The sequence below is a fragment of the uncultured Pseudomonas sp. genome, assembly GCF_943846705.1.
Classification (GTDB): Bacteria; Pseudomonadota; Gammaproteobacteria; order Pseudomonadales; family Pseudomonadaceae; genus Aquipseudomonas.
The window spans coordinates 1,064,539-1,121,010 of the sequence record NZ_OX044366.1 but is presented as its reverse complement, the minus strand read 5'-3'; the positions used below and the strand labels follow the sequence as shown (position 1 = coordinate 1,121,010).

Here is a 56,472-nt window from a genome sequence, read left to right as displayed (position 1 = left end):
GTCATAGGCACCCAGCGGCTTATGGCTGTGCCAGACCAGTTCCAGCACGCGTTTACGCAAGGCGGTCAGGCGCAGACCTTGGCGCGTGCAGATGCTTTCTGCTTCAGCCAGGGCGTGGCTGACGCAGTGGGAGTGGTCGTGTGGGCGTGAGGCCAGGGGCGCTTGAGTCATGGGCAACGACGAATTGGCTAAGAGACGTTATTATATTACCTGTTCCTTTGCCTATGAGTGTTCCCGTGTTGCGTCTTTTTTCTGCTGCGTGCCTGTTGTTCGCCACTCTTTCTTTCAGCGCTGTTGCCCAGAGCGAGGCCTCGGTGCGTGTGCTGACCAGCATCAAACCGCTGCAACTGATTGCGGCGGCAGTGCAGGACGGGGTGGGTCAGCCGGACGTGCTGCTGCCGCCGGGCGCCTCCCCGCACCATTACGCGCTGCGTCCCTCCGATGTGCGCCGGGTGCGCGATGCCGACCTGCTGTACTGGATTGGCCCTGATCTAGAGAGCTTTTTGCCGCGGGTATTGGCCGGTCGCGATAAAGCCAGTGTGGCGGTGCAGGATCTGCCAGGCATGAGCCTGCGCCATTTCGGCGATAGACCGGCGCAACACACCGAGCATGATGATCACGCAGATCACGCAGATCACGCAGATCACGCGAGCACCGCCGCCGATCAGCATGACCATGCGCACCGCCCCGGGAGTCTGGATGCCCACCTGTGGTTGTTGCCGGCCAATGCCCGGGTTATTGCCGGCAAGATGGCAGCCGATTTGGCGCTGGTCGATCCCGCCAATGCGGCGCGTTACCAGGCCAATGTCGAGGTGTTTGCTGGGCGGTTGGACGCGCTGGATCAGCGCTTGCAAACCCGTCTGGCCGGTTTGAAGGGCAAGCCGTACTTTGTATTCCACGAAACCTATGATTACTTCGAGGCTGCTTACGGGCTCAGCCACGCTGGCGTGTTGAGCGTACTCGGTGAAGTGCAGCCCGGCGCCCAGCATGTTGCCGCCATGCGTGAGCGCTTGCAGCAAGCGGGGCCGACCTGCGTGTTCAGCGAGCCACCGTTGCGCCCGCGCCTGGCGCAAACCCTGAGTGCGGGTTTGCCAGTCACCCTGGCCGAGTTGGATGCCATGGGCGGTGCCATGGCGGTCGATGCGCAGGGTTATACGGCGTTGCTGGAAAACCTCGCGGGTGAACTGGCGGGTTGTTTAGAGGCGTTGTAATAGCAGGCTGGCTTGCTAGAAGGCGAATGGCAGGCCCAAATCGACCTGTTGGCGCTGCGCCAGGCGGCGCTGGAACTCATTCGGATCATGGATCAACACCTCTTGCCCGGCGAAGGACTCGGCGGCAATCAGCCGTGACAGCCAGAAGCGCACGCAGGCGATACGCAGCATCGCCGGCCATAGTTCGGCTTCCGCTGCAGTAAAGGGTCGCAGCGCCGCATAAGCACCGAGCAGGACCTGAGCGCGCTTGTGATCGAGGCTGCCATCTGCATGCGAGCACCAGTCATTCAGGGCGATCGCCAGGTCGTAGAGCATCGGCCCGCAGCAGGCATTGTAGAAGTCGATCACCCCGGCCAGATGGTTGCCGTCGAACAGTACGTTGTCGCGGAACAAGTCGGCATGCAGGTTGGCTTGTGGCAAGGCCTGGATGTGCGCCGTGAGGCCGTGAATTTCCGCCAGTGCATCACGCAGCAGCGGCAGTTGCTCATCGGGCAGTTGTAAGGCCAGGCTGGGTCCTTCGGCCAGCATCCAGGCTAAGCCGCGATCACTTTTGCGCGGCAGCGGTTGGGCGTGGGTGGCCAGGTGGATGCGCGCCAGCAGTGTGCCGACTTCCTGGCAATGATGCGGGTTAGCGGCCTGCACATGCTTGCCGGCCAAGCGCGGCTGGAGCAGCGCCGGCTTCTCCGCGAGGCTGCGCAATGCCTCGCCGTCGCTGGTGCGCAGGGCATAAGGCACGGGCAAGCCGGCGTCATGCAGCACGTCGAGCAGCTCGATAAAGAACGGAAGGTCGGCGCTTGGGCCCCGCTCGATCAGGGTCAGAACAAACTCGCCCTGCTCCAGGCTGACGAAGAAATTACTGTTCTCGCTACCCGCGGCAATACCCTGGAAGTCGCGCAGGCGACCCAGGTTATAGGGGGCGAGAAACGTCTCGAGCTCGTGGCGCTCAAGCGGGGTAAACACCGACATGACTGAACTGCCTTATTACCAGCTGAAAATTTCCCAGGCCGGAATCAACATATCCGGGCTGTCCGAACGAACAAAGTTGCCATCACTGCCATCGGCGCGCACCAGAAAGTACGGCTTGCCGCCTTTGGGGATGACTTTGACGGCGTACAGAAAACCGTTAACCCGGTATTCCTGAATGGTGCGGTCGCCGTCCTGGCGAATGGTTACATCCGGGTCTGCCGAGACTGGGTCTTCGGCTTGGACGGCAAGCGTGGTGAATGCCAGCAGGCTGGCCAGCAACAGGCGATTGAGTGTGCGCATGGTAACCTTGTCCCTTTGCTTTCAATGGTGTGGCCATTCTACCGCCGCCCCCGCCGAAAAGGTTGATCCTGCTCATGAGTCAAAGCCCTTTAGTCTTGGTTGACGGTTCTTCCTATCTTTACCGCGCCTTCCATGCCCTGCCGCCGCTGACCACCTCCAAGGGCTTGCCCACAGGGGCGGTGAAGGGCGTGCTGAATATGCTCAAGAGCCTGCGCAAGCAGTACCCGAAAAGCCCGTTTGCCGTGGTGTTCGACGCCAAGGGCGGGACGTTTCGCGATGAAATGTTTGCCGACTACAAGGCCAATCGCCCCTCGATGCCGGACGACTTGCGCGTGCAAGTTGAGCCGCTGCACGCCAGCGTTAAGGCCATGGGCTATCCGCTGCTGTGCGTTGAGGGCGTCGAGGCCGATGACGTCATCGGCACGCTGGCCCGCCAGTGCGCCGCCGAAGGTCGCGATGTGGTGATCTCCACCGGCGACAAGGACATGGCTCAGCTGGTGTGCCCGCACGTGACGCTGGTCAACACCATGACCGGCAGCGTTTACGACATCGAGGGCGTGAAAACCAAGTTTGGTGTCGGTCCTGAGCTGATCATCGACTACCTGGCGCTGATGGGTGACAAGGTCGACAACATTCCCGGCGTGCCGGGTGTGGGTGAGAAGACCGCGCTGGGCTTGCTGGTCGGTATTGGCGGCGGCCTGGATGTGCTCTACGCCAACCTCGACAAGGTGCCGGGGCTGCCTATTCGTGGGGCCAAGACTCTGCCCGCCAAGCTCGCCGAGCATAAGGACATGGCGTACCTGTCCTACGCCCTGGCGACCATCAAGCTGGATGTACCGCTGAATATCGAGATCGAGTCGCTGCACCCGGCTGCGATGGATGTGCCTGCTTTGGTCGAGCTGTACGCCGAGCTGGAATTCAAAACCTGGCGTGATGAACTGCTGCGCAGTAATCCTGCGCCGGTGGCTAAGCCGCAAGCCAAAGCGGCCGCTGATGATCTGTTTGCCCTGGCGCCGAGCGCCCAGGCGGTGCTCGAAGAGGTTGCCGTTGCAGCGGCTGCCCCGGTCGCTGATGAAGCGCAGGTTGAAGCTCAGGCCCCTGAGGCGCTGGGCGATTACCAGTGCATTCTCGAGCAGGCACAGTTCGACGTTTGGCTGGAGAAGCTGCGTAACGCCGAACTGATCGCCTTCGACACCGAAACCACCGGTCTGGATGCGCAAAAGGCGCAGTTGGTTGGGTTGTCGTTTGCGGTTAAAGCTGGCGAAGCGGCCTATATCCCGGTGGCGCACAGCTACATGGGCGTGCCGACCCAGCTGGACCGCGATGCGGTACTCAATGCGCTAAAGCCGATCCTCGAAGACCCGAACAAGGCCAAAGTCGGCCAGCACGCCAAGTACGACATCAATATCCTCGCCAATGCCAGTACGCCGATTCAGGTGCAGGGGGTGAGGTTCGACACCATGCTCGAGTCCTATGTGCTGGACTCCACCGCCACCCGTCACGACATGGACAGCCTGGCGCTGAAGTACCTGGACCACAGCACCGTGCGCTTTGAAGACATCGCCGGCAAGGGTGCGAAACAGTTGACCTTCGACCAGATTGATCTGGCTCAGGCGGCACCCTATGCCGCCGAGGATGCCGACATCACCCTGCGTCTGCACCAGCACTTGTGGGCCAAGCTGGATGCCGAGCCAAGTCTGGCCAAGGTCTTGGGCGAAATTGAAATGCCGCTGGTGCCGGTGCTGGCGCGAATTGAGCGGCAAGGCGCGTTGGTCGATGCCAACTTGCTCGGTCTGCAAAGCAACGAGCTGGGCGAAAAACTGGTGGCGCTGGAGCGTCAGGCGTTCGAGATTGCCGGTGAGGAGTTCAACCTCGCCTCGCCCAAGCAGCTTGGGGTGATTCTCTACGAAAAACTCGGCCTGCCGATTATCAGCAAGACGGCTAAAGGTCAGCCATCGACAGCCGAGGCGGTGCTGGCCGAGCTGGCCGAGCAGGACTACGAGCTGCCCAAGCTGCTGATGCAGTACCGCTCCTTAAGCAAACTTAAGAGCACCTACACCGACCGCCTGCCGGAGCAGATCAACCCGCGTACCGGGCGTATTCACACCAGTTATCACCAGGCGGTGGCCGCGACCGGGCGCTTGTCGTCGACCGATCCGAACCTGCAGAACATCCCGATTCGCACCGCCGAAGGGCGGCGGATTCGCCAGGCGTTTGTTGCGCCCAAGGGCTACAAGCTGCTGGCGGCGGACTATTCGCAAATCGAGCTGCGCATCATGGCCCATCTGGCCAAGGATGAGAGCTTGCTGGATGCCTTCCGCCACGGCCGCGATGTGCACAAAGCTACTGCCGCCGAGGTGTTTGGTGTAGCGCTGGATGACGTTACGACTGATCAGCGACGCAGCGCCAAGGCGATCAACTTCGGTTTGATCTATGGCATGAGCGCCTTCGGTTTGGCCAAGCAAATTGGCTGTGATCGTAAACAGGCTCAGGCCTATATCGATGTGTACTTTGCCCGCTATCCCGGCGTGCTGGCGTATATGGAGCGCACCCGCGAGCAAGCCTCAGAGCAGGGCTATGTCGAGACGCTGTTCGGCCGCCGGCTGTATCTCCCGGAGATCCATGCGAAAAATCCTGCGCTGCGTAAAGGTGCCGAACGCACGGCGATCAACGCGCCGATGCAGGGTTCTGCAGCGGACATCATCAAGCGCGCCATGGTCACGGTGGACAACTGGCTGAGCGAATCCGGCCTGGATGCCAAAGTCATCTTGCAGGTGCACGACGAACTGGTGCTGGAAGTGCGCGAGGATTTGCTCGAGCAGGTGCGTGAGCAGATCAAGCCGTTAATGGGCAATGCCGCCGCGTTGGATGTGCCGCTGCTGGTTGAGGTGGGCGTGGGCAATAATTGGGATGAAGCGCACTGATGAGCGCCGCGCAACCTGGCGGCAGCGCTGGGGTGGCGGGGTAATATTTTGAGTATCGACGCGGGTGTTTTTATAACTAATTAATTATTCCGCGTGCCTGAACTTTGTTTTGTCTCAACCACTCAGAGTTTATGGATGGCCTAGACAACCATCCGATACTCCTTTGTTGTGTTAAGTGTTGGCAGATTCTGAACCCCGCCCTAGCGGTTCAGATGTTGAGCCCCGAACTTCCCTCCCCCCATAGAAGTTCGGGGTTTTTTTATGCTCGCCAGCCTTGGGCCTGAGCCGATTCAGGCGTGGTTTTCTTGATCGTCCGGCAGGGCAAACTCACCCAGTTGCATCCATTCGGCCAGCACGGCCTGAGCGTCTTCGATGCCAATGCGCTTGGGCGCGGAGAACAGTTGGATGCTAACGCGGTCGCCCCAGCGTGCCTGAATCTCCTTGCGCACCTCTAACAGAACGGTTTTCGCGGCGCCAAAGGCCAGCTTGTCGGCTTTGGTTAGGAGGATGTGCATGGGCATTTCGCTGGCAGCTGACCAATCGAGCATGAGGATATCGAACTCAGTCAGCGGTTTGCGGATATCCATCATCAGCATCAGTCCGCGCAGGCATTCGCGGCTGCCGAGGTAGGCTTCCAGGTGCTTCTGCCAGTGCAGTTTCAGCGGGATTGGCACTTTGGCGTAACCATAGCCAGGGAGGTCAACCAGGCGGCGCTCTTCATCTAATTTGAAGAAGTTGAGCAGCTGAGTGCGCCCCGGCGTCTTTGAGGTGCGCGCCAGGCTGGCGTGGGTCAGGGTATTCAGGGCGCTGGATTTACCCGCATTGGAGCGTCCGGCAAAGGCCACTTCATGGCCGAAATCTTCCGGGCACTGGTCGACTTTGGCGGCGCTGATAAGAAAAGTGGCTTGCTGGCACAGGCCGATAATTGGGTTCTTGGGTTGCATCTGGGTATCCGTAAAGGCGAGCGTAGGGTGGCGTTACAGGCGCGATGCCCTTGCGACATTTGCGCGCAGCCTGCCTGCTGTTGCTTAGTGCGGCAAGCTGCGTCGTTTCCGTTTCAATGACGCCAGTATATAATGGCGCAGATTTTGTGTGCGCTTTCTCCCTATTGTTGGATAAGTGAGCACGGGAACGATTTAGATCATCTGCCCATAGAAAGCAGTACGTTCCCCTCCCTGATGAGGTTGATCTGATGAAAAAATTGCTGATTGCAGCCAGTGCATTGATGCTGTCGTTGAGTGTTCAGGCTGCACAAGACCCTGAAGCCGTATACGCTCGCTCCTGTGGTGTATGCCACAACGGTCAGATCCCCACTGCGCCACAACGCGGTGATAAGGCCGCTTGGGAGCCGCGTTTGGCCAAGGGCACTGATGCCCTGGTGCAAAGCGTCACCAATGGTCTGAATGCCATGCCGCCTCGCGGTCTGTGCATGGACTGCTCGGCCGAGGATTACCAAGCGGTCATCAAATTGATGGCCGAGTAAGCCGGGCTTATAAACTCTTTTCTTAGTCGCAAATTGGATTAGCTGATGAACAAAGTACTCGTGAGTCTGCTGTTGACCCTGGGCATTACCGGCCTGGCACAGGCCGCAGGCAATGCCGAAGCTGGTCAGGGTAAGGTGGTTGTATGTGGTGCGTGCCATGGTGCCGACGGCAACAGTGCAGCCCCAAACTTCCCGAAACTGGCTGGGCAAGGCGAACGTTACTTGCTCAAGCAGTTGAATGACATCAAGTCCGGCGCGCGCCCTGTGGTGGAAATGACCGGGCTGCTCGATGGTCTTAGCGACCAGGATCTGCAAGATATCTCCGCCTACTTCGCCAGCCAGCAGATGAGCGTTGGCGCTGCCGACCCGAAACTGGTCGAGCGTGGTGGCGAGTTGTTCCGTGGCGGCAAGCTGACTGAAGGCATGCCGGCCTGCATCGGCTGCCATTCGCCTAACGGCGCGGGCCTGGATGCGGCGGGTTACCCACAGCTGGGCGGTCAGCACGCGACTTACGTGGCTAAGCAGTTGACCGACTTCCGTGAAGGCAACCGCACCAATGACGGCGACAGCATGATCATGCGCGCGATCGCCGCCAAGCTGAGCAACAAGGATATCGAAGCGGTATCCAGCTTTATCCAGGGTCTGCATTGATCCGCTAGCACCGCGACATGCAGTAATGAAATAGGGTGGCTCAGGCCACCCTTTTTCGTTGTGGGCATCGCTACAATGCACGGAACCCCAGTCTGTCATGCGGGTCGAACTTCAGTTCGACATCACGCACCGTTTATAGCCAAGGAGTAACGCATGCGTAACCTGATTTTCAGTGCCACTCTCGTCACCGCCAGCCTATTTGGCCTGAGCGCACATGCCGAGCCAATTGAAGCAGGCAAGCAATATGTTGAGCTGAGCAACCCGGTAGCGGTTTCCAAGCCTGGCAAGATCGAAGTGGTGGAGTTGTTCTGGTACGGCTGTGGGCATTGCTATCAGTTCGAGTCGACCATCAATCCGTGGGTCGAAAAACTGCCGGAAGATGTCAACTTCGTGCGCATCCCGGCCATGTTCGGCGGCATGTGGAACGTGCATGGCCAGCTATTTATCACCCTCGAAGCGATGAAGGCCGAGCACAAGGTACATGCCGCGGTATTCGATGCCATCCACAAACAGGGCAAGAAACTCGCCACCCCCGAAGAGATGGCCGACTTCCTGGCGGCTGAAGGTCTCGACAAGGATGCCTTCCTCAAGACTTACAACTCCTTTGGCGTGAAGAGCCAGCTGGAGAAAGCCAAGAAACTGGGTATGGCCTACCAAATTACGGGTGTGCCGGTGATGATCGTGGGCGGCAAATACCGCTTCGATATCGGTAGCTCGGGTGGCCCACAGCAAGCCCTGCAAGTGGCCGATCACCTGATCGCCAAAGAGCGCGCCGCACAGTAAGCGGTTTACGCGGGTAACGCGTTGATGCTCAGGCGCTGGCCAGCCAAGCGGGCGATTGGCCTGTGCGATGCACGGGTCAATCCATGTTGTCCGCCAGCGGATGACTGGCCGCAGAATGGCAGTCTGCGCCTGCTCAGTTTCAATATTCAGGTGGGCATCAGCACCCAGCGTTACCACCATTACCTGACGCGCAGCTGGCAGCATCTGCTGCCACATGCCGGGCGCAGCGGCAATCTGCAACGGATTGGCGAGCTGCTCGGGGATTTCGATCTGGTGGCGTTGCAGGAGGTCGACGGCGGCAGCCTGCGCTCGGGCTACGTCAATCAGGTCGAGCACCTGGCGCGTCTTGGTGCCTTCCCTTATTGGTACCAGCAACTCAACCGCAACCTCGGCCGCCTGGCGCAGCACAGCAATGGGCTGTTGAGTCGTTTGCAGCCCAGTTTGCTGGAAGACCATCCGCTGCCCGGCCCACCCGGTCGCGGCGCGATGCTGTTGCGTCTTGGCGAAGGCCAGGATGCGGTTGCCGTGGTGATGATGCACCTGTCCCTCGGTGCGCGAACGCGGACTCGCCAGTTAGCCTATATCCGCGAGTTGCTCAGCGACTATCGGCATATCGTCCTGATGGGCGACATGAACACCCATGCCAATGATCTGCTGCAGTATTCGCCGCTGCGTGACCTTGAGCTGTTCGCGCCGCAAATCGAGGCGACTTTCCCCAGTTGGCGACCGCAGCGCTGCCTCGACCATATCCTGCTCAGTCCCAGCTTGCCGCTGGAGCGCTGCGAGGTGTTGTCGCAGCCGATTTCCGATCACTTGCCGGTGGCGGTGCAAATCCGCCTGCCCACTTCACTCTTTGGCCCTGCAACGCCTATGCTGATTGAGCCCTGAACGTGGACTGCGACTATGACCGATGATGCCCAGCGCTGGAAAAGTAAGTACCTGGAAAGCCTGGAGCAGCAAGAACAGCTCGAGCGTCGCTGGGATGCACGCCTCGACCTGCTAAGGCGCGGGCTGGTACGCAGCTCGCTGGCGGCCGAGGGCAGTGACAAGTCGGTTGACCAGTGCATGCAGGAGCTGCGCGATATTTTGCGCCGCAACGATATCGATACCGGCCTGTCGGCGCTTATTCCGCGGCTGGAAAAGGCGGTGCTCGACTCTGAGAAAAGCCGTCAGAGTCGACTTGAATTGAATGTGTCTGGGGTTGCCAGCCTGACTGATCAGTTGCTCGCCCTGGACCCGCCGCGCGAGGTGCGCAAAGCCCTGAAGCAGTTTGCCAGGCGCATCGAAGAGCGTGCCAGCCAGCCGCGCGAGCTGCCCACATTGCTCGGTGAGTTAAGCCGTTTGCAGCAGCAAGCCCTGGCGACGATTGAGCGTGAGGCCGGCACGGCGCGCCCGGGTTTGCTACAACGCCTGTTTGGCGGCAAGGAGGCGGCACCTGATAGCTCGGCTGCCAGCGAGCCGGCAGCGGTGGATAGGGCGCAACCGCAAACGGTTGACCAGGCCGCAACGCCAGCGCAGAGCCGCCCAGCGGTAGCTGAGGTGCTGCTGAATCCGGCTGACGAAGAGCCTGCACTCACCTCGGTAGCTGCAGTCAGGCTAAACCCTATGTCTGAGCTGCCATTAGAGTTGCAGATAGCCGCGGCGACAGAGCAGGGTGCCGCACCTGAAACACCTGAAACACCTGAAACACCTGAAACACCTGAAACACCGGAGCCAATGGACGATGTGGGCGATCCGGCTTACGCCCTGCCGCCAATACCCGAGCCGGGTTACAGCGCCGTCGCCCCGCATATCAGCGGCAGCCTGCTGGGCCTGCTCGATGAACTGGAACTGCCTACGCGCCATCAGCCGCAGGGCGAAGCCTTGCGCCAGCGGGTGCAGGGCGGTCTGAACTGGTACGAATTGGTTTCGGTGCTGGATGATTTGGCGGTGCTGGTGCTGGCTGTCACCGACAGCGGTCAACGTGACTTTGCCAGCTATCTGAAGCAACTAAACGAACGTCTGGCAGCGTTTCTCAGCACCCTCAGCGAAGCGCATGAGGGTTATAGCGAGTCTGTAGAGAGTGCCCGCAGCTTTAACCAGGAACTGCGTGAGCAGGTCAGCGACTTGCAGAGCAGCGTGCAGACGGCGGTCGACCTGCCGACCCTCAAACACGCCCTGGAAGCACGTCTGGATGGCTTGCTCAGCACGGTCAGTGAGCACCAGCAGCACCGCGATGGGCGGGAAGAGCAAGTGGCCCTGCGCCTGCAAAGCCTGACCCAGAAGGTCGCTGATATGGAGCAGGAAGCGCAGGGCTTTCGCGATCATCTCGAAGAGCAGCGGCAGAAGGCGCTGATCGACCCGCTTACCGGTCTGGCCAATCGCGCTGGCTGGAGCGAGCGTTTGGAGCTGGAGATGGCGCGCTGGAAGCGCTATGGCGGCGAGTTGTTGCTGGCAGTGCTGGATATCGATTACTTCAAACGCATCAATGACAGTTACGGCCACCTGGCTGGCGACAAGGTGTTAAAGATCATTGCCGGTGAGTTGGCCAAGCGCCTGCGCAAGACCGATTTTATTGCGCGCTTTGGCGGTGAGGAGTTTGTCTTGCTGATTCCCTCGACGCCTATGGAGGGTGGTCATCAGCTGCTGCAAACCCTGCTCGATGGCATTGAACAGTGTCCGTTCCACTTTCGCGGTGAGCGGGTGACCATCACCCTGTCGGCCGGTCTGGCGGCCTTTACCAGTGATGAGAGCGGCGACCAGGTGTTTGAACGGGCCGATCAGGCGTTGTACCGTGCCAAAGACGCTGGGCGTAATCAGGTCGTACTGAGCTGAAGCCAGCTCAGGCCACGGCGTGTGGCTCGAGAGGCATCCGGCTTTGTGCAATGCTGTTTGGCTGCGGCATCGGGCCACGTGGCTGCTTTGCAGGATCAACGGCGTTTTCTGCTGTGACAGGCATTAAACTCTGTCGATCTGTAGAGGAGTAGTCATGGATATTTTCGGCATTGCCGCGTTGATCTTTCTGGTCACCGACCCCTTCGGCAACATCGCCATCTTTATCGCCGCACTGAAGAACGTCCCGGCGCAGCGCCGCTTATGGATAGCCGCCCGTGAGTTGTTGTGCGCCCTGGCCCTGTTGCTGCTGTTTCTTACCTTTGGCGACAACGTACTCAACGCCCTGGGCCTGTCGCGGGAGGCCACCGCGATTGCCGGCGGTATCATCCTGTTTGTGATTGCCATGCGCCTGATTTTCCCCGGTCCCCAGGGGGTATTGGGTGATGTGCCGGATGGCGAACCGATGCTGGTGCCGCTGGCGACCCCGGCGGTGGCCGGGCCTTCCGCCCTGGCCGTATTGATGACCCTGCGCAATACCCATGAAGGGCCGCTCTGGGAACTGTACGCTGCGGTGTTGCTGGCTTGGGCCGCGACCGCATTTATTCTGTTGCAGGCCTCGTTCCTGCAGCGTTTTCTTGGACCCCGCGGGTTGACCGCAGTGGAGCGACTGATGGGCATGCTGTTGATCATGCTGAGTGTCGACATGCTGCTGGATAACCTGCAAAGCGTGTTGCATATCAGCCCATGAAATTTCTTTGTTTAAGCGTCTTTGCCCTATTGCTGGTCGGTTGCAGCAGCGCCCTACGGATCGATGACCGCTACACCGCGATTGGCCAGAACAGCCGCGTGCAGTACATCGTGCTGCACTACACCTCCACCGATCTGCCGCGCTCGCTGCAATTGCTCACCGAAGAAGAGGTGAGCAGCCATTACCTGATTGGCGAGGCACCGGCGACCATCTACCGTCTGGTCGATGAGAACCGCCGTGCCTGGCATGCCGGTGACAGTCAGTGGCAAGGCCGTACCTGGCTCAATAGCACGACCATTGGCATCGAGTTGGTCAACCAGGGGTTTTCTGACACCCCCAACGGGCGTCACTGGCAGCCCTTTGCGCCGGCGCAGATCGATGCCCTGATCGTGTTGCTCAAGGACATCATGCAGCGTCATCAGCTGCCGCTCGGCAGCATTATCGCGCACAGCGATATTGCCCCGCAGCGTAAGGTTGACCCCGGCCCACTGTTTCCCTGGAAGCGCCTCGCCGATGCCGGTTTGTTGCCCTGGCCAGACGCCGAGGCGGTCGCGCGTCAGCAAGCCTTATTTAGTCACAGCCTGCCGAGTGTGCAGTGGTTTCAGGAGCAATTGGCCCGCCAGGGCTATGCGGTGCCCAGGCATGGTGAGCTGGATCAGGCCACGCGCAACGTAATTGCCGCGCTGCAGATGAAGTACCGCCCGGCACGCTATGACGGTGAGCCGGATGCGCAAACGGCAGCGCTATTGGTGGTGTTGGCCGCGATGGCAACGCAGCACTGAGTGCAGCACTAAAGCGCTATTTATTAACCAACGCCGAGGCCGTGAACGCCTCGGCGTTGTTTTGTGTGTGCACGTGTGTTTTTAGACTGTTCGCTTATGGAGCGTTCTACTGAGGTTGTTTTTTGCAGGAATGTATACAAAGTTGTAGCCAAGAGGTTTTCAATTTGTCTACATTGCACCTACAAGAACAACAGCGAGTTACTCAGCATGACGACTTCACCTGTTACGCCGTCCTCCACGCAGCGTCCGGAAGACGAAAACCTCGGTATTGGAGCCAACTTCGCCTATGGCCTGCAGCATGTGCTGACCATGTACGGCGGCATCGTTGCGGTGCCGCTGATCATTGGGCAGGCGGCGGGTCTGTCGCCGGCGGATATCGGTCTGCTGATCGCGGCTTCGCTGTTTGCCGGTGGCCTGGCAACCCTGCTGCAAACCCTCGGCCTACCCTTTTTCGGTTCGCAGTTGCCGCTGGTACAGGGTGTGTCCTTTGCGGGCGTGGCGACCATGGTCGCGATCCTCGGCAGCGGCGGTGAAGGTGGTCTTCAGGCGGTGTTCGGCGCGGTAATTGCCGCCTCGTTGATTGGGTTCCTGATCACCCCGGTGTTTTCGCGAATCACCAAGTTCTTCCCACCCTTGGTCAACGGCATTGTCATCACCATCATCGGTCTGACCTTGATGCCGGTAGCTGCGCGGTGGGCGATGGGGGGTAACAGCCAGGCCGCCGACTTCGGCAGCATGGCCAATATCGGCCTGGCCGCGCTGACGCTGGTTACGGTGTTGCTGCTGAGTAAGGTGGGCAGTGCGAGCATCTCGCGCTTGTCGATCCTGCTCGCCATGATCATCGGCACGTTGGTCGCTGTGGCGCTGGGTATGGCGGATTTCTCCAAGGTGACGCAAGGGCCGATATTTGCCTTACCGTCGCCGTTCCATTTCGGTATGCCGACCTTCCATATCGCCGCGATCATTTCCATGGTGATTGTGATCATCGTGACCCTGGTGGAAACCTCGGCGGACATCCTCGCGGTCGGTGACATCATCGAAACCAAGGTTGATTCCAAGCGCCTCGGCAATGGCCTGCGCGCTGACATGATCTCCAGCATGCTCGCGCCGATCTTCGGCTCCTTCACCCAGAGCGCGTTTGCCCAGAACGTCGGTTTGGTGGCCGTGACCGGGGTTAAGAGCCGTTATGTGGTGGCGTCGGCGGGGTTGATTCTGGTTACCCTGGGCCTGCTGCCGATCATGGGTCGCCTTGTAGCTGCTGTGCCAACCTCAGTGTTGGGTGGCGCGGGTGTGGTGTTGTTCGGCACCGTGGCGGCGAGTGGTATTCGTACCCTGTCCAAGGTTGATTACCGCAACAACATGAACCTGATTATCGTCGCCACCTCGATTGGCTTTGGCATGATCCCAATCGCTGCGCCGGCCTTCTATCACCAGTTCCCGGCCTGGTTCGAAACCATTTTCCATTCGGGCATCAGCTCGGCAGCGATCATGGCCATTGCGCTCAACCTGCTGTTCAACCACTTCAAGGCCGGTAACTCGGATCGCCAGTCGGTATTCGTTGCCGGTAGCGAGCGCACCCTGTGCTATCAGGACATTGCCGCACTGAACGACGGCGACTACTTCAAAGGTGGCAAGCTGTTCGATGCTGAAGGCAAAGAAGTGCCGCTGGTCAAGAGTGCGGCTGGCCATTAGGCCGGCAGCGCGCGACTTAAGCTGAACGGTTGATGAGCTACCGCGAGTCGCCGGACTGCTGAGAAACGCCGCCTGTGGGGCGGCGTTTCTTATTGCCTGGAGTCAGCCGCGACTGTGCTGCGCGGCTTGGCTTGCGCCCAAGCATGTCAGGCACCAGAGGTTGAGGCGCGGTCATTGTGGTTAAGCTGGCAGCAGTATGTAGAACTGTGTGCCCTGACCGACCCGTGATTTCACCCCGATATAACCACCGTGCAACTGCACGATCTCCTTGCACAGCGCCAGGCCCAAGCCCGCGCCGCCCTTCTTGCGGCTGACTTGGACGAACGGCTCGAAAATCCGCGCTTGTTGGCGAAACAGAATGCCTTCGCCATTGTCGGTTACGCTCAGCTCGACCCGCTCATCCTGCTTGCGGGCGCGCAAGTGCACCGTGCCGCCCGGATGGCTGTGACGCAAGGCGTTGCCGATCAGGTTGTCGAGTACCCGTTCGATTTGCAGGGGGTCGATCAGCAGCAACGGTAGTTGATCGTCTACTTGGTAATGCAGCGCCACCTGTAACTCCGCCGCTTGCACGGCAAAGCGCTGCTGGGCCAGGCGTAGCAGCGGCTCAATGCTGCATTCGACCCGCTCAAGGCTTTGCAGGCCGTTCTGGTAGCGGGAGAAATTCAGCAGGTCATTGATCAGGCGCAACAGGCGCTGCATTTCTTCATCCACAGTGCTGAGCAGGTCAGCCTCGCGGCTTGCTTCGGGGAATTTCAGGCGCTCCTGCAGCAGGGAGAACGCCATCAGCATGCCGGTGACCGGTGTGCGCAGTTCATGCGAGGCACGCAGTACAAACTCGCTGCGTACCCGTTCGAAGGTGCGCTGTTCGGTAACATCGCGCAGCACCATTACCGCGCCAGTCGGTTGTTCGCCGTCGTGGCTGACCGCGGCCAGGCTGTAGGCCAGCAGGCGTTGTTCGCCATCGATATCGACTTGCAGGTCTTCCAGCGCCTGTTCCAGCGGTTTGCCTTGCAGCACGCGGTACAGCTGGGTTTGTAAATCTGAGTGCTGCAGCGTCAGCGCCGCTTGTTGGCCGAGCTGGCTTTCGTCCCAGGCTAACTGGCGCTGCGCCACGGGGTTGAAATGCTCGACGTTGCCTTGGCGATCGAAAATCAGCAGGCCGTCGTCGATGCTGTCGAGTACCGCGTTAAGGCGTTGCTGTTCGGTTTGCAGGGCCTGGATATCACTGTTTTTGAAGGCCCGCAGCGCTTCGGCCATTAACCCGAAGCGCCGGCTTAATGAAGCGATTTCGGTGACCGGGGGAGTGGGCAGGTTGACGTGAAAGTTGCCACGGCCGATCTGGTCCGCGGCAACGGCCAGTTCCTCAATCGGTCGGCCAAGCCGGCGGGCAACGCTGTGCGCCGTGACAAAGCTGATCAGTAATACTGCCAGGCCGATCAGGCCGAGCAGTGCAGTAATCAGCCAGGTGCGCTCACGGACGTTCTGCTGCTCAAGCTGTACCTGGCTGACGTAGTGCATTTGCATGGCGTTGATGCGGTCACGGAGCGCGCGCAGGGCCAGGGTGAAGTCGTCATCCTTGAGCAGGTGACGGCGTACTTCTGCCGGCGAGTCGAGAAACTTTTGGTAAATACCATACGTGCGCTCAATCTCGATCACGGCCTGGCGATCGTTGCTATTCAGCGCACCATCAGCGGCTTTCTGTAGCCATTCATGGAAGCGTGCGTCCGACTCCTTCAATGCTTGCCGGTCGAGTTTGTCGGCAATCATCAGCAGTACCTGAGAGCCCATCTCCTGGCGCAGCCCGAGTGAGGCATCAATGATGCTCATGTTGCGGGTCATGGTTTGGTTCTGGGTTTTGTTCAGCTGCCAGACGCTGAACATACCCAGCAACAACCCGATCAAGGCGGCAGTGACCAAGGCCCCGCCGCTGATAAACAGCTGGTTGCGTAACCTCATAGGTCGAGCTGCTTGCGTTTGCGGTACAGCGTTGAGGCGTCGATGCCCAGTGTTTTGGCCGCTTGATCAAGGGTGCCGCTATTGGCCAGCACCGCGCTGATATGGGCTTTTTCCAATGCCTCCAGGCTCATATCAGCGCCGGCATGGGGGCTGTGCAGTTCGCTATTAAGGCTGAGCCCCAAGTGGCTGACCTGCACCTGCTCTTCTGCACAGAGGATGCTGGCGCGCTCGACCACATTGCGCAGTTCACGAATGTTGCCCGGCCAGGCATAGCTGAGCAGCGCCGCGCGCGCTTCATCGCTGAAGGCCCGTGCGGGGCGGGCATAGTCGTTAACAAAACGGGCGAGAAAACGCTCGGCCAGCACCATGATGTCTTCGTGGCGCTCGCGCAATGCAGGCAGTGTCAGGGTGATTACATTCAGGCGGTAGAGCAGGTCTTCGCGAAACTGACCATTCTTGGCCATTTCGTCGAGGTTGAGGTTGGTCGCCGCGAGGATGCGCACATCCGCCTGGCGGGTTTGCGGGTCGCCAATGCGTTCGTACACCTTGTCCTGGATAAAGCGCAGCAGCTTCGGTTGCAGGGGCAGCGGGAAGTCACCGATTTCATCGAGAAACAGGGTGCCGCCATCGGCCTGGCTGACCCGGCCCTGGGTGCTTTCGGTAGCGCCGGTAAAGGAGCCGCGGTTATGCCCGAACAGTTCGCTCTCCATCAATTCGGCGCTCAAGGACGGGCAGTTGATGGTCACGCAGGACTTTTTCGCGCGCTTGCTCCAGCCGTGGATGGCCTGGGCCAATTCACCTTTACCGGTGCCGGATTCGCCGAGAATCAGGATGTTGGCGTCAGTGTCGGCGACCTGCTTCGCCGTTTGCAGCACCGTCATCATGGCCGGATTTTCTGAGTCCAGGCCCTCGCCGGGCTTACGTGCATGACCTTCCAAGTGCTCCAGACGCTCGGCCAGTTGCCGCGCTTCTAGCTGTTTACTCGCGGCCAGGCGCAGCTGCTCAGGGCTGCAGGGCTTGACCAGGTAATCGGCCGCGCCCGCCTGGATCGCGTCCACGGCGGTGTCTATCGCCGAGTGCGCGGTAATCATCACCACGCGCATCCACGGTGCTTGCACGCGCATGTGGGTGAGTACTTCCATGCCGTCATCGTTGCCCAGACGCAGGTCGAGAAAGCACAAATCAAATACTTGCCGCAGCAATAACGCGTCGGCTTGGGCTGCGCTGTTGGCCGTACTGACCTGATAGCCCTCGTCTTCCAGGCAGTAACGAAAGGTGCGCAGGATGGCGGGTTCGTCATCGACCAAGAGGATGCGGCCAAGCGGCTGTGAAGGGGTGTCCATACTGCTCTCCTTAGCTGAGGGTGCCGAGGGTTAGTCCGCGATCTGTCGTGCAAGTTGCACGGCGCAGAATAGCCAATCATGCAGCTTGCATACTGGTGTGGCTCGCCGATCTCCTATAACTGATTGATTTTTATGAATTTAATGATCGGTTAAATGCTGGCACAGGGCTTGCGATGGTAAGGGGGAAGTCGCCCAGGCGACTAAACGACTGCAATCCATTGGAGGAACTGCCATGCATAAGTTGAAGACTCTGGCCCTGGCCACCGCGACCGCCGGGATGATCGGCCTGGCGCCTTTCAGCGCATTTGCCGCAGAGGGTGATATGAGCCGTGAGCTCAGTGAGGCTCGCCAGGAAGGCTCGGTGTGGACTGCATTCGCACTCAACCGTCATCTCAACCCCTTCGCCATTGAGGTGGATGTAGAGCACGGCACGGCGACAATCACCGGCACCGTGGAAACCTCGGTAGAGCGTGATTTGGCTGAGCAGATTGCCCTGGGTGTTGAGGGTGTGAACAAGGTAGACAACCAGCTCAAGCTGGACCCCAAGTTCGAGGCCAAAGCCAGCAGCGAGCCGAGCATGTCGCAGCGTTTTGAAGACGCCACATTGGCCGCCACCGTCAAATCCAAGCTGCTGTGGAACAGCAATACCGAGGGCTTGGACATCAATGTCGATGCCGAGAACGGCAAGGTGATTTTGAACGGTAGCGCGCAGACCCCAGAGGCCAAAGAGCTGGCCGGCCGCCTGGCCGCCAATACCGATGGCGTGCGTGAGGTGAGCAACCTGCTCAGCGTGAGCAAGGCGGACAGCTCGGCGGCCAAGGCACAGAACGCCGCCGATGATGCCGCTGCAGCCATCAGCGATGCGTGGATCACCAGTAAGGTCAAATCCAGCCTGATTTATAGCCGCAACCTGGATGGCCTGGGCATCACGGTGGACACCCAGCAGGGCATGGTCAACCTGAGCGGCAAGGTGCTGAGCAACGCCGAGAAGCAATTGGCCGTGGAAACGGCACGCAACATTCGCGGTGTGCGCGGTGTAGATGCTGACGCATTGCGCGTCGACAGTTAATTCAGCGGGCTGTCACAAATCGCAGGCAGCCAATTTTTAAGGCGGTTACCACCGCCGTTACAGCCAGAGGAGAGTCACCATGACTGACAAAATCCAGCAACTGAACGAGCTGATTGAAATTACCCGTGACGGTCAGCGCTTTTATCAGCATGCCCACGAAGAAGTGAAAGACCAGCGCCTGCAGACGCTGTTCCGGGACATGTCGCAGAGCAAGACCGAGCTGATTCGCGCGTTGTCGGTAAAAGTGGCCGCCAACCAGCACAAGCCCGCCGATGGCGGCACGGTGGTGGGCAAGTTGCGTCAGGTGTATGCCGACACCAAAGCTACACTGGTTAGCGACGAGGAGGCCACCTACGTGGCGCAGCTGGAGGAAGCGGAAGACCGCATTCTGCATGCCTTCGAAGCGGTACTGCAGGAGGCTGACCCAGATGTGCATGCGTTGCTTGCGGCGCAAATGCCGACCGTGCGGGCCAACCATGACCGCATGCGTAATCTCAAGCAGTCCATGCAGTAAGGCATGCGTGGCGCGGCCTATGCCGCGCCACGCCATCGCTGCGCATCAGCTGCAGCCCGGTAAACAAGGAGAATCACCATGTTGGGTTGGGCCATCACCTTTCTGATTATTGCCATCATCGCTGCCATATTGGGCTTCGGTGGTATCGCCGGCACCGCGACCGGGATCGCGAAAATTCTATTCCTGGTCTTTCTGGTGCTGTTCATTGTGTCGTTCATCATGGGCCGCCGGCCGAAGCTTTAAGGAGTGTGCATGCATCCTTTCAAGACGCTGCTTGTCGCCCTGCTGTTGGGCGGCAGTGCGGCGGCTTTGGCCGCCGACACCTCTCGCTCCTCCAGCACCGCAGCAACCTTTGAGCCGACGCCGCGCTACGCCCAAGGCTGGCCCGCGCTCCGGAAAATTGAGCATGTCTGGCCGCAGTGGATGCGCAATCTGCAAGGTGCTGTGCTGGCCCTGGATGCAGGAGCCAATAAGCGCTGGAACACGATGCCTTGTGCCGAACAGCGTTGCACCGAAGCGTCAGCTCAGACCGTGCCCGCGTTGCGCAACGCCGACACCGACCAGCATCAGCTTGACGACTTGCCGCAGGTGCATCCCGCCACTTTGCTGTGGCATTCGGAGCAACCGCTGCAGGCACCACAGCGTTTGAGTTTCTGATGGCCAGACGTCTTCACGCCCCAGCGCTTACCGCGCACCTGCCTGACGCCGCTCAGCTTATGGTTGCCACGTCACCACGACTGATTTCGCAGATCACACCATCTTTCTTAACGTTGCTTATTTGATTGCTGCGCAGTGCATGCGCAGCGGATTGACTCGCCTCGGCGGTCTTACGTGCAGCTCGACGATTTAGACCTACGGCGTGCGCCGCGCCGGTGAATGAGTGCGGTTCGATCCGTCATGCAACTTGCACGATAGAGTGAGGCTGATCATGCAGCTTGCATGCTCCAGGCTGATCAATCTGTTTGATAAGTTATTGAAATACATGGATTTAATCGATTCGTAAAAGCTGGCATGAGCTCTGCAATAGTTCTCTTACGGTTGCCCCGGTAATCATGCAGGTCAACCTGTGAAGGTGTCTGTGACCCCTTTCGTTCTGCCGCAGCGCCTCCGCTGGGGTGTGTTCTACATAAGGAGAATCACCATGTTGAGTTGGGCCATTACCTTTCTGATCATTGCCATCATCGCCGCCGTCCTGGGCTTCGGTGGTATCGCCGGCACCGCCACCGGGATCGCGAAAATTCTATTCCTGGTCTTTCTGGTGCTGTTCATTGTGTCGTTCATCATGGGCCGCCGGCCGAAGCTTTAAGGAGTGTGCATGCATCCTTTCAAGACGCTGCTTGTCGCCCTGATGCTGGGTGGCAGTGCGGCGGCCTTGGCCGCCGATACGCAATTTCATCTCAATGAACTGCTCTCCAGTGATGTCGCCTACCAACAAACATGGCAGGCGTTGGTGGAGGACGAGAGCCGCTTGCCTGAGTGGGTGATCAACCTGAATGGTGTCGCCAGCCCCATGGAAGGCTTGGAAGACGATGGCGACAGGTACTTGGTGGGCGAGCTGTGCCAAGTGCAAAACTGCTTCAATCAGCGCCTGTACGCGGCCTTCACCTGGGATAAAGACGCCGCTTACGCACTTTATGTGCAGCTGCCGGAAGGTCTGCCAGCTGACCGCGCGCCGAGCGCGCACGCCAGCCTGCGTTGGTTAGGCGAGCCGGACGAGACGGTGCAGAAGCTGTTGCTTGAGCAACTGCAAAACGACCCCAACTGGTATTGAGCATTGCGCTAACGCTCCCTGAGCAGCCTTGAGCTGCTCCTTTGCCCCCCAGCTGCGCCAGCCGCGCTATCATCCAGCCCATCAACAGGGGGATAGGTATGCTCAACGGCTTGTGGCTGGGTTTTTTTTTGGTGGCGGCCATTGCCGGCCTGTCGCGCTGGTTGTTGGGTGATGATCCTGCGGTGTTTGCCGCCATGGTCGAAAGCCTGTTCGCCATGGCCAAGCTGTCGGTCGAGGTCATGGTGCTGCTGTTTGGCACCCTCACGCTGTGGCTCGGCTTGCTGCGCATCGCCGAGAAAGCCGGCCTGGTCGACGCCTTGGCGCGGGTGCTGGGGCCGCTGTTTGCACGGCTGATGCCCGAAGTGCCGCGTGGCCATCCGGCCCTCGGCCTGATCACCATGAACTTCGCCGCCAATGGTCTGGGCCTGGACAATGCGGCCACGCCGATCGGCCTGAAAGCCATGCGTGCGCTGCAAACCCTCAACCCCAGCAGCACCACGGCGAGTAATGCGCAGATCCTCTTTCTGGTGCTCAACGCCTCGTCGCTGACCCTGCTGCCGGTAACCATTTTTATGTACCGCGCCCAGCAGGGTGCAGCGGACCCAACCCTGGTGTTTCTGCCGATTCTGCTGGCCACCAGCGCCTCGACCCTGGTCGGCCTGCTGTCGGTGGCGCTGATGCAGCGCCTGCGTTTGTGGGACCCGGTTGTGCTGGCCTACTTGGTGCCGGGCGCGCTGGCGCTGGGGGCGTTTATGGCGCTGTTGGCCACCATGTCGGCCACGGCGCTGGCGGCGCTGTCGTCATTGGCGGGCAACCTCACCCTGTTCGGCATCATCCTGCTGTTTCTGCTGATCGGTGCGCTGAAAAAGGTCGCGGTGTATGAAGAGTTTATCGAAGGCGCGAAAGAAGGCTTCGACGTAGCCAAAAGCCTGCTGCCCTACCTGGTGGCGATGCTTTGTGCGATTGGCGTGCTGCGCGCGTCGGGCGCTCTGGAGTTTGGCCTCGACGGCATTCGCTGGCTGGTCGAGGCGATTGGCTGGGACACGCGCTTTGTTGAGGCGTTGCCCACGGCCATGGTCAAACCCTTTTCCGGCAGTGCGGCGCGCGCCATGCTGATCGAAACCATGCAGACCCAGGGCGTCGACAGCTTCCCCGCGCTCGTTGCCGCCACGGTGCAGGGCAGCACGGAAACCACCTTCTACGTGCTGGCGGTGTACTTCGGCGCGGTGGGTATTCAGCGTGTGCGGCATGCCGTGGGTTGTGCGCTGCTGGCCGAGTTTGCCGGGGTCGTGGCCGCGATCAGCGTGTGCTACTGGTTCTTCGGCTAGGCGGCCGGCAACGATCTGCTGCGCGTCGGTCCTGCGGCGTTAAAAATAGGCTTGGAGTGCTCATGTACAAAAGTACACTCCGCTTCCTCGCCTCTTTTTGCCTAGCAGGACTCTAGCTCGCGAGAGCTTAATCAGGTCATGAGGGCCGTTACTCAACTACCTGAAAGCGCAGCACACCGATCATCTGCCCGGCTTCGGTGAGCACCTGCACCTGCCAGCGGCCGACGGCATCGGTGGGGAAGTTCTGCTTCTGGGTCCAGGCGCGGTAGCCCTCTTTACGCCCGCCGTGGATGTCCAGGGCGATGCGTTCGATCTCACGGCCATTGTGCCGCCAGACGTGGTAAATCCGCTCGTTCAGCCCACGTGGTGCATTAATCGCGGTGTAGGCGAACAGGCCTTCGCTGCGCAGTTGCGCCACGCTCAACTGCTTGAGGCTCGCGCCCGGTGCGCGGTTTTGGCTATCAAATTGACGGGTCACCGCCACCTCGGTCAGCCACAGCGTTGCGGGCGGCACCCAGACACGCGCTAGCCAGCCCCCAGCGCCGAGGGCTAGGGTCAAGCCGACCAGCAATAATCCGCGCCACCAACGTTGCACGGTAATGATCGCAAACAGTGACGGGAACGACAGCAGCACCGCAGCAGCCAGCGCCAGCTGGTAACTCTGCGGGGTGGTTAGCTTGAAGATAATCGGCAGCGCCGTGAGCAGCACGGCGAATAGCGCCAAGGTGTGATACGCGAGAAACAGCCAGCGCTTGGGTGCCAGCCATTTGTAGTACAGCGGGTCGATGATCGAAACCAATGCCGCGGCCGCCAGCAGGCCGCTGAACAATAGTTGCCCGCTGTTCCAGGTGGTAGTGATAAAGAAAAACGGCAGGACGAAGAACAGGCTTTCCTGGTGGATCATCTGCGTCGCATAGCGCAACAGCGGCGGCGGCAGTTCGAAGCCGAACCAGAGTGCGATGCGCTCGCGCAGGATGTTCTCCAGAATCAGCCACAACCAGCTGACCAGCATCACCAGCCCCAGCACCTGCGCCAATTCGGCTTGGCGCTCCACCAGCACAAAACTCGCCAGCCCCGAGGCAAAGCCAAAAATCGCCACCATGCCGGGGTGCCGTTGAGCCAGGGCGATGAGCCAGAAGACGAGTTGTTTGAATGCCGGCATAGGTGGCTCGTGTGGGGTCTTGTTCGGGTTTCGCGGGCTGGCGCCAATTCGGCGCAGCCACCAACAGCCGAAAGCCTGTCTCTGACCAATAAAAAGTGGCAAAGCATAACGCGGCGTACGCTCAATAAGGTGAGAGCGTTGCGCCTTTGGTCACTCTGTTTGCTCCGTGCTACCTCTGCGGCACCGCAGCACGCTGGATAGCCTACGATGGGTAGACGCAGTCTGTGTAAATGTAAGCATTGTGCGGCAATGGGGCGCGAGGCGTATGGAGAGGTTCATGCGTGTTTTGATCACCGGGGCCGGCGGTTATATCGGCCAGCAGCTGCTCAACCAACTGGCTATTCAGCAGCCGCATTGGACACTGATTGCCGCCGACGTTCGCCCACTCAAGCGTGCCGGCCTGAAGCTCAATATTGAGCCACTGCTCCTCGATATCAGCCGACCGGCGGCCGTGAAGCGCTGCGTGGCCACCTGGCGACCGCAGGCGGTTGTTCACCTGGCGTCGGTGAGCGCGCCGCCACCCGGCATGAGCGAGGCGCAGTTGCATGCCATTGATGTCGGCGGCACCCAAACGCTGATCCAGGCAGCGGTGGCGCATGGTGTCGAGCAGTTGATCGTCACCAGCTCGGGCGCGGCCTACGGCTATGACCCGTTAAATGCCGAATGGCTGGATGAAGACCAGCCGCTGCGTGGCCATGCCCAGTTCACTTATGCCAAGCACAGGCGTGAAGTCGAGTTGCTGCTGGCCGAGGCGCGTGGGCAGCACCCGCAACTCAAGCAGTTGGTGCTGCGTCCGGGCACCATTCTGGGTAAGCGGCTGAGCAACCCGATCAGCGAGCTGTTCAAGAGGTCCACGATACTGGGCATCCGCGGTAGCGACAGCCGCTTCGTGTTTATCTGGGACCAGGATGTAGTGGACATCCTGTGTCGGGGCTTGCGTCAGCAGAGCAGCGGCATCTTCAACCTGGCCGGCGATGGCGCGTTGTCGCTCAAGGAGATCGCCGAGTTGCTCGGCAAACCGTATCGCGCCTTGCCGGTCTGGCTGATTCGCGCCGCGTTGGGCGTGCTCAAGCCGCTGGGCCTGAGCCCCTACGGCCCGGAGCAGGTGGATTTTCTGCGTTACTGGCCGGTGCTCAGTAACCAACGGCTCAAACGGGATTTCGGCTTTAGTCCGCGCTACAGCTCGCGTGAGGCGTTTCTGGCGTTTTTGCGCGCGCAGGGGATTTCATAAGTGGGCTTTAGCTTGAGCAGAGTGGTCGAGGTGAAAGTCGTTGAGCTTTGCGCTGCAGCCGCTAACCTTCGCCGCCGCCGAGTACGCCGGCCGGCGCAAGCAAACCCGCCAAGCACTATTGCTGATCGAAATGCATCGAATCGTACCGTGGAAGGGGCTAATTGCCTGGTTCGACCCACATTGCTCCGTGGTTGAAGGCGGTCGTGCGGCCTATCCAGCGGCGCGGTAATAAATACCTGGTTAACCGTGTTGTGGGATTCCGTCGTGCAACCTGGGCCTTAGCGGTTAGACTCTTGCATCCGGGCGCACTCAAAAGGGGCGTTCGGTTAAACAATAAACAGAAAAGGAGAACTCCCATGAAAGGTAAATCCCTGGCATGGGCCCTGTCCGCTGCACTTGCAGGTATCACCCTGAGCAGCGCCGTACAGGCCGAAGAGCAATTCGTCACCATCGGCACCGGCGGCCAAACCGGCGTTTATTACGTAGCCGGTCAATCGATCTGCCGTTTCCTCAACCGTGGCGCTACTGAGCACGGCATCAAGTGCAACGCACCCGCCAGCGGCGGCGGCGTGGCCAACGTCAACGGTATCCGCAGTGGCGAATTCAACTTCGGCATCATGCAGTCGGACCACCAGTTCAAGGCCATGAAGGGTGTCACGCCGTTCGAGAAAGAAGGCGCGATGGATGACATCCGCGCGGTGTTCTCGCTGCAGAGCGAAGTGTTCACCATCCTTGCGCGTCGCGACGCCAACATCACCAGCTTCGATGAGCTCAAAGGCAAGCGCGTCAACATCGGCAACCCAGGTTCCGGCCAGCGCGATACCCTCGACGAAATCATGCAGGTCAAGGGCTGGGAGCGTTCGGTGTTCTCCCTAGCGGCTGAGTTGAAGCCCGCCGAGCAGGCCTCTGCGCTGGGCGACAACAACATCGATGCGATGACCTACTTCGTCGGCCATCCGAATGGCGCGATCCAGGAAGCCACCACCACCACCGATGCAGTACTGGTGCCGGTGACGGGTGCGGAAATCGACAAGTTGCTGGCTGAGAAGAGCTACTACACCAAGGCCGATATTCCCGGCGGCGTGTACAAGGGCAACGACAAGCCGACGCCATCGATTGGCGGCAAGGCGGTGCTCTCCACCTCGGCCAAGGCCAGCCCGGAAGTGGTCTACCAGCTGGTTAAGTCGGTGTTCGACAACATTGATCGCTTCAAGCGTCTGCACCCTGCATTTGCCGACCTGAAGGAAGAAGACATGATCAAGGTTGGTCTGAGTGCACCGCTGCACGAAGGCGCTGTGCGTTATTACAAAGAGCGCGGCTGGCTGTAAAAATCTGATTACGATCTACTGCGTGCCGGCCTTCTAGGTTGGTGCGCGAGGTCGTAAACAGGTTTAAGCCGGCTCAGTTGAGCTAGCCTCTTTAGATCAGCAAACCCGCAGTCGTGAGGCTGCGGGTTTTGCCGTTTCCGTACCCTCGAATGCAGGTTCGACCCATGCATGACAAGCAACTGTCCACTGAAGAACTGATCGCCCAGGATGTCGGTGCACGCACCCCGCTGGGGGCAATGGCCCAGGTGATCACCGGCCTGGCCCTGCTCTGGTCGCTGTTTCAACTGTGGATCGCCTCGCCGCTGCCGTTCGTCTTCGGCATTGGCGTGTTCAACGACACCGAAACCCGCTCTATCCACCTGGCGTTTGCCCTGCTGCTGGCGTTTCTCGCCTACCCGGCGTTTAACAAGTCGCCGCGCGATCGTGTACCGCTGTTGGATATCGCCCTGGGCTTGGTCGCTGCCGCCAGCGCCGCCTACCTGTTTATTTTCTACCAGCAGCTGGCCTTGCGCCCCGGTAGCCTGACTACGGCGGACATGCTCACCGCCTGTATTGGCATACCGCTGCTGTTGGAGGCCACGCGTCGGGTGCTCGGCCCACCGTTGGCGATCATTGCCGTGCTGTTCCTGATCTACAGCCTGGCCGGGCCCTATATGCCGGGGCTCTTGGCGCACCGTGGGGTTAGCCTCAATGCGCTGGCCAACCATCAGTGGATCACCACCGAAGGGGTGTTCGGCATTGCCCTTGGGGTGTCCACCAGCTTCGTCTTCCTGTTTGTCCTGTTTGGCGCACTGCTGGATCGCGCCGGCGCCGGGCATTACTTTATTCAGCTGGCCTTCAGCATGCTCGGGCATTTCCGTGGCGGCCCGGCCAAGGCCGCTGTGGTGGCATCCGGCTTGACCGGGCTGATCTCCGGCTCGTCGATTGCCAACGTGGTCACCACCGGTACCTTCACCATCCCGATGATGAAGCGCACCGGCTTCTCGGCGGAAAAGGCCGGGGCCGTGGAAGTGGCCTCGTCAGTGAATGGCCAGATCATGCCGCCGGTGATGGGCGCGGCGGCCTTTCTGATGGTCGAGTACATCGGCATGCCCTATGTTGACATCATCAAGCACGCGTTCCTGCCTGCGGCGATCTCCTACATCGCCCTGCTGTATATCGTTCATCTGGAGTCGCTCAAGCTTGGCCTGCAGCCGATTGGCGGCCATCAGCCCAAACCGTGGTTGCGCCGCCTGACCGGCTTTGCCTTCGGTGCTGCGCTGATCAGCGGCCTGTCGCTGGCGGTGTACTACGGCCTCGGCTGGCTCAAGCCGGCATTGGGCGATTTCGCCTTGCCGGGTATCGGCGCACTGCTGGCACTGGTTTACCTCGGCTTGCTGAAAATTGCCGCCAGCGTGCCGGTGTTGCCCGCCGAAGACCCCGACGCGCCGCTCGACAAGTTGCCGCAAACCCGCGCTGTATTACTCTCCGGCCTGCACTTTCTGTTGCCGGTGGTGGTGCTGGTCTGGTGCCTGATGATCGAGCGCCTGTCCCCAGGCTTGTCGGCCTTCTGGGGCAGCGTGATGCTGGTGATCATCCTGCTCACCCAGCGCCCGTTGCTGACCTGGCTGCGCACCGATGGCACGCATGCTCACGGCTCGTTTATGGATGGCGTGATCGACTTGCGTGAAGGCCTGATTGCCGGTGCGCGTAACATGATCGGCATCGGTATTGCCACGGCTGCCGCCGGCATGATCGTCGGCGCGGTGTCGCAAACCGGGGTTGGCCTAGTTTTGGCCGATCTGGTTGAGCTGCTGTCGATGGGCAACCTGCTGCTGATGCTGGTGCTCACCGCGATTTTCAGCCTGGTGCTGGGCATGGGCTTGCCGACCACCGCCAACTACATCGTGGTGTCCAGCCTGTTGGTGCCGGTGATCGTCACCCTCGGTCAGCAGAACGGCCTGATCGTGCCGCTGATTGCCGTGCATCTGTTCGTCTTCTACTTCGGCATCATGGCCGACGTGACGCCGCCGGTGGGGTTGGCCTCGTTCGCCGCGGCGGCGGTGTCCAAGGGCGATCCGATCAAGACCGGCATCGCGGCGTTCTACTACAGCCTGCGTACGGCGATCCTGCCGTTCCTGTTTATCTTCAACACCGACCTGTTGTTGATCGACGTGGACTTCTGGCATGGCGTGCTGATCTTCATCATCGCCACGACGGCCATGCTGATCTTCGCCGCTGGCAGTCAGGGCTTCTTCCTGGTACGCAGCCGCTGGTACGAGAACGTCATGCTGCTGCTGGTGGCCTTCACCCTGTTCCGCCCGGGCTTCTGGATGGACATGGCACACGACCCTTACCGTGACATCCCGCCGGCACAACTGGCGCAAGCCTTGGGTGACGTTGAGGCGGGCAGTCAGCTGCGCTTGCGCATCAAAGGTGAAGACGCAGTAGGCGAGGCGCGTGAATTCAGCCTGCTGTTACCTGTGCCTGAGGGCGATAGCGGCGAGGAGCGCCTGCAGAAGCTGGGCCTGCTGACCTATGAAGAGGGAGACAAGGTGCTGGTCGACAGCGTGACCTTCGCCAGCCCAGCCGCCGAAGCGGGGCTGGAGTTCGATCAGCAAATTCTTAAAGTTCGCGCGCCTACCCAGCGTATGACCAAAGAGCTGATGTGGATTCCCGGCTTCCTGCTATTTGGTCTGGTGGTCTGGTTGCAGCGCCGCCGTCGCGCCCGCGAGGCTTGAACCAACACAGAGCGCTGCGCAGTATATTGCGCAGCGCTCTGTGGGTAAGTGTGTGGGTAAGCTGTTAATCACCTTTGTCTGCGGGCTTGTAAGCGCTCAGGCAACTTATTGCGCAAGGTTGCGCAATAAGTTGCGCAGATTTAAGTGATCTGCCGCACAGTCGCTTTCTAGCCTGATAGTAAACCATTATAAGTCGTTGTTTTATAAGGGTTTTATTTTAATGGCACGCTTATCGCTTTAGGGAGGGTTCCCGGATCACTGCAGATCCATGACCCAAGGCAAGGAAAGCACTCATGCCAACTCCCGCGTATCTGTCCCTCGAAGGCACCAAGCAAGGCCTGATCACCGCCGGCACCTTCACCGAAGATTCCGTCGGTAACATCTTCCAGGAAGGTCATGAAGACCAGATTCTGGTTCAAGCCTTCAACCACCAGGTCATCATCCCGCGTGACCCACAGTCCGGCCAGCCGACTGGCCAGCGTGTGCACAAGCCGCTGATGATCACCAAAGTCTTCGACAAATCCTCGCCGCTGATCTTCAACTCCCTGACCTCTGGCGAGCGTTTGAACAAGTGCCGTCTGGAGTGGTACCGCACTTCCTCCACTGGTACTCAAGAGCACTACTTCACCATCGAGCTGGAAGATGCCGTGATCGTTGACGTGCAGTCGCGTATGCCGAACTGCCAGGATCCGAACATGTCTCACTTCACTCACCTGGAAGACGTGTACTTCACCTACCGCAAAATCGTCTGGACTCACGAAGTCTCCGGCACTTCCGGTTCTGACGACTGGCGTACCCCGATCTCCGCCTAAATACAGGCTGAGTTCGTACGCTCCGCACCGGCCAGGCATCGTCCTGGCCGCTGCGTTTTTAGTGAGACCTGTTTCGCCAAACGCTGACAGGCATCGCGAAAAAGCACGAGTACGCACGGCTACCTAGGCCAGGCCTGGGTTAAAACTGCGCAGTGGTTTGATTCATGGACGAAACAAGAGGAACAACGAATGTTCGCCGCCGCCAACCAGACTCATTTCAGCCTGAGCATCGAAGGCGTTAGCCACGATCTGCAGGTGCTCGAATTCAGCGGCCGTGAGGCGATCAGCCAGCCCTTCGAGTTTGAACTGGAGTTGGTCAGCGAACGCCCTGATCTCGACCTGGAAAGCCTGCTGCACCAAGCCGCTTTTCTGGCGTTCAACCAAGCCGGCAACGGTATTCATGGGCAGATCTGCCGCGTTGCCCAAGGCGAGTCCGGCAAACGCCTGATCCGCTACCATGTGACCTTGCGCCCGCAACTGGCCTATCTGGCGCACCGCACCAACCAACGCATCTTCCAACACCTGACGGTGGAAAAGATCATCAGCCAAGTGCTCGAAGAGCATGGCATCCAGGCCAACGCCTACCAATTCCAACTCGGCTCGATCTACCCCGAGCGCGAGTACTGCGTGCAGTACGACGAGACCGACCTGCACTTTGTGCAGCGTCTGTGCGAGGAAGAAGGTATCCACTACCACTTCCAGCACAGTGAGCAAGGCCATGTATTGACGTTCGGCGACGATCAAACGCCGTTCCCCAAGCTGGCGCCAACCGCCTACCAGCAGGACAGCGGCCTGGTCGCCGATGACCCGGTGATCAAACGTTTTGGCGTGCGCGTGGAAACCCGTACCAGCCGGGTGACCCGCCGCGACTACGACTTTGAAAAACCCAAACTGCTGATGGAAGCGGACGCCAAGAGCGAATTCAAACCCGACCTAGAGGATTACGATTACCCCGGCCGCTTTGTCGACCGTGAGCGTGGCAAGCACCTCAGCCAGCGCGCGCTGGAACGCCATCGCCACGACTTCGAGCAGGCCCAGGGGGACAGCGACCAACCGCTGCTGGTCAGTGGCCACTTCCTCGCCCTAACCGAGCACCCACGCACCAGCTGGAACGACCTGTGGTTGCTCACTGAAATCAGCCATGAAGGCAAGCAGCCGCAAGTGCTGGAAGAGTCAGTCACCAGCCATACCGAGGTCAGTGACGGCTTCCAGCAGGGCTACCGCAACTACTTCCGCGCCACCCCCTGGACGGTGCTCTACCGCCCAGCGCTCAACCACCCGAAACCGCGCATCCTCGGCAGCCAAAGCGCCGTGGTCACCGGCCCGCCCGGTGAGGAAATCCACTGCGACGAATACGGCCGGATCAAGGTGCAATTCTTCTGGGACCGCGAAGGCCAAGCCGACGATAAAACCAGCTGCTGGCTGCGCGTGAGTTCAAGCTGGGCCGGCGACCGCTACGGCGGCATCGCCATTCCACGGGTCGGCATGGAAGTCGTGATCACCTTCCTCGAAGGCGATCCCGACCAACCGCTGGTCACCGGCTGCCTGTACCACGCCGAACACGTGGTGCCCTACGACCTGCCGGCGAACAAAACCCGCAGCCTGTTCAAAACCCTCAGCAGCCCCGGCGGCGACGGCTATAACGAGCTGCGTATCGAAGACAAAAAGGGCGCCGAGCAGATCTACCTGCACGCCGAGCGTGACTGGGACGAGAACATCGAGCACGACCAGAAAATCCGCATCGGCAACGAACGCCACGACACCGTCGAAGCCAATAGTTACAGCGAATTCAAAGCCGAAGAACACCGCACCACCCACGCCGACCGCAAAAGCGAAGTCAAAGCCAACGACCACCTTACCGTCGGCAACAACCAACACATCAAAATCGGCACCGGCCAATTCATCAACGCCGGCCAAGAGATCCATCTCTCCAGCGGCCAGAAAGTCGTACTCGAAGCCGGCAGCGAACTCACCCTCAAAGCCGCCGGCAGCTTTATCAAGCTGGATGCCAGCGGCATCACAATGGTCGGCCCAATTATCAAGATCAACTCCGGCGGTGCGCCGGGAAGTGGCTCGGGGGCTGCGCCGATTCGGCCGGGTAAGGTTAAGGAGGCGGATAGCGATCAAGCAGGTAATTTACTGGAAAGAACCGAAGCCGGGCTGAGGCTGGCACCGCCCCAAGGGATATGTCTCGAGTGCTTGCGCAAGGCCATGCGTGAAGGTAGCGCGACCCTTGCAGGAGCGTCTGTATGACTGAGCAAACCGCAGCACGCACTGATTGGGACGCCGCGCTGGAGGCCGACCAGACCCTGGTAATGGTGGTAGAGCTTGGGCTACTTTCTGATGAATGCCGCCTTAGCCTTTTCACCGAGCATGCAGTCTGGCCGCTGCTGCTCCAACCGGGCGTAACGCATTTAAGCAATGACGGCCCTGCCCTAATTGAGCTGAGTGGCCAGCCGTATGCCAACTTAATACAGCTTCATGAACAGCTCACTCGGAGCGCGCAACATGGTTGGTTGATCAGCCGGCTGGACATAATCGAACTGCAGAAACACCTGGGTGATGCCCTTGTCTGCCGCAACATTGACGGCGACACACTGTTGATCCGCAGTTATGCCCACAACGTATTGCCCGTCCTGCATACACGGCAGGAACAACCCTGGCACACCTGGTTGTTCGGCCCCATTGTCCAGTGGTGGTTGCCGACGTCACAGGGCTGGCAGCCTTTGCAAGGCTTGGCGCAAAACAAGGTGCCGCCCTATCACCCCATTGAGCTCGACCAACCGCTTGTGGATGCGCTGGGCATTGACCCTCACGCCCAGGCATTGGTCGCTGAGCTGCAGGCCAACGTCCCCGAGGTTTTCGTCAGCAAATGCCACGGTGAGCGGCTGAACCAGGCTGGGCAAGCATTGTCACAGGCGCGGGAGGCCGGCCTGACGCGCGAGCCTGATCAATATTTTTATGCGCTCTATAGCCTGCTGGGCGGCAAAACCATCAGCCAGAGCCCGAACTGGCCCGTCATACTGCAGTGCGTAGAACAGGACGGCCAGGCACTGGCTCAGGTCCAAGCGGAACTGGACGAGGACAGCCAAGGGTGAATTGGCAAAAAATCATGCAGCGCAAGGGCATGCTAAGCACAGCATCCGTGGCCCTGCTGGCGCTCGCTTATATGGCCTGGGCTTACACCCAAATGCCAGGGGCCATGCTCTATGTGCATAACCATACGGACCGGCCCATATCCGGGTATTCCGTAAATGAAGCTTGGGGTGGAAATGCCTTCGCTTATGGCGGTGGGAAGGTTACTTGCTGCTCGCGCATTGAGGGCGATGTGCTGACGGTGGAATGGATAAAGGGACGTACCGGAGAACAAGTCCGCCAAGGCGTGCAGAAAGAGACCGTGACGCTGGAAATGCCCAATCCACCGCGTACCCGGCAAGACAAATACCTGCACGTGCACTTCTTCCCCGGCGACCAGGTTCGCCTGTTTTGGAGCCCCAATTTGGATAGTCCCTTTGAAGATCTCAAGGAAGCACCGTATCAAGAGGTTCAGCAGTGAAGCATGTAAACGTATTACTTAAACGCTGGAAATCGCTACCCACACTCGCTAAATCCCTGTTTAGCCTGGCGCTTTTTGGGCTATTGGTATTTGGCTACGTGGCTTGGGCCTACACCCAAATGCCCGGTGCCATTCTCTATGTGCATAACCATACGGATCGGCCCATCTTCAGCTACGCCGTCAACGAAGCCTGGGGCGGTAATGCATCCGCCTATGGCGGGGGCGGCGCTAGTTGCTGCTCGCGCATTGAGGGCGATGTGCTGACCGTTGAGTGGATTAAAGGTCGTACCGGAGAACAAGTCCGCCAAGGCGTGCAGAAAGAGACCGTGACGTTGGAGGTACCCAATCCGCCCCGCACTCGTCAAGACAAGTACCTGCATGTGCACTTCTTCCCAGGCGATCAAGTGCGTTTGTTTTGGAGCCCTACCCCAGGCAGCCCCTATAAGGGGCTCAAGGAAGCGCCTGATAGCAAGGAGCAAACACCATGAGCAATCGCATCACCGAACAGGCGGCAGCCATGGCCGCTCGCTGTCGTCCCTCGCCAGCCACCCCGCATATCACGACCTGCGAACATATCCTGCGTATCGGTTTTTTCTTCGACGGCTTTGGTCGTCATCGTATTCAGGACATGCAATCAGGTCGCATCAGCAATATCGGCAAGCTCTATATGGCTCACTCCGACTATGGTGAAGATGATGCATCTTTTAGCTACCGCAAATTTTATGCATCTGGCCTGGGCGAAGACTTTTCTGCCGATCTGAATGTTACCGCCAACAGTGCTGTGACCAGTTTTGGCGATACGGCCAGCGAGGTACCTGCCGATGTGGCCAAGGAGCAAGCCATAGAATCGGCCAAGGATGTGCTCGACCCTAGGCGTAATTGGTGGGAGCGCATCGGTCGCAACCTTAAGGAGCTGTTGCACAAGCCGCTCAAACTAATGGGCCTGCTCAAAGGTGCCGTTATCGACGCCACCCTCGAAGTCTTGGCCCCGGTGCGCGATAACCGCTTTGTTGCCGAGCTGCTAAAAACCGGCGGTGATACCCGGATTCAAGGCGCAATCGATTTCCTCAGCGGGGAAATTCGAGAAATCGAGTCGCTCCGCGATCGCCCTCCGCTCAAACATATCGAGTTGACCGTATACGGCTATGACTACGGGGCTACCCTGGCCCGTGCCTTTCTCCACGAATTACTCAGCCGCGAACCACAGCCTGCTGGTGACGCCTATCGCTATCAGGGCATAAAACTGACCATTCTGTTTGCCGGCCTGTTCGATGGCGTTGACCGTAGCCATGTCGACTTCCCTTATTTGCCCTTGCCACTCAGAACAGTACTTGATGACGGTGGCCCACTACCCGACCGAGTCAAGCAGGCGCTGCATCTGGTGGCCGCTCATGAGCGGCGCTTTTACCGGCGCGCGCGCTTGCTTGGCAGTGGTAAGGCAAATTGGCGAGAAAAATGGGTGCCTGGTGTGAGTGAGGATGTCGGCGGTAGTCTGCTGCCAGGCGAGCAGAAGCCCAGCGCCGAGCTGGCATTGGTTAGCCTGCACACAATGTACAGTGCCGCCCGCCACGCCGGAGCGCCATTTCCGGAACTGGATCAGTTGTACGAGAAAGATGCAGACACTGCCGAACTCTTCGTTTTCAACGACCACATCGATCAAGTCAGCGCCAAAGGACTAAGCCGGCATTATGAGCGCGAAGCGCAGTTCAGCCTCGCAGAGATCAAAGCGTTTAAACCCCGTTTCTCTGGAGCACCTTTGCGCCGCGAACAGCAGCTGTTTGCTGCTCACATGCGTGTGTACATCCGCTGGCTGGCCGCGATCTGGAAGCCCTACCAGGCGCGCTTGCAGCAGCTCAACGAAGAGGAAGACCAATTGCGCGCCGGCGCACTGGGCAGCATGACTGGCATGCTGGGTATCTCGCGAGAAAGTGCCGCGCAACGCCAGGCGCGCGAACAACGCCTGCAGGCCATCAGCCAGGAAAGAGCGCAACTGCGCGCCGAGCTGGGCTGGCTGGAGGAGGTCAACGAAGAGGCCAACGATATGTACTCTGCGCTGAAAAACCCTGCGCGTGGCTGGCGCGTCGCAGGTACAAGAGAGCAGGCAGATTTATGGGTAGTATTACTCTCGGCATGGTTTGACCAACCATCGAGAGCATTCAGTGAGCCCATACACCGGCTATTTGGTCACTTCGTCCACGACCGTCTTGCAGTGAGTGCGGCACAGCGTTCAGTAACTCAGTTGGCCGGGCAAAACTTCTTTGATATTCGTGGGTTTGATCTACCCAGTTAGCCATGGAACTAAACGGCCATATACTCCTGGAAGGCCTTACTCTACGCGTTATTGAATCGCAACGGGTTTCGTGGAGCCCTCAATTCTTCAGAAGATGAGGTTATGAAAAGCCTGATCCAGCAAGTGCGGGAAAAGTACGGGCAAGCCCCTAGCGTTCTCTTGGTCGCCGTGTTTGTTGTGGCTCAATGATTCTGGACACCCCGATAGGGCGTTAAGCTTCGCCCTGCAATTAGATGGCCTTGGAGCGCATCAATCCAACTCAGCGTGGTTCGCGCAGTTTAATTCAATCGATCGGTCTTACTCAGTGCCGCTGTCTTCGTGGGGGAGCGCACCTGTTTCGCCGCTCTCCAATACCGCATAAGCACTGCTGCAAAACAGCGAGTTGAGGCGTTTCATGTCGGCGATTAGCTCCATGTGCAGGCCGCTGGTTTCGATGCTTTGCACCACTTGATGGTGCAAGCGGCCGACGTGTGAGTGGGCCAGGCGGCGCTCTTGGGCGCGGAAGCGGCGTTTCTCGCGCAGCAGCTGGCGGGCGCTTTCCTTGTCGCCCGAAAGAAACACCGAGAGCCCCAGGCGCAGGTTGGCTGTCAGCTGCTGATGCAGGCTGGCCAGTTCCTCCAAACCGCTGTCGGAGAACGAGTGGCGCTGGGCGGTTTTCTGATCCTGCACTTTCCCGAGCATGCGTTCGATGATGTCGCCGGCCTGTTCCAGGTTCACCGCCAGCTCGATGATCTCTGCCCAGCGCCGGTTGTCGTGATCGCTCAAGGCTTCACGCTGCACTTGGGCAAGGTAGAGTTTCACCGCGCTGTAGAGGGCGTCGACGTCATCATCGAGGCGGCGCAGTTCCTTGCTTAAGGTTGTTTGTCCGCCTTGCAGCACTTCCAGCAGGTGGCTGAGCATGGTCTCGATCAGGTCGCCGATGCGCAGGGTTTCGCGCACCGCATTGGCCAGCGCCAGGCTCGGGGTAGAAAGCGCGGTGGGGTCGAGGTGGCGTGGGCGGGCTACGCCGTTTTCCTCGGCGCGATCCGGCAGCAGCCAGTTGCAGAAGCGCGCCATCAGCCCCACGGTGGGCAGCATCAGCACGCAGCGCAGACTGTTGTAAAGGACATGAAAACCGATCACCAGCTCTTCAGGCCGCCAGTTCAGGCTGTCCAGCCAGTTCGCCAGTGGGTCGAGGAAGGGCATCACCAGCAGCAGACCGATCAGCTTGTACAGCAGGCTGCCCAGCGCCACACGCCGCCCGGCTGGGCTTTGCAGGCTGCTGGTAAGAAACGCCAGCACGCCGCTGCCGATATTCGCGCCGATCACCAGGCCGATGGCCACGGGCAGGCTGATCAGCCCGGCACCGGTGAGCATGGCGGTGAGCAACACGGCGGCCAGGCTGGAGTAGGAAATCAGCGCAAACAGCGCACCGACCAGGGCATCCAGCAGCAGGTCACCGGTCAGTGAGGCGAACAGCACGCGGATGCCTTGCTCCTCGGTGATCGGCGTGGCCGCGGTGACGATCAGCTGCAGCGCCAGCAGCATCAAGCCCAGGCCGATAGCGACGCGGCCGAGTTGGCCGGCGCGGGTTTGTTTGCGCGAGAGAAAGAAGATCACCCCGAGAAAGATCAGCAGCGGGCTCAGCCAGCTCAGGTCGAAGGTCAATACGCGGGCCATCAACGCGGTGCCGACATCCGCGCCGAGCATGATCGCCAGGGCTGGCGTCAGGGTCATCAAGCCCTGGGCGACAAAGGAGGTCACCAGTAGCGCGGTGGCGTTGCTGCTCTGCACCAGCGCGGTCACGCCAATGCCGGCGGCAAAGGCCATGGGGCGTTTGCTGACGTTATGGCTGAGCACCTTGCGCAGGTGCGAGCCGTACACCCGCAGGATGCCGGTGCGGACGATGTGCGTGCCCCAGATCAGCAGGGCAATTGCGGATAGAAGATTGAGCAGGGTAAGCATGGTGCGACTACCTAGCCGGCCGCGCTGTTACAGCGGGGTGCGTGGCTTTAATGGTTATAAAGGGACGAGCATCGACCCTACCATTAAGCTTTAGCTGGGGTCGACGCTATGCGCTAGCGCAAGGTACAGACTGGCGCGCAATCCCGTCTGGGTGATTGACCTGATAACCTTAGCCGTTACTGAACGGATGCGGTCCCTGCCCATGCTCACGCTTTATCACGCCCCAGACCTAGAAACCCTTGGCGAGCTGGCCACCACCTTGTTGGCCACGCCGATGCGTGAGCCTTTTGCCCCGGCCTTGGTGGTGGTGCCGAGCCAGGGCATGGGCCGCTGGCTGACCTTGGAGTTGGCGCGCAAGCAGGGCATTGCCATGCAACTGGAGGTGCAGCTGCCGGCCAAGTTTGTCTGGGATGTATCACGGTTGGCGCTGGGCCAGCTGCCGGAGCAGTCGGCCTTCAGCCCGAGCAGCCTGAGCTGGCGACTGTACGATTGGCTGTGTGAACCCGAGCAGCTGGCGCAGGCACCACGTCTGGCGCATTACCTGGACGGTGGCGATGAGCGCCGAAGGCTATCGCTGGCGGTGAAAATCGCCGACGTTTTCGACCAATATCTGCTGTATCGCGACGACTGGCTGGCGGCCTGGGAGCGCAACGAGTTGCTCGATCTCGGTCCGGATGAAGCCTGGCAGGCGTTGCTGTGGCGCGAGCTGACCAAAGACGGCCACCCGCACCGCGCGCGCCTGCTGGAAGACTTGCTGGCACGGCTGTACGACGCCGCCCCCATCACTGGCCTGCCTGAGCGCGTGCTGGTGTTCGGCATCAGCAGCCTGCCGCCACACCATATGCGCGTGCTGGAAGGCCTGGCGCGGCACACCGAGGTGGTGATTTTTGCGCTCAACCCGTGCCGTGAAGCCTGGGGCGAGATTCGCGATATCCGTGAACTGGCGCGTCAGCCTGAGCTGAGTCCTGATGACTGGTACCTGGACGTCGGCCACCCGCTGCTGGCGAGCCTGGGCAAGCAGGGTCGCGATTTCTTCGACAGCCTGTTCAGCCTGGCTTCCAGCGAAGGCAGTCAGGAAATCGGTCTGTATTCCGAGGATGCCGACCTGCACGACGCCAGCCTGCTGCAAGCGCTGCAAAACGACATTTTGCGCCTGCATACCCGCACGGCCGATGAGCGCCTGCAACTGCGTGATGACGACCGCTCGCTGGAGCTGCACATCGCCCACTCGCCGCTGCGCGAAGTGGAAATATTGCATGACCAACTGCTCGCGCGCTTTGCCGTCGAGCCCGAACTGACGCCCGATCAAGTGGTGGTGCTGACCCCGGATATCGAGCGTTATGCGCCCTATATCGAAGCCGTGTTCGCCCCGCGTGAAGGCGTGCCCCGCGTGCCGTTCAGCCTGGCCGACCGCAGCCTGCGTGCGGAAATTCCGCTGATCGAGGCCTTCCTCAGTCTGCTGGCGCTGCCGGACAGCCGCTTCACCGCCGAAGAAGTGCTCGCCCTGCTGGAGCAGCCGGCCGTCGCTCGGCGGGCCGGAATCGAAGCCGAAGACCTGAGCCTGCTCCGCGACTGGTTGCGCGAGGCCGGTATCCGTTGGGGTCGCGATGACGCGCACCGCGAGCAGCTGGGCTTGCCGGCCGATGCCGCGTTCACCTGGCGGCAAGGGTTGGATCGCCTGCTATTGGGCTTTGCCGCGCCGCCGCAGCTGGCCGGGTTGGCGGCACCCTTGCTCGGCAACAACTGGCCGCTGGATGCGCTGGAAGGTGGCCGTGCGCAATTGCTCGGTCGCCTGTCCGGCTTTGTCGAACGCCTAGCCGCGCTGGCGCAGAGCCTGCAACGGCCCCGGCCTTTGGCTGAGTGGGCCGAAGCGCTGCAAGTGCTGATTGATCAGTTGTTTGATGAGCGCGAGGCCGGCGACACCCTGTTGCTGCTGTCCAAGGCTTGCGCCGCCTTGCAGGAGCAGGCCACGGCGTCCGGGGTTGAGCGGCCGATTGAGCTGGCGCTGATCCGTCAGCAACTGACGGCGGCATTGGAGCAGGGCAGTGCGACGTCGGGCTTTCTCACCGGGGCGGTGACCTTCTGCACCATGGTGCCGATGCGCAGCCTGCCGTTTCGTCTGGTTTGCCTGCTCGGCCTGGATGACGGCGCGCTGCCACGGCGTACCCCGGCCGCCGGTTTCGATTTGATCGGGCAAAAACCGCGGCGCGGCGACCGGGCGCGGCGCCTGGATGACCGTTACCTGCTGCTGGAAACCCTGCTCTCGGCCCGTGGCGGCTTGTACCTCAGCTATGTCGGCCGCGACCCGCGCAGCAATGCCGAGCTGCCGCCGTCGGTGCTGGTCAGCGAGCTGCTCGATGTGGTCGATCTTATGGCCGTCGATGCCAATGGCCCGGCCAGTGCGCGCATCAGCCATCAGCACCCGCTGCAGCCTTTCGCCCCCGGCAACTTCGCCGGCGCGCGGCATGCCGGCTTCGCCGCGCCCTGGTTTTATGCGGCGCAGCGCCTGAGTCAGGCCGTGGAGAGCGCGCCGCCGTTTGCCAGCCGGTTGGCGGAACCCGACAAAGACTGGCTGAGCATTGAGCCGAGCCAGTTGCTGCACTGCTTCAAACACCCGGCGCGCTATCTGCTGGAGCAGCGCCTCGGCTTGCGCCTGGCGCAGAGTGAAGAAGCTCTGGCTGGCGATGAGCCATTCAGCGTCGAGTGGACCAGCCAGCATGGCTTGCGTCAGTTGGCCTTGCAGGCGGTCGAGCGCGGCTGGAGTGAACGTGAGGAGCGTGCCGTAGCGGCTGCCTCTGGCTGGCTGCCGGTGGGCGAGTTGGGCCAGGCGCACTGGGGGCAGATTCGCGGGCCGATCCGCGCCTTCGCCCCAACCCTGTTCGATGAGCGCCCGGAGGACACGCCGCAGCCATTATTAGTGGATATCGAATTGGCCGGTGTGCGCATTCACGGCTGGCTGGATGGTGTGACCAGCGAGGGCTTGTTCGACTACCGCCTGCGCGACCTCGGTGCCTGGGAGCTGGCGCCATTCTGGTTGCGCCATCTGCTGCTTAACTGCGCCGCGACGCCGGGCAGCAGCCGTGACAGCCGCTTGCTGTCGCCGAAAAGCGAATGGCGGCTGGGGCCGCTGGCCGATGCTCGTGGGCTGTTGTTGCCGTGGCTGGAGGCCTACAAGAGCGCGCTGTGCGAACCGCTGCCACTGTTCGCCAAATGCAGCCATGGCTTCGCCCGCAAGTGGCGCAATCCCGGCCGCAAGGAGCCGATTGATGCGGCGCGCAGCGAGGCGCGGTTGATGTGGCAGGGTAACGACTACATGACCGGCGAAGGCCAGGACCCCTGGAATGCCCTGGCCTTCCGCGACCGCGAGCCGCTGGATGAACGCTTCGAAGTACTGGCCGAACAGCTCTACAGCCCGGCGCTGGATGCCCTGCACGGCAGTGAAGAGGACGAAGCATGAGCAGCGCAGCGTTAAACCTATTACACGACAGTTTCAGCGGTCGCTCGCTGATCGAGGCCAGCGCCGGCACCGGCAAAACCTGGACCCTGACCGCGCTGTACGCCCGTCTGTTGTTAGAGAAACAGCTCAGCGTCAGCCAGATTCTGGTGGTGACCTTTACCACCGCCGCCACCGCCGAACTGCGCGAGCGCATCCGCAAGCGGCTGGCCGAACTGTTGGCGGTTTATGACAACGGTCTGGGTGACGACACGCTGCTCAACGACCTGCATATGCAGTACCCGGATGCCGCCAGTCATCGACGTTTGCTGCTGGCCGTGCATGGCTTTGACGAGGCGGCGATCTTCACCATTCATGGCTTCTGCCAACGCGCCTTGCAGGACGCCGCGTTCGAGGCCGGTGGCGATTTTGACAACGAATTGACCCACGACGACCGTGAAATTATCGACGCGTTGCTCGCCGACCTCTGGCGACACGAACTGGCGGCGGCCGAGCCGGAGTGGGCGGCGTTTCTGGTGCAGCAGAAGATCACCCCGCAGAGCCTGCGCAAGCGCCTGCGTAATCACCTCGGTAAACCCTATCTGCGCATCGAACCGCAACCGGGTACACACAGCGACATGACCGCATTGCGCGCCGCCTGGCAACAGGCGCAGCGCCTCTGGCAGGGCGAGAGCGCCGGATGGCTGGAGCAGCTCAAGGCCTTCGACGGCTTCAAGAGCAATATGTGCAATGCGGCCAAGCTGGGCGTTTGGCAGGCCGAGCTGGACGGTTATTTCAGCGATGCCGCCGCGCTGTTCAGCAAGACCGAGGCGCACCGCCGTTTGGCTCGCGAGGGGCTGAACAAGGCCAGCAAGAAGGGCTGTGAGGCGCCGGCCAACCCGCTGGCGGCAGCCTTGCAGGAACTCTGCGATGCCCTCGATGCCGCGCAGCCCGAAGCCGAGCAACGCCTGATCGACTTACAAGTACGCCTGATCGCTCAGCTCAACGAGCAGTTGCCGCAACGCAAGGCGGCGCAACGCCTGCTGGCCTTCGATGACCTGCTTAACAAACTGCAGCAGGCGTTGCAGGGCGAGGGCGGCGAACACTTGGCGACCACCCTGCGCAGCCAGTACCCGGTGGCGCTGATCGATGAATTTCAGGACACCGACCCGGTGCAGTACCGGGTGTTTCACCGGATCTACGAAGGTGCTGGGGATTTATGTTTTGTCGGTGATCCTAAACAGGCCATTTACGCTTTCCGTGGCGCCGATCTAGCAACTTACCTGCAAGCCCGCAGCGAAGCCGCGCGGCAGTACAGCCTGACCACCAACCACCGTTCCACGCCTGAGCTGATCGCCGCACTCAATCAGCTGTTCGACCGGCCCATGCCGTTTGCCGAGCCGGGCCTGGCCTATCAGCAGGTCGGTGCCAGCGCCAAGGCGCGCGCGCAGCTGGTGTTGCCGCCGATTGAGAATGAGCAGGACGCGCCGCTGGCGCTGGTTTGGCTGGATGACGACTACCTCGGCAAGGGCGAAGCCGGCGCGCTGGTCGCCCGTGACACGGCGCGGCGCATCGCTGCCGTGCTGGCAGCCAGTAACCGCGGCGAGGCGTACTTTGCCCAAGACAACGCGCGCACGCCGCTCAAGGGTGGCGATATAGCCGTGCTAGTCGCCAGCCACCGTCAGGCTGGCGAGGTGGCGCAAGAACTGGCCGCGCGTGGTGTACCCAGCGTGCGTCGCGGCAAGGAGAACGTCTGGCACAGCGAGGAGGCGGATGAGCTGAGTGCGGTGCTGGCCGCTTATGCCGAGCCGGGCCGTGAAGGGGCGTTGCGTTATGCCCTGGCCAGTCGCCTGCTGGGCCGCAGCGCCGCCGATCTGGCCGCCTGCACCGAGGATGCCCACGCCTGGGACGCCGAGCGCGAAGCGGCCGAGCGTTATCACCAGCTGTGGCAGCAGCAGGGCTTTATGCGCGCCTTCCGCGCCTGGCTGGATGAGCAGAGAGTCGCTCAGCGCCTGCTCGCCTTAGTCGATGGCGAGCGCCGTTTGACCAACCTGTTGCACCTGGCTGAATTGCTGCAAACCGAGAGCCTGCAGCGCCCCGGTTTGGAGCAGCTGCTGAGTTGGTTCAACGCCCAGCGCAGCGCCGAAGCCCACGGCGAAGAAGCCTTGCTGCGCCTAGAGAGCGATGCCGAGCGGGTGCAGATCGTCACCATCCACACGTCCAAGGGGCTGGAGTATCCGTTGGTGTTCTGCCCCTACCTGTGGGACGGCGCGCTGCTCTATCAGCATGAGGACATCAGCTGCCACGCCGACGATGGCACGCCGTTGCTCGACCTCGGCAGCGAGCAGCTCGACGCACACCGTGAACGCGCTCGGCACGAGCGCTTCGCGGAAAAGCTACGGCTGACCTACGTCGCCCTGACCCGCGCCCGTGATCGTCTGTGGCTGCACTGGGGGCCGGTGGACTGCAAGCCGAAGAAGGACGGCACGCTGAGCGAGTCCGGCCTGCACAGCAGCGCCCTGGCCTGGCTGCTGCACGGTCGCGAGTTGCCGGGTGAGGATGCCCTGGCTGAGCTGGCTGTCCATATGCAGAGCCTGAGCCCGCAGGGCGTGCACGCAGAAATCCAACAGTTGGCGGACAGCAGCTCCGGCCAGATGAGCATCCAACCGTTGCGTGACAGCGAAGCCAGCGCCGCCGGCGAACAGCGCGCCCCAGCGCCGCAGCAGTTGGCGCCGCTGCAACGCAGCCTGCACAGCGCCTGGCGCGTCGGCAGTTTCTCCGGCCTGGCCGCCGGCATGCACATGGAAGCGCCGGACCGCGATGGCCTGGTGATCCCCGATGCCAGCGAGCCGGGTATGGGTTTTTTTGCCTTCCCCCGTGGCGCGCGCGCCGGTACCTGCCTGCACGCCATTCTCGAAGACTGGGCGCGCGGTAAGGCGGCGTTGGCAGAGTTGATTGAGCCGGGGCTGAGCGGGCATGGCATCAGCAATGACTGGAACGCCGTAGCGCTGGAGCAACTGCAACAGGTGATCGACTGCGACCTGGACGGCCAGGGCCTGACTCTAAGCGGGTTGAACCCTGCGCGCCGCCTACCTGAGCTGGGCTTTACCTTCCCGGTGGCCGGGCTGGATATGCAGCGCCTGCGGGCGATTCTCAGTGATCCGGCCCACGGCCTGCCAGCGCCGATGCGTGACGCGGCGGCGCGTCTGGAATTCGACAGCCTCAAGGGCTTTCTCAAAGGTTTTATCGACCTGACCTTCGAACACGACGGGCGCTGGTACATCGCCGATTACAAGTCCAACTGGCTCGGCCCCGATGCCAGCTACTACGGCGGTGATCGCCTGCTGCACGCCCTGGCGGCGGAGCATTACTACCTGCAATACCTGATCTACCTGGTGGCGCTGCGGCGTTTCCTGCGTCAGCGTGTGGAAGATTTCCACAATGAGCAGTTGGGCGGTGCCTACTACCTGTTTCTACGCGGCATGCCGAGCGCCGGGGTGTATTTTTCCCGTCCCGCCGATGGCTTGCTGGATGCGCTGGATAACTTGTTTGCGGAGGGCGTGTGATGGCCGATGTGGCCGTTGTAGGATGGGTTGAGCCCGCGATACCCATCAATCGGGATACTGCACTTGTTTTGGGTATCGCTTTGCTCAACCCAACCTACGGGAAGGCAATATGAGCCTCGTTGATCTGCCTCTCGGCCCATTAGAGCGCGCGCTGGTCGACAGCCTGCAGCGCCTCGACCCGAGCGCTACGCCTGTGCTGTTGGCTTCTGCGGCGTTGCTCTGTATGGCGCTGGATAAGGGCGATGTGTGCCTGCCATTGGCGCGTCTGGCCGGGCAGCGTCCGTGGCCAGAGCATGCCTTTAACCTGCCGAAACTGGTGGACTGGCAGGCGCAGCTGGAAGCCTCAGCACTGGTTGGCGCTGATGGCGATTTCACCCCGCTGATTCTCGACCATGGCCGCCTCTACTTGGCGCGCTATCAAGCCTATGAACGGCAGCTGGCGGCGCAGTTGCTCGGTCGCGCGGCAGCGTTGCCCGAGGTCGATGAGGCGCAGCTGAGTGAAAGCCTCAGCCGTCTGTTTGCCTTCAATCAGCAACAACCGGACTGGCAGCGCTTGGCCGCCGCCCAAGCGGTACGGCGCAAACTGGCGGTGATTTCCGGCGGCCCGGGCACCGGTAAAACCACCACCGTGGTGCGCCTGCTGGCTGCGCTGCTCGAACAACCCGGCGGCGACCGCTTGGCGATTGGTCTGGCCGCGCCTACCGGTAAAGCCGCTGCACGCATGGCCGAAGCGATCCGCAATGCCAAGGCCGAATTACCTGTCAGCGAGGCGCTCAAGGCGGCGCTGCCGGATGAGGCGCGCACCTTGCACCGCCTGCTCGGTAGCCGTGGCGACAGCCCGCAGGTACGGCATAACGCGGCTAACCCGCTGGCGCTGGATGTGCTGGTGGTGGACGAAGCCTCGATGGTCGACCTGGCGCTGATGGGCAAACTGCTCGATGCCCTGCCACCGACTGCACGGCTGATTCTGCTCGGTGACAAAGACCAACTGTGCGCCGTGGAAGCCGGTGCGGTATTCGCCGAACTGTGCGAGGGTCGCGGCTTCGACGCTCAGGCTGCCGCCGACTTGCAGCGTATTACCGGCCAGCCGGTTCCGGTGTCTGAGCCTGGCTCGCAGTTGGGCGATGCCGTGGTGTTGCTGACCCATAGCCACCGCTTTGCCGGCGACAGCGGCATCGGTGAACTGGCGCGGCGGATTAATGGCGGCGATGTCAGCGGCACGCTCAATCTGCTCAAGGAGGGTCGCAACGATCTGACCTGGAACGCCGAACCGACAGCCGCTGAACTGCTGGAACGGCTGGATCAGGGCTATGCGCCCTACATGGCCGCCGCCAAAAGTGCGGATGCCGCCGCTGCATTCAGCGCCTTTAATGCCTTTCGTGCGCTCTGCGCCCAGCGCGAAGGCGTCTGGGGCGTGGCGGGGATCAACGAAGCGCTGGAGGCGCGGATCAAGCGCCGCAGTCAGGTGCCGAGCCGCGAGCGGTGGTACGTCGGTCGGCCGGTGATGGTGCGGCAGAACGACTACGCCCTAGGCCTGTTCAATGGTGATATCGGCATTTGCTTGCACACCGAATACGGCCTGCGCGTGTTCTTTGAAGGCGAGGACGGCTTTCGCCCCTTCGCCCCGGCGCGCCTGCCCAGCCACGACAGTGCCTTCGCCATGACGGTGCATAAAAGCCAGGGCTCTGAGTTTGCCGAGGTACTGCTGGTGCTGCCCGAGCAACCCAGCCCGTTGCTCAGTCGCAGCCTGTTCTACACCGGCATCACCCGCGCCAAGCACAAGGTGGAAATCTGGGGCCTGCCGCCGCGCCTGGCTGAGGCGGTGGCAACCCGCGCCGAGCGTGCCGCTGGATTGGCGCAACGGCTGGCGCTGAGTCCGGCACCGGCAGCGCAGCCCGCGCGGCAACAGGCCAGCACCCAGGGTGAGCTGTTTGAATAGGCCACCAGCCCACCTACACTGTGTGAAAGGGCGCAACTGGCTAATCACTGAGGTTGAGGGTTGATGCAAGGATCAATAGTTGCCTGCCTGCTGTTAAGCATGACGCTCATGAGCAGCGCGGCGGCTGATACCTGGCGTTTGGTCACCGGCGACGATTACACGCCCTTTACCGGCAAGACGCTCCCCGCTGGCGGCATGCTCACGCAGGTGGTGCAGGCGGCTTTGGGTGCCAGCGGAATCAACAGTACCTTGGACTGGCATCCCTGGAACCGCGGCTATATACAAACCCTGCGCGGCGATTACGACGCCACCTTTCCCTATGTGCACAGTCCACAACGCGACCAGGAATACCTCTACTCCGCGCCTTTGTTTACCCCGGTACAGCATATTTTTAGCCGTGCCGGCGAGGTCATCGAAGTAACAGATATAGCCAGCATGCTCGGTAAGCGGCTGTGTTTTCCTCTCGGTTGGCAGCCGCCACTGGTGCTTCAGCAAATGCTCGACGGTGGTCAGTTAATGCGCCATTCACCGACCGGACTGGATGAGTGCGCCAAGCTATTACTGCTGGGCCGGGATGATTTTTTTATTGCCGATCGCCGCCTTGGTTTGGCCGCCCTGCACGCTTCTGGCGTGCCGAGCAGTGCATTTCGCCGCTCCACTGAGACCTTGAGTAGCAGCGCCCTGCATCTGATTGTGCCGCGCAACCATCCACGCGCGGCGGTTCTTATCGAGCAATTCAATCAGGGCCTGGCCCGCTTGCAGACCAGCGGCGAATACCAGCGTTTGATTGAGCGCTATTTGCAGCAAATAGACGAGCCTTAGCGCAGGCGCTCGCCTGTTCTACAGCGCCGAATGACGTGCCGGCGCTGTGTGGGGTTCAGCCTGAGGTATGGTTATTTTTTCAGCTTGGGATTGGGGAAAAACTGCACCGTCTGCACCTTGGGGTTGGCGACTTTTGGCTTGAGTGCGCTGATATTGACCCGCGTAGGAATCTCTTTGGGCACCGAGTTGCCGCGCTCATCCAGGGTGTCGGCGTAGCCACAGGCCACGCATTCGCGGTGCGGCACGTCATCGACACTCCACATCTGGATCTTGTCCATTTCGCTGCACGCCGGGCACACCGCCCCGGCGATAAAGCGTTTTGCGGTGATGTTTACTGGTGTATCGCTCATGCTGCCTCCTGGCTCAGGCCGAGGTGACGCAGCAGGGCATCGATGCTCGGCTCGCGCCCGCGGAAGTCGACAAACAGCACCATCGGTGCCTGCGAGCCACCGCGTGCCAGAATCGCCTCACGGAAGGCACGGCCGGTGGCGCTGTTGAATACGCCTTCCTCTTCAAATTTGGAGAAGGCATCGGCCGACAACACTTCCGCCCACTTGTAGCTGTAATAACCAGCCGCGTAACCACCGGCGAAGATGTGCGCGAAGCTGTTGGGGAAGCGGTTGTAGGCCGGCGGACGCAGCACCGATACCTCGTCACGAATCCCTTCCAACACCTCCAGCACGCTGCGGCCGTCACCGTGGGTGGCGTGCAGTTCGAAGTCGAACAGGCTGAACTCGATCTGCCGCACCATCATCAAGCCGGACTGGAAGTTTTTCGCCGCCAGCATCTTGTCCAGCAAGTCCTTGGGCAGCGGCTCGCCGCTTTGATAATGACCGGAGATCAGCGCCAGGCCTTCCGGCTCCCAGCACCAGTTCTCCATAAACTGGCTCGGCAGCTCGACCGCATCCCAGGCCACGCCGTTGATGCCCGACGCACCAGCATGTTCGACGCGGGTCAGCAGGTGATGCAGGCCGTGGCCGAACTCGTGGAACAGGGTGGTGACTTCATCGTGGGTTAGCAGCGCCGGCTTGCCGCCGACCGCCGGGGTGAAGTTGCAGACCAGGTTGGCCACCGGGCTGATCAGCTCACCCGCGGCATTGCGGCGCTTGTCGCGCGCGCCGTCCATCCAGGCACCGCCGCGCTTGTTGGCGCGGGCGTAGAGGTCGAAGAAGAAGCGCCCGACGTGTTGGCCGTTCTCGGTGATCTCAAACAGGCGCACGTCCGGATGCCAGCTGTCGAAGCCGGACAGTTCCTTGATCTGGATGCCGTAGAGCTTTTCGACTATGGCAAACAGGCCGCTGAGCACCTTGTCGATGGGGAAGTAGGCACGCAGGATTTCCTGGGAAATGCTGTAACGCTGCTCGCGCAGCTTCTCGCTGTAGTAGCCGACGTCCCAGCTTTGCAGCTCAAAGCAGCCTTGTTCGGCGGCGAAGGCTTTTAGCTCTTGCAGGTCCTGCTCGGCAAACGGCTTGCCGCGTACTCCGAGGTCGCGCAGGAAGTGCAGCACTTGTTCGGTGGTCTCGGCCATTTTGCTGGCCAGGCTCAGCTCGGCGTAGTTGGCAAAACCCAGCAGCTTGGCCAGCTCCTGACGCAGGGCGAGGATTTCCAGCATCACCGGGCCGTTGTCATGCTGCCCGGCATTCGGCCCTTGATCGGAGGCGCGGGTGCAATAGGCGGCATACAGCTCTTCACGCAGGGCGCGGTCGTCGGCGTAGGTCATCACCGCGAAGTAGCTGGGGAACTCCAGGCTGATCAGCCAGCCGTCCAAACCCTTGGCCTCGGCGGCTTGCTGCATCTGCGCCTTGGCTGAGTCGGTGAGGCCGGCCAGAGCGGCTTCGTCGGTGACGTGCTTGGTCCAGGCCTGGGTGGCATCCAGCAGTTGGTTGGAAAACTTGCTGGCCAGCTCGGAGAGCTTCATCTGGATCTCGCCGTAGCGCTTCTGCTGCTCAGCCGGCAGGTCGATACCGGACAGGCGGAAGTCGCGCAGGGCATGTTCGAGGATCGTGGTCTGCGCCACATCGAAGCCGGCCGCTGCCGGGCTGCTGGCGAGTTTTTCGTAGGCTTGGAACAGCGGCTGGTTCTGGCCGATTTCAGTCCAGTACTCGGACAGCTTGGGCAGGCAGGCCTCGTAGGCGGCGCGCAACTCGGCGCTGTTGCACACGGCATTCAGGTGGCTGACCGGGCTCCAGGTCTGGCTCAGGCGTGCGCCCAGCTCATCCAGGGTTAACACCAGGCCGTCCCAGCTGGGTGTGCCAGACTGTAGTTCAAGCAGACGTGTCATGGCAGCCCGGCTCTCGGCCAAGATGCTGTCCACCGCTGGCTCGACATGCTCGGGGCGGATGGCGGAGTAGGGCGGCAGATCAAAGGCTTGCAGCAGTGGGTTGTTGGCGGTCACGTCGGGTTACCTGTAACGAAATGGATATGTAGCTGTGACCCCCGGTGGCAGTGAACACTCCTAGGGGCAGGCTTGAATGGATACCGGCCGTTGTTAAAACAGCGCGCTTACCCTGAACATGGGTGCCATCTTAATTACAATCAAGGGCTGACGCAGCTTAAGAGGTTTCTATCGTGGCGATTCGTACTTACCAGCAATTCACTCCACAGCTTGGTGCGCGGGCATTTGTTGATGCTTCGGCGGTGGTTCTCGGCGATGTGGAAATTGGCGCAGACAGCTCGATCTGGCCGTTGGTGGTGATCCGTGGCGACATGCACAGCATCCGCATCGGTGAGCGCACCAGCATTCAGGACGGCAGCGTGCTGCACATTACCCACGCCGGCCCGTTCAACCCGCGCGGCTACCCGCTGAATATCGGCGACGATGTGACCATCGCGCACAATGTCACCCTGCATGGCTGCAACATTGGTAACCGTGTGCTGATCGGCATGGGCAGCATCGTCATGGACGGCGCGGTGATTGATGAAGAGGTGATGCTCGGCGCGGGCAGTCTGGTGCCGCCTGGTAGCCACTTGGAGAGCGGTTTTCTTTACCTCGGCAGCCCGGCGAAAAAAGCCCGCGAGTTGAGCGAGAAGGAGCGCAGCTACTTCCGCTACAGCGCCGACAACTATGTGCGCCTGAAGGACCAGCACCTGATGGAAGGCTACGGTACCTCCTGATGTTGCACTACACCAATATCCTGTTCGACCTCGACGGCACCCTCACCGATCCGCGTGAGGGCATTACCCGTTCGGTGCAGCATGCGCTGGCCAAGCTGGGGATCGCCGAACCTGACCTACAGGCGCTGGAGCACTTTATCGGCCCGCCGTTGCTGCAGTGTTTTATGCACAGCTACGACTTCGATGAGGCCACGGCCTGGCAGGCGGTGAACCATTACCGCGAGCGTTTCCGTGAGGTGGGTTTGTATGAGAATCGGCTGTTCGACGGCGTCGGCGCGTTGTTGCAACTGCTGCAGAACCAGCAGCGCACCTTGTACATCGCCACCAGCAAGCCGACGGTGTTTGCCGAGCAGATTGCTAAGCACTTTGGTTTCGCCCAGCACTTCAAGGTGATTTACGGCAGTGAACTGGACGGCACGCGCACCGACAAAGTCGAGCTGATCGCTCATTTGCTGGAGCAGGAGCAGTTGCCGCGCGACGGCACGCTGATGATCGGTGATCGCAAACACGACCTGATTGGCGCGCGGCGCAATGGCCTGCATGCCGCGGCGGTGGGTTATGGCTTTGGCAGTTTTAGCGAGTTACAGGCCGAAGCACCGACCTATCACTTCAACAGCCTGGCCGAGCTGCATCAGGCGTTTGTGAAGTAAACCGTAGGATGGGTTAGGCGCGTAGCGGCGTTACCCATCGTATGAGTTGCATGGGTATCGCTGCGCTCAACCCATCCTACGGTTAGCCATTTTTCTGATAGATGATTTTCTTGGTGCCGCCGGCGCAGCTGCCGACCACCATGTTGGGGTCCGTGGCTTCGTCATTGGGCACGATTTCCAGGGTGTAGCTGGCAACGCCGGCGGTCTGGATTTTCACTTCAATTTCCGCACGCAACTCTTCGCAGTCTTTCGGCGCGGCCAATACGCTGCTGCTGAGCAGGCCCAGCGCTACGCTCAGGATGAGTTTGTTCATGGCATCACTCCTTTGGCGTGAACAGGCACTACAAAGTTTGGAGTGGGTTTTAGCGCGCTAAGTTCTCGCTGCCCGGGGATAACGCCGCCAAGCGCTGACGTCGCTCGCTGGCCGGTAGTCTGCCGAGGGCCGCGACGCGCTGATAAAAGCCTGGCCAGTCGCGCCCGACCTGCTCGAACAGCGCGGCAAAGGCCGGCACCCATTGATCATAGAGGCCAAACGGCAACAGTTTGGCGTTGTTCAGCGGCGCGTTGATCCAGTTGTCGTACGGGCCAACGCCCTGCCATTCGCGGTCGCGCAGTGAGCGGTATTCAGTGCGCAGGCGCTCGAATTCGGCCTGCTTGCCCAGGCGCATCTGTGCCGGTGGCAGATCGCTGCCGTAGAGCTGTTGCAAGCGCGCCCTACTGGCCAGAACCAGGGCGATAAATTGCTCGCGCTGTTGTTCGCCGCTGGCGTCGCCGGGCGGTAAGCCTTGCGCGGCACGCCACTGGCGCAGGCCTGCATGCTCAACAAAGCTGGCGAAGGACTCATTGAAGGCCGTGTCGTCCTGCACATACAACTGCTGGTGCGCCAGTTCGTGGAAGATCACCGCCACCAGACGCTCATCACTCCAGCGCAGCATGCTGTTGAGAATCGGGTCATCGAACCAGCCCAGCGTCGAATAGGCCTCGACGCCGCCTAAATAAGTATCCAGGCCCTGCTGTTTGAGCAAGGCCGCTGCACCGCGCGCGCGGCCCTGGCTGTAGTAACCGCGATAGGCCACGCAGCCGGCGATGGGGAAACAATGCAGTTCAGGGCTGAGGGAAAACTCCGCGGTGGCGAACACGTTCCACACCACGAAGGGCCGCTGGATATCGGCGTACAGGCGATAGCTTTGGTTGTCCGGCAGACCCAGTTCGGCACTGGCGAAATCCCGTGCCTGCTGGGCCAAGGCCAGACGCTGCTTGAGGCGAGGGTCGACAGTCGGTTTGTTCAGCAGCGCGGCAATGGGCTCGCGCGCCTTTAGCAGCTGCAACTGTCCGGCGGCCAGGTGGCTGTAATAATCCAGGCTGCTGCAGCCGCTCAGCAGCAAGGTGGCTACGGCTAGCAGCGGAACCCAGCGCCTGCGCAGAGCGTCGAACATTGCGATTACCCATGAAGTGACAGGCTGCCACGCTACCAGCGCAGGATCGGCGTAGCCTAGCAGGCAGTGAAAATGTGGAGGTGTCTGATGCGTTATCTGGCCTTGCTTGGCAGCTTGTTGGTGCTCAGTGCGTGCGCCTCGCCGCTGCCGCCGCCTGACCCTCACCAGGCCTGGGTTGAGTTGTACAGTCCTGCCGGCAACCTACTCATGGCCGATCGGCTCGATGGCCGGCGGTTGAATGATGGCCGTTATTTTCAGGTGCCAGCGGGCGCGCATGAGCTGCAGGCGCGTTTTCAGTTTGAAGTGAACAGTGGCGGCGGCCTGGATGGCTTGAGTGAGCCGCGCCAGGTCACCTGCGAGCTGCGCGTGCGCTATGACAGCTTCGTCGCCGGTCAGCGCTACCGACTCGAGGCCAGGCCCATGCAGATGAAAGCCCAGGCCTGGCTCTACGATGCGCAGCGCAACGTGCTGGCGCGCGCCAAGGTGCTGCGCTGCGGCACCTTCTGATGCGCGCCGTGATCAGTTGTCGAGTATCGCCTCCAGAGTGATGGTGGCGTTCAGTACTTTTGACACCGGGCAGCCGTTCTTCGCGGTCTTCACCGCTTTCTCGAAAGCTGCGCGGTCTGCCCCAGGGATTTTTGCGCGCAAGGACAGGTGCACGGCGGTGATGGCAAAGCCGCCATCCTGTTTGTCGAGGGTCACTTCGGCGCGGGTATCGATGCTCTCGGCAGTCATCCCAGCGTCGCCAAGCTCCTTGGACAGGGCCATGGAAAAACAGCCGGCATGGGCGGCGCCGAGCAGCTCTTCCGGGTTGCTGCCGGGCTGATCGGCAAAGCGCGTATTAAAACCATAAGGTACTTTTTCCAGCGCGCCGCTTTCGCTCGAAATAGTGCCTTTGCCATCCTTGATGCCACCTTGCCAGTGGGCTGATGCGGTCTTCTTCATCGGGCTTCTCCTGTGCGTGGGGTTACAGGGTTGAGAGGTCTATTCGCCGTACAAGTTCGCCGAATGATCCGGCGCACCTATTCAGCGCAGCTGCGTGACCAGCTCGAAGGCATGCAGCCGATCGGCAAAGTCATACAGGTCGCAGGTGAAAATCAGCTCATCGGCGCCGGTCTGCTCCAGCAACATCTCCAGACGGGTACGGATCTTCTCCGGGCCGCCGATCATCGCCAGGCCAAAGAAGCTGCTCACCGCTTCTTTTTCATGCGGCAGCCACAGCCCCTGCGTGCTGTTGACCGGCGGTCTTTGCACCAGGCTCTGGCCGCGAATCAGCGCGAGAATGCGCTGATAGGCCGAGGTGGCCAGGTATTCGGCCTGCTCATCCGTGTCGGCGGCAATCAGCGGCACGCCGAGCATCACGTAGGGCTTGTCGAGCACCGCCGAGGGCTTGAAGTGGTTGCGGTAGACGCGAATCGCCTCATGCATATAGCGCGGCGCAAAGTGCGAGGCGAACGCATAGGGCAGGCCTTTTTCCCCGGCCAGCTGGGCGCTGAACAGGCTGGAACCGAGCAGCCAGATCGGCACATTGGTGCCCGTGCCAGGCATGGCAATAACCCGCTGATCCGCCGTGCGTGGGCCCAGGTAGCGTTGCAGCTCCTCGACATCCGCAGGGAAGTCATCGGCGCTGCCAATCCGGTCACGACGCAGCGCCTGGGCGGTGAAGTGATCGGCCCCCGGCGCGCGCCCCAGGCCCAGTTCGATGCGCCCCGGATACAGCGTGGCCAGGGTGCCGAACTGCTCGGCAATCACCAGCGGCGCGTGGTTGGGCAGCATCACCCCGCCCGAACCCAGGCGAATGCGCGTGGTGCCGGCCGCCAGATAACCCAGCAATACCGAGGTGGCCGAACTGGCGATGCCATCCATGTTGTGGTGCTCGGCCACCCAGAAGCGCTCGAAGCCCAGGCGTTCAACATGCTGCGCCAGCGTCAGCGAGTTATGCAGGGCCTGGGCGGCGTTGCCGTCATCACGAATCGGCGCGAGGTCGAGGGTGGAGAGTTTGATTTGTGCGAGTGCGCTCATCGGGCTGCCTGTTAGTTGTCCGTTTGCACGGCGCAACAATGCGCCAATACCTGAGTTAGATAGTGGGGCTTATTCTGTGGATTCCAAGGGGCAGGGCGGTTTGTCGGGCGGGCGAGCCGCACCTGGCCAGCCGTTAGGCGGCGGCCAGGCTATTGGCGGGCGGGTTAGCTGTTGCTCATGCGAAAACCGATTTTCAGGGTGACCTGATAATGCCCGACCTTGCCATCGACGATATGCCCACGGGTCTCTACGACCTCGAACCAGTCCATATTGCGGACTGACTTGGCGCATTCGGCCAGGGCGTTTTCGATGGCATTTTCGATGCTGGTTTTCGATGAACCGACGATTTCGACTTTCTTGTAGGTGTGATGATCGGACATGCGCGTTCTCCTCTGGCTGTTGTTTAACGCTAGCCGAGGTGCTGGCAGTTTGCCCGCCGAGCGTGTGTTAGCGGTCGAGTTCGCTGCGCAACCATTCGGCTAGGCGTTGCGCGCGTCTGTCCAGATGGCGTGCCGGCACCCACAGCGCCAGGCGGGCCGAGGTCGCGACAAAGCCCCAGGGCGCAACGAGGCGGCCGGCGGTAAGGTCGTCGGCGACCAGCTGTTGCGGCGCGATGGCCACTCCCAGGCCGGCGGCGGCGGCTTCCAGCAGGTAGTAGAGGTGTTCGAAGCCCTGGCCGAGTTTCAGCGTTGTGACATCCAGGGCATTACTGCCGGCCCAGCTTGGCCAGGCCTGGGGGCGAGAGCTGGTGTGCAGTAGCGGTTCGCTCAGCAGCGCCGCAGCGGGTGCCTGATGCAGCTCGGCAAAGCGGCTGTAGCGCGGGCTGAGCACCGGGCCGATGCGTTCGGCGGCCAGCTCGAACACCTGCATGTCCGCAGGCCAGGGTGGTTCGGCGAACCACAGGGTGGCATCGACGCCAGCGCGACGTGGGTCCAGTTCACCTTCGCTGGCCGACAACTGCAGGCGCAGTTCCGGCAACTCGCGGTTAAGCCGGTCCAGGCGTGGGATAAACCAGCGCGCCAGCAGGCTGCCGGGGCAGGCCAGCACGAAGGGCGCATCGGCCTGGCCCTGCTGCAGCTCGGCACAGGTGCTGCGCAGGCGGTTGAACAGATCGCCGCTGACATCGCGCAGGCGAATCCCTGCATCTGTGAGTTTAAGGCCGCGCCCATCCTTGCTGAACAGGGCAATCCCGAGGTGCTCTTCCAGGGCCCGAACCTGCCGGCTGACCGCGCCATGCGTGACATGTAATTCATCGGCGGCCAGGCTGATGCTGTTCAGGCGCGCGGCGGCTTCGAAGGCGCGCAGGGCGTTAAGCGGTGGAAGGTGCTGGCTCATGTGTGAGTTTTCCTGACATATTGAGGCGATCTTATCGCTTTTGCCGCGCGCGCCACAGCTTTATCCTGTGGCCATTGCAGTAGCAGCAGGGGCGTCGAGTCGCCATGCCCACGCCCTACCGCGCCACTTTCTCAAGGAGAACGCCATGACTTCCTTCCGCGCTGGTCCTGATGCCAACGGCCTGTTCGGCTCGTTCGGCGGCCAATATGTCGCCGAAACCCTGATGCCGCTGATCCACGACCTGGCTGCCGAATACGAGAAGGCCAAGCTCGACCCCGAGTTCGCGAAGGAGCTGGCGTACTTTCAGCGTGATTTCGTCGGCCGCCCGAGCCCGCTGTATTTCGCCGAGCGCCTGACCGAGATGTGTGGCGGCGCGAAAATCTACTTTAAGCGTGAAGAGCTCAACCACACCGGTGCGCACAAGATTAACAACTGCATTGGCCAGGTACTGTTGGCCAAGCGCATGGGCAAGAAGCGCATCATCGCCGAGACGGGCGCCGGCATGCACGGCGTGGCCACGGCCACCGTATCGGCGCGCTTCGGCATGGAGTGCGTGATCTACATGGGCACCACTGACATTGATCGCCAGCAGGCCAACGTGCTGCGCATGAGGCTGCTCGGTGCCACCGTAATCCCCGTCGTTGCCGGTACTGGCACGCTCAAGGATGCGATGAACGAAGCCCTGCGCGACTGGGTGACCAATGTCGACAGCACCTTCTACATGATCGGCACCGTGGCCGGCCCGCATCCGTACCCAGCGATGGTGCGTGATTTCCA

At 61.0% G+C, this 56,472-nt stretch carries 50 protein-coding genes and 1 pseudogene (2 of these 51 cut by a window edge); 35 read left to right on the top strand and 16 right to left on the bottom strand.

Annotation, left to right across the window (positions count from 1 at the left end; all coding sequences use genetic code 11):
- A protein-coding gene (locus Q0V31_RS05430; RefSeq protein ID WP_298185338.1) for a Fur family transcriptional regulator crosses the window boundary here: on the bottom strand, positions 1–171 show its beginning. Its footprint begins 315 nt before the window's first position; 171 of the gene's 486 nt are visible here — the first part of the coding sequence; its start codon is at positions 169–171; the stop codon falls past the left edge of the window.
- Between the two features lie 53 nt (positions 172–224).
- On the opposite strand from Q0V31_RS05430, the gene znuA reads away from it, so the two are divergent.
- Entirely contained in the window at positions 225–1,211 is a 987-nt protein-coding gene (gene znuA / locus Q0V31_RS05425) for a zinc ABC transporter substrate-binding protein ZnuA (RefSeq protein ID WP_298185336.1), read from the top strand.
- A gap of 15 nt (positions 1,212–1,226) precedes the next feature.
- Here the strand turns inward: znuA and Q0V31_RS05420 are convergent, their stop codons facing one another.
- Both Q0V31_RS05420 and Q0V31_RS05415 read right to left on the bottom strand, forming a co-directional pair.
- Positions 1,227–2,177, bottom strand: a complete 951-nt coding sequence (locus Q0V31_RS05420; protein WP_298185334.1) for a homoserine kinase — start codon at positions 2,175–2,177, stop codon at positions 1,227–1,229.
- A 15-nt stretch (positions 2,178–2,192) separates the two neighbouring features.
- Positions 2,193–2,477 (bottom strand): DUF2782 domain-containing protein, encoded by a 285-nt coding sequence (locus tag Q0V31_RS05415; RefSeq protein ID WP_298185331.1) that lies wholly within the window; start codon positions 2,475–2,477, stop codon positions 2,193–2,195.
- Positions 2,478–2,551: 74 nt separating this feature from the next.
- Here Q0V31_RS05415 and polA point away from each other — a divergent pair, with 74 nt between their 5' ends.
- Positions 2,552–5,401, top strand: a complete 2,850-nt coding sequence (polA, locus tag Q0V31_RS05410) for a DNA polymerase I (RefSeq protein ID WP_298185329.1) — start codon at positions 2,552–2,554, stop codon at positions 5,399–5,401.
- Positions 5,402–5,691: 290 nt separating this feature from the next.
- Here the strand turns inward: polA and yihA are convergent, their stop codons facing one another.
- Complete coding sequence (gene yihA, locus Q0V31_RS05405) at positions 5,692–6,345, bottom strand: ribosome biogenesis GTP-binding protein YihA/YsxC (protein ID WP_298185327.1); 654 nt, start codon at positions 6,343–6,345, stop codon at positions 5,692–5,694.
- 248 nt (positions 6,346–6,593) lie between these two features.
- On the opposite strand from yihA, the gene Q0V31_RS05400 reads away from it, so the two are divergent.
- The 8 genes from Q0V31_RS05400 (at position 6,594) to Q0V31_RS05365 (ending at position 14,354) form a co-directional block, all read left to right on the top strand.
- Positions 6,594–6,884 carry a c-type cytochrome gene (locus Q0V31_RS05400; protein WP_298185325.1) on the top strand — a complete coding sequence of 97 codons (291 nt, stop codon included), beginning with the start codon at positions 6,594–6,596 and terminating at the stop codon, positions 6,882–6,884.
- A 45-nt stretch (positions 6,885–6,929) separates the two neighbouring features.
- Positions 6,930–7,535: a c-type cytochrome gene (locus Q0V31_RS05395; protein ID WP_298185322.1), complete on the top strand. Its 606-nt coding sequence runs from the start codon at positions 6,930–6,932 to the stop codon at positions 7,533–7,535.
- A 153-nt stretch (positions 7,536–7,688) separates the two neighbouring features.
- Positions 7,689–8,318, top strand: coding sequence for a thiol:disulfide interchange protein DsbA/DsbL (locus tag Q0V31_RS05390; protein WP_298185319.1), 630 nt, complete (start codon positions 7,689–7,691; stop codon positions 8,316–8,318).
- A gap of 24 nt (positions 8,319–8,342) precedes the next feature.
- The gene (locus Q0V31_RS05385; protein WP_298185317.1) at positions 8,343–9,206 is read left to right on the top strand and encodes an endonuclease/exonuclease/phosphatase family protein; all 864 of its coding nucleotides are present in this window, start codon (positions 8,343–8,345) and stop codon (positions 9,204–9,206) included.
- A 15-nt stretch (positions 9,207–9,221) separates the two neighbouring features.
- Complete coding sequence (locus Q0V31_RS05380) at positions 9,222–11,132, top strand: diguanylate cyclase (protein WP_298185315.1); 1,911 nt, start codon at positions 9,222–9,224, stop codon at positions 11,130–11,132.
- Positions 11,133–11,286: 154 nt separating this feature from the next.
- A complete protein-coding gene (locus Q0V31_RS05375) occupies positions 11,287–11,880 on the top strand; it encodes a MarC family protein (RefSeq protein ID WP_298185314.1) in 594 nt (197 codons plus the stop codon).
- Positions 11,877–12,662, top strand: a complete 786-nt coding sequence (locus tag Q0V31_RS05370; protein ID WP_298185311.1) for an N-acetylmuramoyl-L-alanine amidase — start codon at positions 11,877–11,879, stop codon at positions 12,660–12,662. The genes Q0V31_RS05375 and Q0V31_RS05370 overlap by 4 nt, the downstream gene beginning before the upstream one ends.
- Before the next feature lie 207 nt (positions 12,663–12,869).
- Entirely contained in the window at positions 12,870–14,354 is a 1,485-nt protein-coding gene (locus tag Q0V31_RS05365; protein WP_298185309.1) for a nucleobase:cation symporter-2 family protein, read from the top strand.
- 180 nt (positions 14,355–14,534) lie between these two features.
- On the opposite strand, the gene Q0V31_RS05360 is transcribed toward Q0V31_RS05365, so the two are convergent.
- The gene (locus Q0V31_RS05360) at positions 14,535–16,310 is read right to left on the bottom strand and encodes an ATP-binding protein (RefSeq protein WP_298185307.1); all 1,776 of its coding nucleotides are present in this window, start codon (positions 16,308–16,310) and stop codon (positions 14,535–14,537) included.
- Complete coding sequence (algB, locus tag Q0V31_RS05355; RefSeq protein ID WP_298185305.1) at positions 16,307–17,653, bottom strand: sigma-54-dependent response regulator transcription factor AlgB; 1,347 nt, start codon at positions 17,651–17,653, stop codon at positions 16,307–16,309. The genes Q0V31_RS05360 and algB overlap by 4 nt, the downstream gene beginning before the upstream one ends.
- A gap of 232 nt (positions 17,654–17,885) precedes the next feature.
- Between algB and Q0V31_RS05350 the strand changes: the two genes are divergently transcribed.
- From Q0V31_RS05350 to Q0V31_RS05320, 7 genes are all read left to right on the top strand, one after another.
- Complete coding sequence (locus Q0V31_RS05350) at positions 17,886–18,722, top strand: BON domain-containing protein (protein WP_298185303.1); 837 nt, start codon at positions 17,886–17,888, stop codon at positions 18,720–18,722.
- Between the two features lie 79 nt (positions 18,723–18,801).
- Positions 18,802–19,236: a PA2169 family four-helix-bundle protein gene (locus Q0V31_RS05345; RefSeq protein ID WP_298185300.1), complete on the top strand. Its 435-nt coding sequence runs from the start codon at positions 18,802–18,804 to the stop codon at positions 19,234–19,236.
- Positions 19,237–19,314: 78 nt separating this feature from the next.
- Positions 19,315–19,479 carry a DUF1328 domain-containing protein gene (locus Q0V31_RS05340; RefSeq protein WP_298185297.1) on the top strand — a complete coding sequence of 55 codons (165 nt, stop codon included), beginning with the start codon at positions 19,315–19,317 and terminating at the stop codon, positions 19,477–19,479.
- A 9-nt stretch (positions 19,480–19,488) separates the two neighbouring features.
- Positions 19,489–19,893: a hypothetical protein gene (locus Q0V31_RS05335; protein WP_298185294.1), complete on the top strand. Its 405-nt coding sequence runs from the start codon at positions 19,489–19,491 to the stop codon at positions 19,891–19,893.
- 484 nt (positions 19,894–20,377) lie between these two features.
- Positions 20,378–20,542 (top strand): DUF1328 domain-containing protein, encoded by a 165-nt coding sequence (locus tag Q0V31_RS05330; RefSeq protein WP_088276880.1) that lies wholly within the window; start codon positions 20,378–20,380, stop codon positions 20,540–20,542.
- 9 nt (positions 20,543–20,551) lie between these two features.
- Positions 20,552–21,007, top strand: a complete 456-nt coding sequence (locus Q0V31_RS05325; RefSeq protein WP_298185284.1) for an inhibitor of vertebrate lysozyme family protein — start codon at positions 20,552–20,554, stop codon at positions 21,005–21,007.
- A gap of 98 nt (positions 21,008–21,105) precedes the next feature.
- Complete coding sequence (locus tag Q0V31_RS05320) at positions 21,106–22,335, top strand: spore maturation protein (RefSeq protein ID WP_298185281.1); 1,230 nt, start codon at positions 21,106–21,108, stop codon at positions 22,333–22,335.
- Positions 22,336–22,483: 148 nt separating this feature from the next.
- On the opposite strand, the gene Q0V31_RS05315 is transcribed toward Q0V31_RS05320, so the two are convergent.
- On the bottom strand, positions 22,484–23,497 hold the full coding sequence (locus tag Q0V31_RS05315) for a DUF5924 family protein (protein WP_298185278.1): 1,014 nt from the start codon (positions 23,495–23,497) through the stop codon (positions 22,484–22,486).
- 277 nt (positions 23,498–23,774) lie between these two features.
- Here Q0V31_RS05315 and Q0V31_RS05310 point away from each other — a divergent pair, with 277 nt between their 5' ends.
- The 10 genes and pseudogenes from Q0V31_RS05310 to Q0V31_RS05265 all read left to right on the top strand — a co-directional run bounded on the left by Q0V31_RS05310 (position 23,775) and on the right by Q0V31_RS05265 (position 35,434).
- A complete protein-coding gene (locus Q0V31_RS05310; protein WP_298185276.1) occupies positions 23,775–24,728 on the top strand; it encodes an NAD-dependent epimerase/dehydratase family protein in 954 nt (317 codons plus the stop codon).
- A gap of 52 nt (positions 24,729–24,780) precedes the next feature.
- Positions 24,781–24,945, top strand: a pseudogene (locus tag Q0V31_RS05305) (IS5/IS1182 family transposase); the annotation flags it as partial.
- A gap of 139 nt (positions 24,946–25,084) precedes the next feature.
- Positions 25,085–26,056 carry a TAXI family TRAP transporter solute-binding subunit gene (locus Q0V31_RS05300; protein WP_298185274.1) on the top strand — a complete coding sequence of 324 codons (972 nt, stop codon included), beginning with the start codon at positions 25,085–25,087 and terminating at the stop codon, positions 26,054–26,056.
- Positions 26,057–26,220: 164 nt separating this feature from the next.
- Positions 26,221–28,776 carry a TRAP transporter permease gene (locus Q0V31_RS05295; RefSeq protein ID WP_298185271.1) on the top strand — a complete coding sequence of 852 codons (2,556 nt, stop codon included), beginning with the start codon at positions 26,221–26,223 and terminating at the stop codon, positions 28,774–28,776.
- Positions 28,777–29,069: 293 nt separating this feature from the next.
- The gene (locus tag Q0V31_RS05290; RefSeq protein WP_090241257.1) at positions 29,070–29,588 is read left to right on the top strand and encodes an Hcp family type VI secretion system effector; all 519 of its coding nucleotides are present in this window, start codon (positions 29,070–29,072) and stop codon (positions 29,586–29,588) included.
- A 189-nt stretch (positions 29,589–29,777) separates the two neighbouring features.
- Complete coding sequence (gene tssI, locus Q0V31_RS05285) at positions 29,778–31,841, top strand: type VI secretion system tip protein TssI/VgrG (protein ID WP_298185268.1); 2,064 nt, start codon at positions 29,778–29,780, stop codon at positions 31,839–31,841.
- Positions 31,838–32,686, top strand: coding sequence for a DUF4123 domain-containing protein (locus Q0V31_RS05280; RefSeq protein WP_298185266.1), 849 nt, complete (start codon positions 31,838–31,840; stop codon positions 32,684–32,686). The genes tssI and Q0V31_RS05280 overlap by 4 nt, the downstream gene beginning before the upstream one ends.
- Positions 32,683–33,144 (top strand): DUF3304 domain-containing protein, encoded by a 462-nt coding sequence (locus Q0V31_RS05275; RefSeq protein ID WP_298185264.1) that lies wholly within the window; start codon positions 32,683–32,685, stop codon positions 33,142–33,144. The genes Q0V31_RS05280 and Q0V31_RS05275 overlap by 4 nt, the downstream gene beginning before the upstream one ends.
- Positions 33,141–33,632: a DUF3304 domain-containing protein gene (locus Q0V31_RS05270; RefSeq protein ID WP_298185261.1), complete on the top strand. Its 492-nt coding sequence runs from the start codon at positions 33,141–33,143 to the stop codon at positions 33,630–33,632. The genes Q0V31_RS05275 and Q0V31_RS05270 overlap by 4 nt, the downstream gene beginning before the upstream one ends.
- The gene (locus Q0V31_RS05265; RefSeq protein WP_298185259.1) at positions 33,629–35,434 is read left to right on the top strand and encodes a DUF2235 domain-containing protein; all 1,806 of its coding nucleotides are present in this window, start codon (positions 33,629–33,631) and stop codon (positions 35,432–35,434) included. Before Q0V31_RS05270 ends, Q0V31_RS05265 begins: the two co-directional genes overlap by 4 nt.
- Positions 35,435–35,731: 297 nt before the next feature.
- On the opposite strand, the gene Q0V31_RS05260 is transcribed toward Q0V31_RS05265, so the two are convergent.
- Positions 35,732–37,378 carry a Na/Pi cotransporter family protein gene (locus Q0V31_RS05260; RefSeq protein ID WP_298185256.1) on the bottom strand — a complete coding sequence of 549 codons (1,647 nt, stop codon included), beginning with the start codon at positions 37,376–37,378 and terminating at the stop codon, positions 35,732–35,734.
- A 202-nt stretch (positions 37,379–37,580) separates the two neighbouring features.
- On the opposite strand from Q0V31_RS05260, the gene recC reads away from it, so the two are divergent.
- From recC to Q0V31_RS05240, 4 genes are all read left to right on the top strand, one after another.
- Complete coding sequence (gene recC, locus Q0V31_RS05255; protein WP_298185254.1) at positions 37,581–40,835, top strand: exodeoxyribonuclease V subunit gamma; 3,255 nt, start codon at positions 37,581–37,583, stop codon at positions 40,833–40,835.
- Complete coding sequence (recB, locus tag Q0V31_RS05250) at positions 40,832–44,377, top strand: exodeoxyribonuclease V subunit beta (RefSeq protein WP_298185252.1); 3,546 nt, start codon at positions 40,832–40,834, stop codon at positions 44,375–44,377. The genes recC and recB overlap by 4 nt, the downstream gene beginning before the upstream one ends.
- Before the next feature lie 109 nt (positions 44,378–44,486).
- The gene (gene recD, locus Q0V31_RS05245) at positions 44,487–46,316 is read left to right on the top strand and encodes an exodeoxyribonuclease V subunit alpha (RefSeq protein WP_298185250.1); all 1,830 of its coding nucleotides are present in this window, start codon (positions 44,487–44,489) and stop codon (positions 46,314–46,316) included.
- Between the two features lie 63 nt (positions 46,317–46,379).
- On the top strand, positions 46,380–47,138 hold the full coding sequence (locus tag Q0V31_RS05240) for an ABC transporter substrate-binding protein (RefSeq protein WP_298185248.1): 759 nt from the start codon (positions 46,380–46,382) through the stop codon (positions 47,136–47,138).
- Positions 47,139–47,209: 71 nt separating this feature from the next.
- On the opposite strand, the gene Q0V31_RS05235 is transcribed toward Q0V31_RS05240, so the two are convergent.
- Positions 47,210–47,488: a YheV family putative zinc ribbon protein gene (locus Q0V31_RS05235; protein ID WP_298185245.1), complete on the bottom strand. Its 279-nt coding sequence runs from the start codon at positions 47,486–47,488 to the stop codon at positions 47,210–47,212.
- The gene (gene prlC / locus Q0V31_RS05230) at positions 47,485–49,533 is read right to left on the bottom strand and encodes an oligopeptidase A (RefSeq protein WP_298185242.1); all 2,049 of its coding nucleotides are present in this window, start codon (positions 49,531–49,533) and stop codon (positions 47,485–47,487) included. Before prlC ends, Q0V31_RS05235 begins: the two co-directional genes overlap by 4 nt.
- A gap of 173 nt (positions 49,534–49,706) precedes the next feature.
- Between prlC and Q0V31_RS05225 the strand changes: the two genes are divergently transcribed.
- Both Q0V31_RS05225 and Q0V31_RS05220 read left to right on the top strand, forming a co-directional pair.
- Positions 49,707–50,252 (top strand): gamma carbonic anhydrase family protein, encoded by a 546-nt coding sequence (locus Q0V31_RS05225; RefSeq protein WP_298185239.1) that lies wholly within the window; start codon positions 49,707–49,709, stop codon positions 50,250–50,252.
- Positions 50,253–50,254: 2 nt separating this feature from the next.
- Positions 50,255–50,902 carry an HAD family hydrolase gene (locus tag Q0V31_RS05220; protein ID WP_298190924.1) on the top strand — a complete coding sequence of 216 codons (648 nt, stop codon included), beginning with the start codon at positions 50,255–50,257 and terminating at the stop codon, positions 50,900–50,902.
- Between the two features lie 82 nt (positions 50,903–50,984).
- Here the strand turns inward: Q0V31_RS05220 and Q0V31_RS05215 are convergent, their stop codons facing one another.
- Together Q0V31_RS05215 and Q0V31_RS05210 are read right to left on the bottom strand one after the other, a co-directional pair.
- Positions 50,985–51,215 carry a DUF1161 domain-containing protein gene (locus Q0V31_RS05215; RefSeq protein WP_298185236.1) on the bottom strand — a complete coding sequence of 77 codons (231 nt, stop codon included), beginning with the start codon at positions 51,213–51,215 and terminating at the stop codon, positions 50,985–50,987.
- Positions 51,216–51,264: 49 nt separating this feature from the next.
- Positions 51,265–52,338: an aminopeptidase gene (locus Q0V31_RS05210; RefSeq protein ID WP_298185233.1), complete on the bottom strand. Its 1,074-nt coding sequence runs from the start codon at positions 52,336–52,338 to the stop codon at positions 51,265–51,267.
- An 87-nt stretch (positions 52,339–52,425) separates the two neighbouring features.
- Between Q0V31_RS05210 and Q0V31_RS05205 the strand changes: the two genes are divergently transcribed.
- Positions 52,426–52,845, top strand: coding sequence for a hypothetical protein (locus Q0V31_RS05205; RefSeq protein WP_298185231.1), 420 nt, complete (start codon positions 52,426–52,428; stop codon positions 52,843–52,845).
- A 12-nt stretch (positions 52,846–52,857) separates the two neighbouring features.
- On the opposite strand, the gene Q0V31_RS05200 is transcribed toward Q0V31_RS05205, so the two are convergent.
- From Q0V31_RS05200 to Q0V31_RS05185, 4 genes are all read right to left on the bottom strand, one after another.
- Positions 52,858–53,283 (bottom strand): OsmC family protein, encoded by a 426-nt coding sequence (locus Q0V31_RS05200; RefSeq protein WP_298185229.1) that lies wholly within the window; start codon positions 53,281–53,283, stop codon positions 52,858–52,860.
- Between the two features lie 81 nt (positions 53,284–53,364).
- Positions 53,365–54,360 (bottom strand): LLM class flavin-dependent oxidoreductase, encoded by a 996-nt coding sequence (locus Q0V31_RS05195; protein ID WP_298185226.1) that lies wholly within the window; start codon positions 54,358–54,360, stop codon positions 53,365–53,367.
- 164 nt (positions 54,361–54,524) lie between these two features.
- Entirely contained in the window at positions 54,525–54,740 is a 216-nt protein-coding gene (locus tag Q0V31_RS05190; protein ID WP_298185224.1) for a dodecin, read from the bottom strand.
- Between the two features lie 67 nt (positions 54,741–54,807).
- On the bottom strand, positions 54,808–55,695 hold the full coding sequence (locus tag Q0V31_RS05185; RefSeq protein WP_298185222.1) for a LysR family transcriptional regulator: 888 nt from the start codon (positions 55,693–55,695) through the stop codon (positions 54,808–54,810).
- 145 nt (positions 55,696–55,840) lie between these two features.
- Between Q0V31_RS05185 and trpB the strand changes: the two genes are divergently transcribed.
- Positions 55,841–56,472: the 5' portion of a tryptophan synthase subunit beta gene (gene trpB, locus Q0V31_RS05180; protein WP_298185218.1), read on the top strand. It continues 580 nt past the right edge of the window; the window shows 632 of its 1,212 coding nt (coding positions 1–632); it begins with the start codon at positions 55,841–55,843; its stop codon lies beyond the right edge, outside the window.

What these genes read in the sequence shown, in the direction of transcription:
- znuA (WP_298185336.1), top strand. Translation starts at nt 225, where the DNA reads ATGAGTGTTCCCGTGTTGCGTCTTTTTTCTGCTGCGTGCCTGTTGTTC.
- Q0V31_RS05420 (WP_298185334.1), bottom strand. Translation starts at nt 2,177, where the DNA reads ATGTCGGTGTTTACCCCGCTTGAGCGCCACGAGCTCGAGACGTTTCTC.
- Q0V31_RS05415 (WP_298185331.1), bottom strand. Translation starts at nt 2,477, where the DNA reads ATGCGCACACTCAATCGCCTGTTGCTGGCCAGCCTGCTGGCATTCACC.
- polA (WP_298185329.1), top strand. Translation starts at nt 2,552, where the DNA reads ATGAGTCAAAGCCCTTTAGTCTTGGTTGACGGTTCTTCCTATCTTTAC.
- yihA (WP_298185327.1), bottom strand. Translation starts at nt 6,345, where the DNA reads ATGCAACCCAAGAACCCAATTATCGGCCTGTGCCAGCAAGCCACTTTT.
- Q0V31_RS05400 (WP_298185325.1), top strand. Translation starts at nt 6,594, where the DNA reads ATGAAAAAATTGCTGATTGCAGCCAGTGCATTGATGCTGTCGTTGAGT.
- Q0V31_RS05395 (WP_298185322.1), top strand. Translation starts at nt 6,930, where the DNA reads ATGAACAAAGTACTCGTGAGTCTGCTGTTGACCCTGGGCATTACCGGC.
- Q0V31_RS05390 (WP_298185319.1), top strand. Translation starts at nt 7,689, where the DNA reads ATGCGTAACCTGATTTTCAGTGCCACTCTCGTCACCGCCAGCCTATTT.
- Q0V31_RS05385 (WP_298185317.1), top strand. Translation starts at nt 8,343, where the DNA reads ATGCTCAGGCGCTGGCCAGCCAAGCGGGCGATTGGCCTGTGCGATGCA.
- Q0V31_RS05380 (WP_298185315.1), top strand. Translation starts at nt 9,222, where the DNA reads ATGACCGATGATGCCCAGCGCTGGAAAAGTAAGTACCTGGAAAGCCTG.
- Q0V31_RS05375 (WP_298185314.1), top strand. Translation starts at nt 11,287, where the DNA reads ATGGATATTTTCGGCATTGCCGCGTTGATCTTTCTGGTCACCGACCCC.
- Q0V31_RS05370 (WP_298185311.1), top strand. Translation starts at nt 11,877, where the DNA reads ATGAAATTTCTTTGTTTAAGCGTCTTTGCCCTATTGCTGGTCGGTTGC.
- Q0V31_RS05365 (WP_298185309.1), top strand. Translation starts at nt 12,870, where the DNA reads ATGACGACTTCACCTGTTACGCCGTCCTCCACGCAGCGTCCGGAAGAC.
- Q0V31_RS05360 (WP_298185307.1), bottom strand. Translation starts at nt 16,310, where the DNA reads ATGAGGTTACGCAACCAGCTGTTTATCAGCGGCGGGGCCTTGGTCACT.
- algB (WP_298185305.1), bottom strand. Translation starts at nt 17,653, where the DNA reads ATGGACACCCCTTCACAGCCGCTTGGCCGCATCCTCTTGGTCGATGAC.
- Q0V31_RS05350 (WP_298185303.1), top strand. Translation starts at nt 17,886, where the DNA reads ATGCATAAGTTGAAGACTCTGGCCCTGGCCACCGCGACCGCCGGGATG.
- Q0V31_RS05345 (WP_298185300.1), top strand. Translation starts at nt 18,802, where the DNA reads ATGACTGACAAAATCCAGCAACTGAACGAGCTGATTGAAATTACCCGT.
- Q0V31_RS05340 (WP_298185297.1), top strand. Translation starts at nt 19,315, where the DNA reads ATGTTGGGTTGGGCCATCACCTTTCTGATTATTGCCATCATCGCTGCC.
- Q0V31_RS05335 (WP_298185294.1), top strand. Translation starts at nt 19,489, where the DNA reads ATGCATCCTTTCAAGACGCTGCTTGTCGCCCTGCTGTTGGGCGGCAGT.
- Q0V31_RS05330 (WP_088276880.1), top strand. Translation starts at nt 20,378, where the DNA reads ATGTTGAGTTGGGCCATTACCTTTCTGATCATTGCCATCATCGCCGCC.
- Q0V31_RS05325 (WP_298185284.1), top strand. Translation starts at nt 20,552, where the DNA reads ATGCATCCTTTCAAGACGCTGCTTGTCGCCCTGATGCTGGGTGGCAGT.
- Q0V31_RS05320 (WP_298185281.1), top strand. Translation starts at nt 21,106, where the DNA reads ATGCTCAACGGCTTGTGGCTGGGTTTTTTTTTGGTGGCGGCCATTGCC.
- Q0V31_RS05315 (WP_298185278.1), bottom strand. Translation starts at nt 23,497, where the DNA reads ATGCCGGCATTCAAACAACTCGTCTTCTGGCTCATCGCCCTGGCTCAA.
- Q0V31_RS05310 (WP_298185276.1), top strand. Translation starts at nt 23,775, where the DNA reads ATGCGTGTTTTGATCACCGGGGCCGGCGGTTATATCGGCCAGCAGCTG.
- Q0V31_RS05300 (WP_298185274.1), top strand. Translation starts at nt 25,085, where the DNA reads ATGAAAGGTAAATCCCTGGCATGGGCCCTGTCCGCTGCACTTGCAGGT.
- Q0V31_RS05295 (WP_298185271.1), top strand. Translation starts at nt 26,221, where the DNA reads ATGCATGACAAGCAACTGTCCACTGAAGAACTGATCGCCCAGGATGTC.
- Q0V31_RS05290 (WP_090241257.1), top strand. Translation starts at nt 29,070, where the DNA reads ATGCCAACTCCCGCGTATCTGTCCCTCGAAGGCACCAAGCAAGGCCTG.
- tssI (WP_298185268.1), top strand. Translation starts at nt 29,778, where the DNA reads ATGTTCGCCGCCGCCAACCAGACTCATTTCAGCCTGAGCATCGAAGGC.
- Q0V31_RS05280 (WP_298185266.1), top strand. Translation starts at nt 31,838, where the DNA reads ATGACTGAGCAAACCGCAGCACGCACTGATTGGGACGCCGCGCTGGAG.
- Q0V31_RS05265 (WP_298185259.1), top strand. Translation starts at nt 33,629, where the DNA reads ATGAGCAATCGCATCACCGAACAGGCGGCAGCCATGGCCGCTCGCTGT.
- Q0V31_RS05260 (WP_298185256.1), bottom strand. Translation starts at nt 37,378, where the DNA reads ATGCTTACCCTGCTCAATCTTCTATCCGCAATTGCCCTGCTGATCTGG.
- recC (WP_298185254.1), top strand. Translation starts at nt 37,581, where the DNA reads ATGCTCACGCTTTATCACGCCCCAGACCTAGAAACCCTTGGCGAGCTG.
- recB (WP_298185252.1), top strand. Translation starts at nt 40,832, where the DNA reads ATGAGCAGCGCAGCGTTAAACCTATTACACGACAGTTTCAGCGGTCGC.
- recD (WP_298185250.1), top strand. Translation starts at nt 44,487, where the DNA reads ATGAGCCTCGTTGATCTGCCTCTCGGCCCATTAGAGCGCGCGCTGGTC.
- Q0V31_RS05240 (WP_298185248.1), top strand. Translation starts at nt 46,380, where the DNA reads ATGCAAGGATCAATAGTTGCCTGCCTGCTGTTAAGCATGACGCTCATG.
- Q0V31_RS05235 (WP_298185245.1), bottom strand. Translation starts at nt 47,488, where the DNA reads ATGAGCGATACACCAGTAAACATCACCGCAAAACGCTTTATCGCCGGG.
- Q0V31_RS05215 (WP_298185236.1), bottom strand. Translation starts at nt 51,215, where the DNA reads ATGAACAAACTCATCCTGAGCGTAGCGCTGGGCCTGCTCAGCAGCAGC.
- Q0V31_RS05210 (WP_298185233.1), bottom strand. Translation starts at nt 52,338, where the DNA reads ATGTTCGACGCTCTGCGCAGGCGCTGGGTTCCGCTGCTAGCCGTAGCC.
- Q0V31_RS05205 (WP_298185231.1), top strand. Translation starts at nt 52,426, where the DNA reads ATGCGTTATCTGGCCTTGCTTGGCAGCTTGTTGGTGCTCAGTGCGTGC.
- Q0V31_RS05200 (WP_298185229.1), bottom strand. Translation starts at nt 53,283, where the DNA reads ATGAAGAAGACCGCATCAGCCCACTGGCAAGGTGGCATCAAGGATGGC.
- Q0V31_RS05195 (WP_298185226.1), bottom strand. Translation starts at nt 54,360, where the DNA reads ATGAGCGCACTCGCACAAATCAAACTCTCCACCCTCGACCTCGCGCCG.
- Q0V31_RS05190 (WP_298185224.1), bottom strand. Translation starts at nt 54,740, where the DNA reads ATGTCCGATCATCACACCTACAAGAAAGTCGAAATCGTCGGTTCATCG.
- Q0V31_RS05185 (WP_298185222.1), bottom strand. Translation starts at nt 55,695, where the DNA reads ATGAGCCAGCACCTTCCACCGCTTAACGCCCTGCGCGCCTTCGAAGCC.